At 52.6% G+C, this 55,376-nt stretch carries 63 protein-coding genes (2 of these 63 cut by a window edge); 27 read left to right on the forward strand and 36 right to left on the reverse strand.

Going from position 1 to position 55,376, the window contains the following annotated elements; all coding sequences use genetic code 11:
- Positions 1-577, reverse strand: partial view of a translesion DNA synthesis-associated protein ImuA gene (imuA, locus tag E6C74_RS01735; RefSeq protein ID WP_136482769.1) — the 5' portion only. Its footprint begins 98 nt before the window's first position; the window shows 577 of its 675 coding nt (coding positions 1-577); the start codon lies at positions 575-577; its stop codon lies off the left edge, out of view.
- A 127-nt stretch (positions 578-704) separates the two neighbouring features.
- A complete protein-coding gene (locus E6C74_RS01740; RefSeq protein WP_136482771.1) occupies positions 705-1,448 on the reverse strand; it encodes a YciK family oxidoreductase in 744 nt (247 codons plus the stop codon).
- A gap of 89 nt (positions 1,449-1,537) precedes the next feature.
- Between E6C74_RS01740 and sohB the strand changes: the two genes are divergently transcribed.
- Positions 1,538-2,599, forward strand: coding sequence for a protease SohB (sohB, locus tag E6C74_RS01745; RefSeq protein WP_136482773.1), 1,062 nt, complete (start codon positions 1,538-1,540; stop codon positions 2,597-2,599).
- A 188-nt stretch (positions 2,600-2,787) separates the two neighbouring features.
- Here the strand turns inward: sohB and E6C74_RS01750 are convergent, their stop codons facing one another.
- The 3 genes from E6C74_RS01750 to E6C74_RS01760 all read right to left on the reverse strand — a co-directional run bounded on the left by E6C74_RS01750 (position 2,788) and on the right by E6C74_RS01760 (position 4,969).
- Positions 2,788-3,675, reverse strand: coding sequence for a LysR family transcriptional regulator (locus E6C74_RS01750; RefSeq protein WP_136482775.1), 888 nt, complete (start codon positions 3,673-3,675; stop codon positions 2,788-2,790).
- A gap of 134 nt (positions 3,676-3,809) precedes the next feature.
- The gene (locus tag E6C74_RS01755; protein WP_136482777.1) at positions 3,810-4,703 is read right to left on the reverse strand and encodes a DMT family transporter; all 894 of its coding nucleotides are present in this window, start codon (positions 4,701-4,703) and stop codon (positions 3,810-3,812) included.
- Positions 4,700-4,969: a hypothetical protein gene (locus E6C74_RS01760; RefSeq protein WP_136482779.1), complete on the reverse strand. Its 270-nt coding sequence runs from the start codon at positions 4,967-4,969 to the stop codon at positions 4,700-4,702. Before E6C74_RS01760 ends, E6C74_RS01755 begins: the two co-directional genes overlap by 4 nt.
- A 97-nt stretch (positions 4,970-5,066) precedes the next feature.
- On the opposite strand from E6C74_RS01760, the gene soxR reads away from it, so the two are divergent.
- Entirely contained in the window at positions 5,067-5,519 is a 453-nt protein-coding gene (soxR, locus tag E6C74_RS01765) for a redox-sensitive transcriptional activator SoxR (protein WP_240798103.1), read from the forward strand.
- Between the two features lie 174 nt (positions 5,520-5,693).
- Here soxR and E6C74_RS01770 read toward each other — a convergent pair whose 3' ends face one another.
- Positions 5,694-6,890, reverse strand: coding sequence for an MFS transporter (locus E6C74_RS01770; protein WP_136482783.1), 1,197 nt, complete (start codon positions 6,888-6,890; stop codon positions 5,694-5,696).
- A gap of 192 nt (positions 6,891-7,082) precedes the next feature.
- Between E6C74_RS01770 and E6C74_RS01775 the strand changes: the two genes are divergently transcribed.
- The gene (locus E6C74_RS01775; protein WP_136482785.1) at positions 7,083-7,949 is read left to right on the forward strand and encodes a LysR substrate-binding domain-containing protein; all 867 of its coding nucleotides are present in this window, start codon (positions 7,083-7,085) and stop codon (positions 7,947-7,949) included.
- Between the two features lie 35 nt (positions 7,950-7,984).
- On the forward strand, positions 7,985-8,425 hold the full coding sequence (locus E6C74_RS01780) for a bifunctional diaminohydroxyphosphoribosylaminopyrimidine deaminase/5-amino-6-(5-phosphoribosylamino)uracil reductase RibD (RefSeq protein ID WP_136482787.1): 441 nt from the start codon (positions 7,985-7,987) through the stop codon (positions 8,423-8,425).
- Here the strand turns inward: E6C74_RS01780 and rrtA are convergent.
- Complete coding sequence (gene rrtA, locus E6C74_RS01785) at positions 8,422-8,958, reverse strand: rhombosortase (protein WP_136482789.1); 537 nt, start codon at positions 8,956-8,958, stop codon at positions 8,422-8,424. The two genes, E6C74_RS01780 and rrtA, sit on opposite strands and share 4 nt — an antisense overlap.
- Before the next feature lie 3 nt (positions 8,959-8,961).
- Between rrtA and E6C74_RS01790 the strand changes: the two genes are divergently transcribed.
- Entirely contained in the window at positions 8,962-9,573 is a 612-nt protein-coding gene (locus E6C74_RS01790) for a DTW domain-containing protein (RefSeq protein ID WP_136482791.1), read from the forward strand.
- Between the two features lie 39 nt (positions 9,574-9,612).
- On the opposite strand, the gene E6C74_RS01795 is transcribed toward E6C74_RS01790, so the two are convergent.
- The 3 genes from E6C74_RS01795 to E6C74_RS01805 all read right to left on the reverse strand — a co-directional run bounded on the left by E6C74_RS01795 (position 9,613) and on the right by E6C74_RS01805 (position 12,892).
- Positions 9,613-10,941, reverse strand: a complete 1,329-nt coding sequence (locus tag E6C74_RS01795) for an anti-phage deoxyguanosine triphosphatase (protein ID WP_136482793.1) — start codon at positions 10,939-10,941, stop codon at positions 9,613-9,615.
- 45 nt (positions 10,942-10,986) lie between these two features.
- On the reverse strand, positions 10,987-11,571 hold the full coding sequence (gene yfbR / locus E6C74_RS01800; protein WP_136482795.1) for a 5'-deoxynucleotidase: 585 nt from the start codon (positions 11,569-11,571) through the stop codon (positions 10,987-10,989).
- Between the two features lie 106 nt (positions 11,572-11,677).
- Positions 11,678-12,892 (reverse strand): pyridoxal phosphate-dependent aminotransferase, encoded by a 1,215-nt coding sequence (locus E6C74_RS01805; protein WP_136482797.1) that lies wholly within the window; start codon positions 12,890-12,892, stop codon positions 11,678-11,680.
- A gap of 314 nt (positions 12,893-13,206) precedes the next feature.
- Between E6C74_RS01805 and E6C74_RS01810 the strand changes: the two genes are divergently transcribed.
- From E6C74_RS01810 to E6C74_RS01840, 7 genes are all read left to right on the forward strand, one after another.
- Positions 13,207-14,514, forward strand: a complete 1,308-nt coding sequence (locus tag E6C74_RS01810; RefSeq protein ID WP_136482799.1) for an isochorismate synthase MenF — start codon at positions 13,207-13,209, stop codon at positions 14,512-14,514.
- On the forward strand, positions 14,511-16,259 hold the full coding sequence (gene menD / locus E6C74_RS01815; protein ID WP_136482801.1) for a 2-succinyl-5-enolpyruvyl-6-hydroxy-3-cyclohexene-1-carboxylic-acid synthase: 1,749 nt from the start codon (positions 14,511-14,513) through the stop codon (positions 16,257-16,259). The genes E6C74_RS01810 and menD overlap by 4 nt, the downstream gene beginning before the upstream one ends.
- Complete coding sequence (menH, locus tag E6C74_RS01820; protein WP_136482803.1) at positions 16,249-17,082, forward strand: 2-succinyl-6-hydroxy-2,4-cyclohexadiene-1-carboxylate synthase; 834 nt, start codon at positions 16,249-16,251, stop codon at positions 17,080-17,082. The genes menD and menH overlap by 11 nt, the downstream gene beginning before the upstream one ends.
- Entirely contained in the window at positions 17,075-17,941 is an 867-nt protein-coding gene (gene menB / locus E6C74_RS01825; protein ID WP_136482805.1) for a 1,4-dihydroxy-2-naphthoyl-CoA synthase, read from the forward strand. Before menH ends, menB begins: the two co-directional genes overlap by 8 nt.
- Before the next feature lie 131 nt (positions 17,942-18,072).
- Positions 18,073-19,068 (forward strand): o-succinylbenzoate synthase, encoded by a 996-nt coding sequence (gene menC / locus E6C74_RS01830; protein ID WP_136482807.1) that lies wholly within the window; start codon positions 18,073-18,075, stop codon positions 19,066-19,068.
- Positions 19,065-20,489 (forward strand): o-succinylbenzoate--CoA ligase, encoded by a 1,425-nt coding sequence (gene menE / locus E6C74_RS01835; RefSeq protein WP_136483181.1) that lies wholly within the window; start codon positions 19,065-19,067, stop codon positions 20,487-20,489. Before menC ends, menE begins: the two co-directional genes overlap by 4 nt.
- Before the next feature lie 56 nt (positions 20,490-20,545).
- Positions 20,546-20,758: a hypothetical protein gene (locus tag E6C74_RS01840; RefSeq protein WP_240798104.1), complete on the forward strand. Its 213-nt coding sequence runs from the start codon at positions 20,546-20,548 to the stop codon at positions 20,756-20,758.
- Here the strand turns inward: E6C74_RS01840 and E6C74_RS01845 are convergent.
- The 3 genes from E6C74_RS01845 to E6C74_RS01855 all read right to left on the reverse strand — a co-directional run bounded on the left by E6C74_RS01845 (position 20,709) and on the right by E6C74_RS01855 (position 24,277).
- Complete coding sequence (locus E6C74_RS01845; RefSeq protein ID WP_136482809.1) at positions 20,709-21,656, reverse strand: putative sulfate exporter family transporter; 948 nt, start codon at positions 21,654-21,656, stop codon at positions 20,709-20,711. The genes E6C74_RS01840 and E6C74_RS01845 overlap by 50 nt on opposite strands.
- 142 nt (positions 21,657-21,798) lie before the next feature.
- Entirely contained in the window at positions 21,799-23,670 is a 1,872-nt protein-coding gene (locus tag E6C74_RS01850; protein WP_136482811.1) for an MFS transporter, read from the reverse strand.
- Between the two features lie 16 nt (positions 23,671-23,686).
- Positions 23,687-24,277, reverse strand: a complete 591-nt coding sequence (locus E6C74_RS01855; protein ID WP_136482812.1) for a TetR-like C-terminal domain-containing protein — start codon at positions 24,275-24,277, stop codon at positions 23,687-23,689.
- A 406-nt stretch (positions 24,278-24,683) separates the two neighbouring features.
- Between E6C74_RS01855 and E6C74_RS01860 the strand changes: the two genes are divergently transcribed.
- Both E6C74_RS01860 and E6C74_RS01865 read left to right on the forward strand, forming a co-directional pair.
- On the forward strand, positions 24,684-25,559 hold the full coding sequence (locus E6C74_RS01860; RefSeq protein ID WP_136482814.1) for a Tim44 domain-containing protein: 876 nt from the start codon (positions 24,684-24,686) through the stop codon (positions 25,557-25,559).
- A gap of 204 nt (positions 25,560-25,763) precedes the next feature.
- Positions 25,764-26,081 carry a DUF1244 domain-containing protein gene (locus E6C74_RS01865; protein ID WP_168796926.1) on the forward strand — a complete coding sequence of 106 codons (318 nt, stop codon included), beginning with the start codon at positions 25,764-25,766 and terminating at the stop codon, positions 26,079-26,081.
- A gap of 68 nt (positions 26,082-26,149) precedes the next feature.
- Here E6C74_RS01865 and E6C74_RS01870 read toward each other — a convergent pair whose 3' ends face one another.
- From E6C74_RS01870 to flgA, 4 genes are all read right to left on the reverse strand, one after another.
- On the reverse strand, positions 26,150-26,806 hold the full coding sequence (locus E6C74_RS01870) for a lytic transglycosylase domain-containing protein (RefSeq protein WP_136483184.1): 657 nt from the start codon (positions 26,804-26,806) through the stop codon (positions 26,150-26,152).
- A gap of 71 nt (positions 26,807-26,877) precedes the next feature.
- Positions 26,878-27,321, reverse strand: a complete 444-nt coding sequence (flgN, locus tag E6C74_RS01875; RefSeq protein WP_136482816.1) for a flagellar export chaperone FlgN — start codon at positions 27,319-27,321, stop codon at positions 26,878-26,880.
- 23 nt (positions 27,322-27,344) lie between these two features.
- The gene (flgM, locus tag E6C74_RS01880; RefSeq protein ID WP_136482818.1) at positions 27,345-27,626 is read right to left on the reverse strand and encodes a flagellar biosynthesis anti-sigma factor FlgM; all 282 of its coding nucleotides are present in this window, start codon (positions 27,624-27,626) and stop codon (positions 27,345-27,347) included.
- 179 nt (positions 27,627-27,805) lie between these two features.
- Positions 27,806-28,495, reverse strand: coding sequence for a flagellar basal body P-ring formation chaperone FlgA (flgA, locus tag E6C74_RS01885; RefSeq protein ID WP_240798105.1), 690 nt, complete (start codon positions 28,493-28,495; stop codon positions 27,806-27,808).
- 216 nt (positions 28,496-28,711) lie between these two features.
- Between flgA and flgB the strand changes: the two genes are divergently transcribed.
- The 12 genes from flgB to E6C74_RS01945 are packed head-to-tail and all read left to right on the forward strand — an operon-like array spanning position 28,712 to position 38,746.
- Complete coding sequence (gene flgB, locus E6C74_RS01890) at positions 28,712-29,074, forward strand: flagellar basal body rod protein FlgB (protein WP_136482821.1); 363 nt, start codon at positions 28,712-28,714, stop codon at positions 29,072-29,074.
- Positions 29,075-29,076: 2 nt separating this feature from the next.
- Positions 29,077-29,508 (forward strand): flagellar basal body rod protein FlgC, encoded by a 432-nt coding sequence (gene flgC, locus E6C74_RS01895; protein WP_136482823.1) that lies wholly within the window; start codon positions 29,077-29,079, stop codon positions 29,506-29,508.
- Entirely contained in the window at positions 29,508-30,191 is a 684-nt protein-coding gene (gene flgD / locus E6C74_RS01900) for a flagellar hook assembly protein FlgD (protein ID WP_136482825.1), read from the forward strand. The genes flgC and flgD overlap by 1 nt, the downstream gene beginning before the upstream one ends.
- 27 nt (positions 30,192-30,218) lie before the next feature.
- Positions 30,219-31,463, forward strand: coding sequence for a flagellar hook protein FlgE (flgE, locus tag E6C74_RS01905; RefSeq protein ID WP_136482827.1), 1,245 nt, complete (start codon positions 30,219-30,221; stop codon positions 31,461-31,463).
- Positions 31,464-31,474: 11 nt separating this feature from the next.
- Positions 31,475-32,206, forward strand: a complete 732-nt coding sequence (gene flgF / locus E6C74_RS01910; RefSeq protein ID WP_136482829.1) for a flagellar basal-body rod protein FlgF — start codon at positions 31,475-31,477, stop codon at positions 32,204-32,206.
- Positions 32,207-32,231: 25 nt separating this feature from the next.
- Positions 32,232-33,017: a flagellar basal-body rod protein FlgG gene (gene flgG / locus E6C74_RS01915; RefSeq protein WP_136482832.1), complete on the forward strand. Its 786-nt coding sequence runs from the start codon at positions 32,232-32,234 to the stop codon at positions 33,015-33,017.
- 28 nt (positions 33,018-33,045) lie between these two features.
- Positions 33,046-33,717: a flagellar basal body L-ring protein FlgH gene (flgH, locus tag E6C74_RS01920; RefSeq protein WP_136482834.1), complete on the forward strand. Its 672-nt coding sequence runs from the start codon at positions 33,046-33,048 to the stop codon at positions 33,715-33,717.
- A complete protein-coding gene (locus E6C74_RS01925; protein ID WP_168796927.1) occupies positions 33,717-34,838 on the forward strand; it encodes a flagellar basal body P-ring protein FlgI in 1,122 nt (373 codons plus the stop codon). Before flgH ends, E6C74_RS01925 begins: the two co-directional genes overlap by 1 nt.
- Positions 34,838-35,425, forward strand: a complete 588-nt coding sequence (locus E6C74_RS01930) for a rod-binding protein (protein ID WP_136482838.1) — start codon at positions 34,838-34,840, stop codon at positions 35,423-35,425. The genes E6C74_RS01925 and E6C74_RS01930 overlap by 1 nt, the downstream gene beginning before the upstream one ends.
- Positions 35,412-36,785: a flagellar hook-associated protein FlgK gene (flgK, locus tag E6C74_RS01935; RefSeq protein WP_136482839.1), complete on the forward strand. Its 1,374-nt coding sequence runs from the start codon at positions 35,412-35,414 to the stop codon at positions 36,783-36,785. The genes E6C74_RS01930 and flgK overlap by 14 nt, the downstream gene beginning before the upstream one ends.
- Before the next feature lie 9 nt (positions 36,786-36,794).
- Positions 36,795-37,694, forward strand: a complete 900-nt coding sequence (gene flgL / locus E6C74_RS01940) for a flagellar hook-associated protein FlgL (protein WP_136482841.1) — start codon at positions 36,795-36,797, stop codon at positions 37,692-37,694.
- Positions 37,695-37,705: 11 nt separating this feature from the next.
- Positions 37,706-38,746, forward strand: coding sequence for a flagellin (locus E6C74_RS01945; RefSeq protein ID WP_136482843.1), 1,041 nt, complete (start codon positions 37,706-37,708; stop codon positions 38,744-38,746).
- A gap of 138 nt (positions 38,747-38,884) precedes the next feature.
- On the opposite strand, the gene E6C74_RS01950 is transcribed toward E6C74_RS01945, so the two are convergent.
- From E6C74_RS01950 to E6C74_RS02040, 19 genes are all read right to left on the reverse strand, one after another.
- Positions 38,885-39,397: a copper resistance protein NlpE gene (locus tag E6C74_RS01950; RefSeq protein ID WP_136482845.1), complete on the reverse strand. Its 513-nt coding sequence runs from the start codon at positions 39,395-39,397 to the stop codon at positions 38,885-38,887.
- A gap of 128 nt (positions 39,398-39,525) precedes the next feature.
- Positions 39,526-39,813 (reverse strand): hypothetical protein, encoded by a 288-nt coding sequence (locus E6C74_RS01955; protein WP_136482847.1) that lies wholly within the window; start codon positions 39,811-39,813, stop codon positions 39,526-39,528.
- A 77-nt stretch (positions 39,814-39,890) separates the two neighbouring features.
- The gene (locus tag E6C74_RS01960) at positions 39,891-40,889 is read right to left on the reverse strand and encodes a flagellar motor protein MotB (RefSeq protein ID WP_136482849.1); all 999 of its coding nucleotides are present in this window, start codon (positions 40,887-40,889) and stop codon (positions 39,891-39,893) included.
- Entirely contained in the window at positions 40,889-41,746 is an 858-nt protein-coding gene (gene motA / locus E6C74_RS01965; protein WP_136482851.1) for a flagellar motor stator protein MotA, read from the reverse strand. Before motA ends, E6C74_RS01960 begins: the two co-directional genes overlap by 1 nt.
- Positions 41,747-41,755: 9 nt before the next feature.
- Complete coding sequence (locus tag E6C74_RS01970; RefSeq protein ID WP_136482853.1) at positions 41,756-42,484, reverse strand: FliA/WhiG family RNA polymerase sigma factor; 729 nt, start codon at positions 42,482-42,484, stop codon at positions 41,756-41,758.
- 10 nt (positions 42,485-42,494) lie between these two features.
- Entirely contained in the window at positions 42,495-42,992 is a 498-nt protein-coding gene (locus E6C74_RS01975) for a flagellar basal body-associated FliL family protein (RefSeq protein ID WP_136482855.1), read from the reverse strand.
- Positions 42,993-43,013: 21 nt separating this feature from the next.
- Positions 43,014-44,153 carry a flagellar hook-length control protein FliK gene (locus tag E6C74_RS01980; protein ID WP_240798106.1) on the reverse strand — a complete coding sequence of 380 codons (1,140 nt, stop codon included), beginning with the start codon at positions 44,151-44,153 and terminating at the stop codon, positions 43,014-43,016.
- Between the two features lie 2 nt (positions 44,154-44,155).
- Entirely contained in the window at positions 44,156-44,470 is a 315-nt protein-coding gene (locus E6C74_RS01985; protein ID WP_136482857.1) for a LafD, read from the reverse strand.
- Complete coding sequence (gene fliS / locus E6C74_RS01990) at positions 44,454-44,840, reverse strand: flagellar export chaperone FliS (RefSeq protein ID WP_136482858.1); 387 nt, start codon at positions 44,838-44,840, stop codon at positions 44,454-44,456. The genes E6C74_RS01985 and fliS overlap by 17 nt, the downstream gene beginning before the upstream one ends.
- A 21-nt stretch (positions 44,841-44,861) precedes the next feature.
- Entirely contained in the window at positions 44,862-46,199 is a 1,338-nt protein-coding gene (fliD, locus tag E6C74_RS01995; RefSeq protein ID WP_136482860.1) for a flagellar filament capping protein FliD, read from the reverse strand.
- A 496-nt stretch (positions 46,200-46,695) separates the two neighbouring features.
- Positions 46,696-47,568 (reverse strand): lateral flagellin LafA, encoded by an 873-nt coding sequence (gene lafA, locus E6C74_RS02000; RefSeq protein WP_136482862.1) that lies wholly within the window; start codon positions 47,566-47,568, stop codon positions 46,696-46,698.
- 229 nt (positions 47,569-47,797) lie between these two features.
- Entirely contained in the window at positions 47,798-48,610 is an 813-nt protein-coding gene (locus E6C74_RS02005; protein WP_136482864.1) for an EAL domain-containing protein, read from the reverse strand.
- Positions 48,603-50,696, reverse strand: a complete 2,094-nt coding sequence (gene flhA, locus E6C74_RS02010) for a flagellar biosynthesis protein FlhA (protein WP_136482866.1) — start codon at positions 50,694-50,696, stop codon at positions 48,603-48,605. Before flhA ends, E6C74_RS02005 begins: the two co-directional genes overlap by 8 nt.
- A 27-nt stretch (positions 50,697-50,723) precedes the next feature.
- Positions 50,724-51,854, reverse strand: coding sequence for a flagellar biosynthesis protein FlhB (gene flhB / locus E6C74_RS02015; protein ID WP_136482868.1), 1,131 nt, complete (start codon positions 51,852-51,854; stop codon positions 50,724-50,726).
- On the reverse strand, positions 51,851-52,627 hold the full coding sequence (fliR, locus tag E6C74_RS02020) for a flagellar biosynthetic protein FliR (protein ID WP_136482870.1): 777 nt from the start codon (positions 52,625-52,627) through the stop codon (positions 51,851-51,853). Before fliR ends, flhB begins: the two co-directional genes overlap by 4 nt.
- On the reverse strand, positions 52,627-52,896 hold the full coding sequence (fliQ, locus tag E6C74_RS02025) for a flagellar biosynthesis protein FliQ (RefSeq protein WP_136482872.1): 270 nt from the start codon (positions 52,894-52,896) through the stop codon (positions 52,627-52,629). Before fliQ ends, fliR begins: the two co-directional genes overlap by 1 nt.
- A gap of 17 nt (positions 52,897-52,913) precedes the next feature.
- Positions 52,914-53,672: a flagellar type III secretion system pore protein FliP gene (gene fliP, locus E6C74_RS02030; RefSeq protein WP_136482874.1), complete on the reverse strand. Its 759-nt coding sequence runs from the start codon at positions 53,670-53,672 to the stop codon at positions 52,914-52,916.
- A gap of 30 nt (positions 53,673-53,702) precedes the next feature.
- On the reverse strand, positions 53,703-54,071 hold the full coding sequence (gene fliN / locus E6C74_RS02035; RefSeq protein ID WP_136482876.1) for a flagellar motor switch protein FliN: 369 nt from the start codon (positions 54,069-54,071) through the stop codon (positions 53,703-53,705).
- Positions 54,068-54,886 carry a FliM/FliN family flagellar motor C-terminal domain-containing protein gene (locus E6C74_RS02040; RefSeq protein ID WP_136482878.1) on the reverse strand — a complete coding sequence of 273 codons (819 nt, stop codon included), beginning with the start codon at positions 54,884-54,886 and terminating at the stop codon, positions 54,068-54,070. The genes fliN and E6C74_RS02040 overlap by 4 nt, the downstream gene beginning before the upstream one ends.
- 484 nt (positions 54,887-55,370) lie before the next feature.
- On the opposite strand from E6C74_RS02040, the gene E6C74_RS02045 reads away from it, so the two are divergent.
- A protein-coding gene (locus E6C74_RS02045; protein WP_240798107.1) for an OmpA family protein crosses the window boundary here: on the forward strand, positions 55,371-55,376 show its start. 993 nt of this gene lie beyond the right edge of the window; 6 of the gene's 999 nt are visible here — the first part of the coding sequence; the start codon lies at positions 55,371-55,373; its stop codon lies beyond the right edge, outside the window.

The following is a 55,376-nucleotide window of genomic DNA, read 5'->3' on the forward strand; positions in this document are numbered from 1 at the left end:
CGAGCGGCCAGCCGCCTCTGCGCTTCGGCACTCGTATTTCGAGTCCCTGCGGGTGGGCACTGAGGGATAGCGTCAAAGTAACCGGCAGTGAAAATAGGTTATCTTGTACCGAACGGAAGAGAAAATTCAGACAATTTCCTGTTTCGCAGGCAACCTGCAGGCGCCGGGCGTGATGCACTTCCAGTTTATCCTGCCACAGCAGAACCTGGCTGCAGGCGCCGCTTCTGGCACACTGTTCGGCTGACCATAATCCCTCTTTTTCTGATTTTGGCGTCACAATGAGTACGTTTTCGATGTTAATTCCGTCATTTCTCAGACTTTCAGCATCGACAATACCTGGCGGGTTGATCAGCACGGTCAGGCGCTCACCATGTTGCTTAAGGTAAGGATACACCAGGCGCAGTTCACCAATCCCGCTCTCGGAGTGGATATCGACAACACCATGCGCCGGGAAGCCGCCGCACAGCTTGTGGTCCAGCTCGTTGAAGCCGGTTGAATGAGTATCCGGTTCAGACTGGGTTTGCGAACCCTGCCAGAGCCAGTGTTTATTTTTGAGGTGTTCGATCAGTTCATACATAACAATTTACCTGTATATATGTACAGTATATTTTGTTGTGTTGAACATTCAAGGAAAATGTCGGCTCTGAAAAACACAAAGCCCTGCTCACAGAGCAAGGCTTTGAATTAATGAGATCTTTTGTGACTTATTTTTTCGGTTGCGCGTCAATACACTCGCCGTGTACGGCTTTGCCTTCCGGTGCCATCAGGTACAGATAGAGCGGCATAATATCGAGCGGTGTCTTCAACTGATTGGCATCTTCCGCTGGGAACGCTTTGGCACGCATACCGGTACGGGTGCCGCCCGGGTTGATGGCATTGACACGAATCCGGGTATCGCTCAGCTCATCGGCCAGTACCTGCATCATACCTTCAGTGGCAAATTTAGATATAGAATAGGTGCCCCAGTATGCACGGCCAACGTGGCCCACGGTTGAACTGGTGAATACCAGGCGGGCATCGTCTGATTTGTGCAGTAGTGGCAACAGCGCCTGGGTCATCAAAAACTGGGCTCTGACGTTGACCTGCATCACTTCATCAAAAGTCTCTTCACCAATTTGATCGAACGGGCTCAGCACCCCCAGCAGGCTGGCATTGTGCAGCACACCATCCAGACGACCAAACTGGCCTTCAATCGTATCGGCCATATCGAGATAATTCTGTTTGCTCGCGCCTTTCATATCGAGCGGAATGATGGCCGGTTGCGGGTAGCCTGCGGCTTCGATTTCATCGTAAGTCTGTTCCAGCTTTTTCACTGTGCGGCCGAGCAGGATCACGGTCGCGCCATGTGCGGCATAAGAGAGTGCCGCTTGTTTTCCGATGCCGTCACCTGCGCCGGTGACCAGAATGACTTTATCTTTGAGGGCATCTGCAGAAACTGAATAATCCACGTTACGTTTCCTTATTCTTATGATTTGCTTTAAGTCTTCGTGACAAGGTGGTTACAATACACCAATTCGCATTGAAGAGGATGAACACATTGGAATTTTTATTAGACTACGGCCTGTTTTTGGCCAAGATTGCGACTGTCGTCGTCGCTATCGTAGCAGTGTTAGTCATTGTTAAATCCAGCGGCGGAAGACAAAGCTCAGCCAAAGGTGAACTGGAAGTGACGAACCTGACCGAGCAACATAAACAAACCGTGGAGCAGCTGGAATCACATCTTCATGACGACGCCTTTCTGAAAGCCCGTCATAAAGCGGATAAGAAAAGCGAAAAGGAAAAAGCCAAAGCGCGGGGAAAAGAGATCAAAAAAGCAGCGAAAAGCGGCGAACTTGAGGCGAAACATGAGCCTCATCTGTTCGTGCTCGATTTCCATGGCAGTATTGATGCTAAAGAAGTCGCGGCGCTGCGGGAGGAAGTCACCGCAATTCTGGCGGTGGCGAAACCTGGCGATGAAGTGCTGCTGCGTTTAGAAACCGGTGGCGGTATGGTGCATGGTTACGGCCTGGCGTCATCTCAGCTGGATCGCCTTAAAGCAGCCGGCCTGCCGCTGACGATCTCGGTCGATAAAGTTGCTGCCAGCGGTGGTTACATGATGGCGTGTATTGCCGATAAAATCGTCTCTGCACCGTTTGCGATTGTCGGCTCCATCGGGGTCGTGGCTCAACTGCCAAACTTTAACAAATTGCTGAAAAAGCATGATATTGAGTTTGAACAGCTGACCGCCGGTGAGTACAAACGTACTCTGACCATGTTTGGTGAAAACACCGATAAAGCGCGTGACAAATTTAAGCAGGAGCTGGAAGAGACTCATGTACTGTTTAAAGATTTCATTCGCGAACATCGCCCGGCACTGGAACTGGATAAAGTCGCCACCGGTGAACACTGGTTTGGTACTCAGGCCAAAGAACTCGGTCTGGTCGATGAGATCACAACCTCAGACGATCTGATCGTTGAAGCGTGCAAAGACAAAACCGTACTGGCTATCCATTACGTGCAGAAGAAAAAGCTGACCGCTAAACTGGCTGGCGCAGCAGCTGAAACTGCGGACAGTGTGCTGCTGAAACTGGCAAGCCGTGGCCAGCGTCCTATCGTGTAATCAAAGTCTAATACTTATATGAAAGCGCTTCCTTGAGGCGCTTTTTTTATCGCCGCAGAACCAAAAGAAAATAAACGGGACACACACCGTTATTACAGCGTTACAAAGTTGATTGCAGGATGCCGGTTTAGCTGAGTATTACTTCTCATAACGGATGTGTGTCCCTTAAATGGATATCAGAGTTGCCTTTATCTGCTGGTATTAGTGAGTGTCGTGCCGTTCTGGCCTGATAGTCGGCAGAGTAATTGAATCAACCAACTGACTTTGGCCTCTTTTTCGCGCACTTTATGCCAATATAATTTTATCTGGAAGTCGGGGATAGTGATGGGCGGTGCACGGTAAATCAGACCGAGCGAATTACTCACAGTTTGAATATACACTTCCGGGATAGCGAGAAAATACGGGGTGTTTTTCAGCAAGTAAGGCGCACTGAGCACGCTGGGCAGTGTCATTACGACCTGGCGTTTTTTGTTTATTTTTGCCAGCGCGCTATCCACAATCCCTCGTGACTCATTCCAGGGAGTGACCAGAATGTGCGGATAGTCCAGAAAGTCTTCAATCCGCATAACTTTCTTTGTATCGGCCATTTCATGCTGGCTGTCCATCGCAATACAGTAACGACCTGTGGTCCAGACCGCGTTGCCGATGTGGGCTGATTGCTCGGCTTCGTGGTCAAATCCTAACGCCAGATCGACGTCACCGGATTCAAGTTTTTCTGCTGGTATCTGTTCATTACTTTGCACTATCCGAACACTGATATTCGGGTAGTGTCTGGCAAGATAAGCATTCAATTCAGGCAGTACACACCAGATACTGAAATCGTAGCCGGAGATAATGAATTGATGTTGCCCGTTGGCTGGTTCAAAGGGGACGGCATTATTCAGACCGGATTGCAGCAGGCTGACAGCCGGTAATACCGATTCTGCCAGCAACAGAGCGCGCTCTGTTGCCACCATCTTGCCGTTAATACGAATAAACAGCTCATCATCCAGTCGCTCACGCAGACGAGCCAGGCTATGGCTGCAGGCCGACTGGCTTAGATGAAGTTTTGTTTGACCGGCGAGGCTCTGCAGCAGTTTGCCGAGGCGTAATTAACGTTCAGATGTAACGTGTGGAACGGATAATATTTAAGGGGACACACCCCTTGTTGAGTGATATTTTGGTGTGTGTCCTGGATAGGAAACCAGAGTGTTTGCTCGTTGTCCTTTTGTTATGACTGCTTCGTGCGGCTTGGCATCTGATTAAGCAGCAAAGCCAGCAGTATCACAGCCAGTGCCAACCAGGTTGTGAGAGGCAGCATTTCATCACTGAAGATCAGGCCGAAAACAACACCAAATGACGGAACCAGATAATTTGTCATTGATGTGAACACCGCACCGGCATTTTTCACGCTGAGCATGTACAGATAATACACAACACCTGCGCACATGACTCCGAGGTAGATAACGGAAAAGACGTTAAAGACGGAGAGTTGATTGAAGTGCAAAGAAGCCAACTCAGTGGGGGCTTCAAGCAGGGTCAGAGCAGTAAGCTGCAGGCTGGCCATTATCAGAACATTCCTGGCGACCATCAGCGGGTGTTCATCGCGAACGCGGTTAAGCAGAAGCAGGGCGATGGCAAAGCAGGCAGCAGCGAGTAAAATGGCTCCCGCACTAGTAAGCGGAATGGTCTGGTCTTGTGAGGATAGCGCGGGATAAAACAACAATAATAAGCCGCCAAATCCCATGACCACACTGAGTAAACTGTACACACCTATTGTACTCCCCCTGATCAGCAGTGGCGCTAACAATAGGGTACAGAAGGGAACTGTACCCATTAATACGGCGGTCGTGGCGCTGCTCAGTTGGATCTGCCCCCAGGGAACAAGAATAAAAGGTATAACGGCTTCCAGCAGGCCAATAATGCAAAACAGCCCCCATTGTTTATTTTTGCTCTTCAGACCTGAGCACTTACACAGAATTATCAGTGTCAGCGCACCGAATAATGCTCGTAAAGTGGCTATCCACAGTGGAGAAAAGAGCGACAGTGCCTGTTGCTGAAAAATAAACTGTGAGCCCCAAATACCACCGATAATAAACAGGATTGAATAATTCCTTACCTTCATGATTTCTCCTCATCGACAGCAGGAGCACATTGGTCAGAGATCGATTTAAAGGCTGTGGCATCGACTTCAACTTTCATTCCGTCCAAAGCAAGGCGAGGTACCGGAATCACCGTACTGGCCGACAACTGATTTTGCGGCCAATATCGCTGTCCGGAAATAAAAATTAATCTGCCATTACCGGGAGCCGATATGGAGTGGCAAAAGCCGAAAGGTATCGGGTCAAACAGATTATCGGGATTAAGCCCAAAGGGCAGATTAGATTTCATAGGGTAACCTTTTATGATGATTAAAAATAAGATTGGCCAAGTATAAAAGTTCAAGTTAACTTGAGGTCAATAAAGGATGTTGAATTGGCGTTGGCTTGTGACAAAAAAGGTAAATACAAACTATCTGACTATCGGTCAGCTCGCTGAGCGCAGCGGGGTTGCGACCTCGGCACTGCGTTTTTATGAAGCTAAAGGTCTGATTGTTTCGATTCGGACGGAGGGGAATCAGCGCCGCTATTTGTTATCGATGCTGCGCCGTATTGCTTTGATTCAGGTCGCGCAGGCAGTCGGCTTTACTCTGGAAGAGATCACGCAAGAACTGCGTGGATTGCCGCTACACAAAGCTGCAACGAAGCGGGATTGGGAGCGGGTAGCTAAAAAATGGCAAGCGGACTTAGACCGTAAAATGGCTCAAATACAATCTTTAAGAGCGAATCTGACCGGCTGCATCGGTTGCGGGTGCCTGAGTATGAAAAAATGTCATCTGTTGAATCCGGAAGATAAACTCAGCCAGCAAGGAAAGGGTGCCCAACGAATCGGAATGGAGTAACGAGAACAGGTGAATTTTTAGCTCACTCGGGCTAAATCGACAGGACGCCCGCGAGTGTCCTGTCGCATCATATTGCTGTTGCCAAGAGACGGTTTAGTTTGCTGCCTGTAACTCGGATGAGTTTTGATAAGGCGGGTAGTCAACATCGCCCTTTGTATCATCGGCGGTGAGCGGTTAAATCGCTCTGGCAATCGGGCGTTTGACCTGGCGCTCGGTAGCATAGATATAAGTGGCCAGCGCAAACAACGTTATGCTCAGGGCAGCGATCAGCCAGAAGACATCCAGCAGACTGCCGGTGTTTTCATTGACGATGCCGGCCAGCAGATTACCCAGCGCGCCACCCATGCCGAACGTGACCATACCGATGCCGTTGATCTGCATGGTTGACTTGGAGCTGTAGCGGCGGCTTATCCAGCCGGAAACGACGCCCCAGACCGGGAAATACATCAGGCCGTAGCCAAAGCCTGCCACCATAACGAATTTGGCGGGGTTGTAGGTGAAGGCGATAAGTCCCAGGGCAAAAGCGCCGAAAATCAGTAATAGCGCGAGGCTGTGACCACGTTTATCAGCCAGTTTACCGATAAAGAAGCCTGCCACCATGCCAGTAAATCCGATCACACTCCAAGTATAGCCTCCCAATGCCGAAGGTAGATTAAGCTGGGCCAGGAACGTATTCAGCCAAGTTGAAAAGGTCATGGTTGAGCAACCGACCAAAAACAGCATCAGACAGGAGAGGAAAGCAGTGCGTTCACGCAGTACGATGGAAAACAGCTCGCGGGTGCTGAGTGCTTTGGTCACTTTGATATTGTCCAGGTGCGGTTGACTGCGGAGATGTTTGAGCAGGTACATGGTGGCTATCAGCGTTACCAGCCCCATCACAGAGGCGACAATCCAGCCACTGCGCCAGCCCAGAACCGGTACAACCAGTAAAATGATGAGGCCGTTCAGGCTGCAGCCCCAAGCTGTGCCGCTGGCGGACACGGAAAGGTTGGTTGCGGTGCGTTTTTCTTCACCATAGCTGGTGGTCAGCTCAACAATGCCTCCCCAGCTCATAGCGGCGCTGGCGGCTAACACGGTCAGTACGCCAATCATAACCAGCGGATCGTTGAGCCAGGCCATAGTAAACAGCAAGACAGTGGTCAGTGAACCGGTAGCTAACAGTAAACGGCCGGAATCGATGCGATGCCCGATCACACCGAGAGCCATGGCGCCGGACAAATAAGAGATTTGGGTCAGAGCCCCTGCCGCGGCAAGGTACCAGCTGCTGATCTCAATTGAGGATTGCATCATCGGCATCATGGCCGCAAACAGAAACAATCCAAAGCCGTGACTGATAACCTGGTTAAAACCAAATGTCATTGCCATGCGCATCGTAATCCTCCTTGTCCAAGGTACTTTGGCCTCAACTGATTACCATCTAACCAGGAAAAGTCACTGAACCTAAAATGTTAAAAATTAACAATCCAGCTACAAAATAGCGATGGCGCTATACTATGGGCTTGCGTTTATTCGGTAAATCGATAAATATTCAATTCTACGTTCGGATTTATTGAAAACTCAGCCATGCATGACTTACCTATTAATCTGCTGCGTACTTTTATGATGGTGGCAGACACTCTGAATCTTACCGAGGCGGCCAGGTTATTACACAAGGCTCCGTCTACGGTGAGTATGCAACTCAACCGCCTGGAAGACCTGGTGGCGAATCCGCTGATGGAGCGCGGCCAGCACGGCGTGCGCCTGACGGCGGCAGGAATGCAGCTCAAAACCCATGCCCAGCAATTGCTTAACCTGCACGATCAAATTGTCGGCTCTTTCCTTAACATGGATATTGACGGGGTAGTGCGACTGGGAACGCATGATCAGTATGCCAGCCAGACACTGGCCCCGATTCTGCAGGATTTTATCCTCAGTTATCCGGAAGCGGAGCTGGAAGCGTTTTGCGACTATCGTCCCGATCATCTGGTTGACTTACTGGATAAAGGCAAGCTCGATATCGCGTTAGTCGAAATGCTGGCCGGAACCCAAGGCGGAACCCGGCTGCGGCGCGATGAATTAGTCTGGATTGGTTCGAAAGATCACTTCGTCCATACCCATGCAGTGCTGCCGCTGGTGGTGTTTTATGAGGGGTGTCAGCATCGTCAATATGCCTGCTCTGCGCTGGAAAAAGCCAGGATGCCTTATCGCATAGCGTTTACCAGTCAAAGCCGATCCGGAGTTCTGGCGGCGGTACGTGCCGGAGTCGGGATTGCCGTGATGCCTTATCATACTCTGGAGGACGATCTGGTTATTTTAAGCGACCTGCCGGAGCTGCCGGATATGGAAGTAACCCTGTTCACATCTCCCAAAGTCAATGAAGCCACCCGGCGCCTGGAACAGATCATTATTAACAGCCCGGTGTTTAACCCGGCGGTGGTGGAAGTTGGTTAGTCGCTGGCTGAGCAGTCAAAGAGGAAGAAAAAACCATGCGCACTTCAGATAGACATCGGATTTTTATGCAAAGAGCGTTAGACATCTCACAACTGGCATTACCTCAATGCAGGCCCAATCCTCCGGTAGGCTGTGTTCTAGTCAGGAATGGCGAAATTGTTGCTGAAGGGTTTACTCAGGTTGTTGGTGACAATCACGCAGAAGTTGAGGCTCTCAATCAACTGAGGGGCAGTCGTGAAGGCGTAACGGCTTATGTCACCCTGGAGCCATGTTCGTTTGTTGGCAGAACACCGGCTTGTGCGATGACTCTGGTGAATAGTGGAATTCGGCACATTGTGGTTGCGATGTTAGATCCGGACCCGCGAAATAATGGCGCGGGTATTAAGGTGCTGAAAAATGCTGGGCTTAATGTAGAGGTTGGCATGTGCGGTGAAGAGGTCAGTGCTTTCTTGTTGCCTTATTTAGGACATTCTTAACGGTCTTTTTTTGTACTCATTGCCAGCAGCAAACCACCCAGTACACCAGCCAGGTGCGCCTCGGTTGCCACCCGGGCCTGGATCAGCGCTTCAGTGCCGAGTGAGCTGCCGTAGCACTGCTCCCAGATCACTTTGGCTAGCACGCCGGCAACCAGCAGCCAACTGCTGCGCCGCCCCTGCCTGGCTTCTTGCAGGGCAAAACAGGCAAACAATCCGTGCAGGGTGCCGGACAGACCGACGTATGAACTCATGTCGGTCATTAATAGCGCAATACCGACCCAGAGACTGATAAGCACAAGAGCGGACAGCAACAGCCGAACGGTGGGCTTGAAGATATAGCTGATGAGCCATAACCCGGCCAGATTCATCGCCAGATGAGCAAAGTTGGTATGGGTGAAGTTTCCTGTTAGGATGCGCCACCATTGGCCGTGTTGAATGGCACTTAACTGCCAGGCTGCGGCAGAAGAAAGCGGTTCGAACTGCAGTCCGGCACAGACCATACTGATTATTACTAGCCACAGGTATAAATTCACACTATGTCCCGTTATTGTTCCCGGTGCGGTAAAGCACATAAAGCCTGTATCTGCGCTGCGATAGTGCCGATCGATTCACAGGTGGAGCTTATCATTCTTCAGCACCCGACAGAAGAACATCGCGCTATGGGGACTGCACGTATCCTCAGTCTGTCGCTGGCGAACTGCCGCTTGTTGGTCGGCGAAGATTTCCGTCAACATGAGGAACTGAATCGCCTGCTGGCAGAGAGCAGCGTGCAGCATTTTGTGTTGTATCCGAGCGAGCAGTCACAATCGAGTGCGCAGCTTAAGTTACAAGCTGAGCGGCCGATCCGGGTGATTGTATTGGATGGTACCTGGAAAAAAGCCTTTAAGATGTGGCAGGTGAATACCCAGCTTCATCACTTACCCGCCTTGCATCTGCCCAAAGATCTCAAGGGCAACTACCGGATTCGCAAAGCGCCGAGTGAGAATGCACTATCAACGGTGGAAGCTGGCTATCACTTACTGCAGACTCTTCAGCCTGAACAGGATTTTTCGCCGCTGATGGCTGCATTTGACACCATGATCAATTATCAGATTCAGCAAATGCCACCCGGTGTGTTTGAGCGTAATTACCTCAATAAGGAAGAATAAGGGGCATAGATGCCCCTTGTCTTCGTTAAGTAGTCAGATTCAGTAATTAACGTGGGCCGAAAACAGCTGCTGATGCAGCCGCTGGGCATAACCATCGGTCATAGCGGCAATATAATCGCAGATGACCCGCATTCCATCTTCCGAGGCATGCTCCGCGGTGCGCCATTTCTCCTGGGTTGCATCCGGCAACAAGCGTTCCGGATCGGCGGCCAGTGCTTCAAACAAGTCCATTATGATCTGTTGGCCTTTATATTCAAAACGCTGCACTTGCGGCACTTGGATCACGTACTGACTGACAAAGCTTTTCAGTACTTCCAGCGCGTTATGCATGTTCGGCTCCAGATAGGCGTTAAAGGCCAGCAGATCGCTGTTGAACGCCGTATCAACCGGCTGGACGCTGACACTGGTTAGCAGGGCATTAACGATGCCGCCAATGGCATCTTTACGCACATGATGCTGGCCGGAAAACAGCATGCGGCTCAATGCTTCAATATGCTCAGCAAACCACTCATCACCGCACACGGCTAACTGGCTGGCCGCGGCCTGTTGCCACTGGGTCTGCGTGACCATACCGAGCACAATCGCATCTTCCAGATCGTGCACCCCGTAAGCGATGTCATCGGCCAGCTCCATAATTGAGCAATCGAGGGATTTAAAACGTGTCTTCTGGTGCTGATAAGGCGAGCGGGTTTCTGCCCGCATCTCGCTCAGCAGCTGACGATCATGGGTGCTAAGCGGCGCCAGTACCCAATCCAGTACTGCACTGTCACAGTTGTAGACACCTTTGGCCGGTGCCCAGTCTTTGGCTTTCAGCTGACGCTGGTGCGGGACTGATTCGGGCAGTTTTTCCGCCCGGGTGCGGCTGAGCAGCGCCGGGTATTTAAGCAGGCCGAGCAGGGTACGGCGTGACAGGTTCATGCCGTGATGCTCGGTATAGGGTTCGAGACAGGTGACGATACGAAACGTCTGCGCATTGCCCTCAAAACCGCCGTGCTCACGCATCATGTAGTTGAGTGCGATTTCACCGCCATGGCCGTAGGGCGGATGGCCGATATCATGCGCCAGGCACAGCGAGTCAATCAGGCTGTCTGACGGTAGCAAATGACGGAACTGGGGCTGCTTGAGTTTTATCTGCGCGACAATACCGGTTCCGATTTGCGCGGCCTCTAACGAATGGGTCAGCCGGGTGCGGTGGAAGTCGTTCAAACTGGTGCCGTGCACCTGGGTTTTGGCCTGTAAGCGGCGAAACGCGGCCGAGTGAAGAATTCGGGCCCGGTCACGCTGATATGGACTCCGGTGATCATTGCGACGAATCTTATGCTCGTCGTTGTTACGTTCTTGCCAGTCTGAACTGATGGTTACCTGCATGGATGGCTCCCGATATGACACGGTTTTTATAAAACCTACAGCGAGTTAGCTGATCTCGTCCAGTGTTAATTCAAAGCTGGGCGCAAAGGTTTGCAGAAAATAATCCATTTCTTCGGTGTAGCGCTCACGCAGCGTCACATCGAGGCGCTTTTTCGCCAGAGCAAATTCATGGTTACCGGCGCTGAGTTCTTCCAGACATTTCAGATAAGCACACAGGCAGTCGGCTTGTTTGACGATCGCGGAATCCTCGGCATGTGCTGCATCGGAGACCAGAAACGGCGCAAAATCGTCGTGGAATTCTTCCGGTAGCATCGACAGCAGGCGGCGTTCTGCGGCTGCTTCGATTTTTTTGTACTCTTTGGCGATGTCCGGGTTGAAGTATTTGATGGGCGTTGGCAGATCGCCGGTCAGCACTTCACTCGAGTCATGATACATGGCCAGAATCGCAATCCGCTCGGGATTGAGCTGTCCGCCGAACTTTTTGTTCTTAATCACGGCCAGTGCATGGGCAACAAACGCTACCTGCAGGCTGTGCTCGGAGATGTTCTCTTTGGAGACGGAACGCATCAGCGGCCAGCGCTGAATGAGTTTCATACGGGCGAGGTGGGCAAAAAAATGGCTTTCTTTCATAACGCTCGACATCCTGGTTGATCGCTGAATAAAACAAAAGGCGCTCTTTTAGTTTAGAAAAGAGCGCCTTTTTAGCCTAACTGATCAGGAAAGGGAGAGGAAAGCGTTATTGGCTGTAAGTGCTCAGGAAACGCTCAAAACGGCCGATCGCCACTTCCAGATCTTCAACATGGGGCAGGGTCACGATGCGTACGTGGTCCGGTTTCGGCCAGTTGAAGCCGGAGCCCTGTACCAGCAGGACTTTTTCCTGTTTCAGGAAGTCGAGTACCATTCGCTGATCGTCTTTAATACTGTACTTCTTGGTATCAATTTTCGGGAACAGATACATCGCGCCTTTCGGCTTCACACACGATACCCCGGGGATCTGGTTAATCAGTTCCCAGGCACGGTCACGCTGCTCTAGCAGGCGCCCGCCTGGCAGGATCAGTTCATTGATACTCTGATAGCCGCCCAGTGCAGTCTGGATCGCGTGCTGCATCGGTACGTTGGCACACAAACGCATTGAAGCCAGCATATCCAAGCCGGAGATATAGCCGCTGGCCTGATGTTTTGGCCCGGTCAGGAACATCCAGCCGCCACGGAAACCACACACACGATACGCTTTAGACAGGCCATTAAACGTCACGACCAGCACATCTTCAGTCAGCGTCGCTACAGAAGTGTGAGTCGCGCCGTCGTACAGAACTTTGTCATAGATCTCGTCTGCAAAGATAATCAGTTTATGTTTGCGGGCAATTTCAATTACTTCCAGCAGGAAGTCACGGCTGTAGACCGCGCCGGTCGGGTTGTTCGGGTTGATCAGGACGATGCCGCGCGTGTTCGGCGTGATCTTTTTCTTGATGTCGTCCAGTGAAGGATACCAGTCGGCCTGCTCATCACACAGATAGTGCACCGCTTTACCGCCGGACAGGGCAACGGCTGCCGTCCACAGCGGGTAATCCGGGGCCGGAACCAGCATTTCATCACCGTTATTCAGCAGCGCCTGCATCGCCATTACGATCAGTTCGGAGGCGCCATTACCAATGTAGACATCTTCGACATCCAGAGAACGGATGCCTTTTTTCTGATAGTGCTGTACGACAGCTTTGCGTGCCGAGTAGATACCTTTGGAATCACAGTAACCTTGTGAGGTTGGCAGGTTACGAATCACGTCGACCAGGATTTCATCCGGGGCGTCGAAACCAAACGGGGCCGGGTTGCCGATATTAAGCTTTAGTATTTTATGCCCTTCTTCTTCCATGCGTTTAGCATGTTTGAGCACTGGACCTCGAATGTCATAGCAGACATTATCGAGTTTTGACGACATCCCGATATTTTGCATTGTCTTGTTCCTGAAAATGATGAAATTTGTTTATTAAACCTCTACAGATTGCCTTTTTTTAGGATATAAATCTAGGCCATATTGTCCTTTCGAGGTTAAATTTTGTCAGTACCCCAAGTGGCTCAATTCAGGGGGTAGATAAGCTGTCCGAAAGTTTTTATGACCTTATATTCGTTAAGGTAATGAATTTATATACAGAATGTGGCTGTGGCACGCAGAATTGGTGGGAAAAGATACGATATACCCTTGATTTTAGTGGGTTCTCTCAATAGAGTAACCGGGTTAGATCGAGTCTCAGCTAAGTCGAGGTCGTTTTGTTGAACTTTTATCAAGCCATTGCTCGCTTAACAGAGCAAATTCACGACGCGCAGGAAAACGACGTCCGTTTCATCCAGGAGTTGGCAGGCAAGCCGCCATTCGCGCTGATCGATTGGCTTGAAGCCCAACCGGTTTACCCTAAGTTTTACTGGCAGTCACGGGACAGTCGCGAAGAAGTGATTGCGCTCGGGCAGTTATATACTTTCACTGATCCAGCCCCGGCGTATGCCATGGTCGGTGAGAATCAGCGTGTCTGGGGGGGACGCTCGTTTGACGGTCATACCGATAAAAACCAGCGCTGCATGTCGTCTTTCTTCTTTTTGCCCCAGGTCGAGCTGATACGGTTAGATAACACCTGGCACCTGGCGGCCAACGTTAATCAGGAATCGGCCCGGACACTCGCCACGCTCAACAAGCTGGTGGCGGACGTTAAACCGTTGCCTGCGATCCACCGTGAAGTCAGACAAGTCAGGCATGCTCCGAGTGAGTCCGGCTGGGCGCAGCTGGTACAGGACGTGTTGGACGGTATTGAAAAGCAGGATTTTAAAAAAGTCGTCCTCGCCCGTCAGACCCGTTTGACTCTCGATGGCCCGCTCAGTGCTGCTCAGCTGCTGAAAGCCAGTGCGCGGCAAAACCATCACAGTTTTCACTTTATGCTGGCGCTGGACAGTAAACACTGTTTTATGGGCTCGACGCCCGAGCGGCTCTATTTACGCCAGAGTCAGGAGCTGTATACCGAAGCGCTGGCCGGCACTATCGGGCGCGGCGCCAATGCGGCGCAGGATCTGCAACTGGCGAACTGGCTGACCCAAGACCGTAAGAATCTGCATGAGAATCAGGTGGTAGTGGATGACATTATCGAACGTCTTACGCCTTATGCTGAGTCAATCAATGTCGATCCTGAGCCGCACCTGGTGCGGCTGAGCAAAGTGCAGCACTTGAAGCGGGCGATTCACGCCAATCTGCAACCCGGGGTTAATGGCGTACAGCTGCTGAGAGCTTTACAGCCGACCGCTGCTGTAGCAGGGCTGCCGCGTAAACCGGCTCTGGATTTTATTACCCGACATGAACCTTTTGCCCGCGGCTGGTATGCCGGTTCGATGGGCTATTTTAGCCATCAGCAGGCAGAGTTTTGTGTTGCAATCCGCAGTGCTCTGGTACTGGAAAATGAAATCCAGCTTTATGCCGGGGCCGGGATTGTACCGGGCTCAGAAGCGCAGTATGAGTGGCAGGAGTTGGACAAGAAGATGTCCACTCTGCTCAGTTTGATCAGTGACGATCTGCCGCTGGGAGTTGCCTCATGAGCCACGACCAGGCACAGCTCAACCGTATCTGGAGCCGAACTTTGCTTGAAGAGCTGACCCGCTTTGGGGTCAGTGAGGTGTGTATCGCGCCCGGCTCTCGTTCGACACCGCTGACACTGGAAGCCGCCGCGCATCCCAATCTGACTCTGCATACCCACTTTGATGAGCGCGGGTTAGGCTTTTTAGCCCTGGGACTGGCCAAAGCCAGTACCCGGCCGGTGGCGGTGATCGTCACGTCCGGTACCGCGGTCGCCAATTTGCTGCCGGCGATTGCCGAATCCGGTCTGACCGGAGAAAAGCTGGTGGTGTTAACCGCCGACCGGCCAGTTGAGTTAGTCGGTTGTGGGGCTAACCAGGCGATCGATCAGGTCGGTATTTACTCTTCCCATGTCACTGCGGCGATGAATTTACCCAGTCCGGGAGTGCATTTATCTTTAAGCTGGCTGCTCAGTGCCCTTGATGATGCGCTGTTCAAACAGGCGCAGCAGGGCGGCGCAGTACATATTAACTGCCCGTTTCCCGAGCCGCTTTATTCGACCTCATGTACGGATTTATACCGCGATTATCGCGCGCGGGTAGACGACTGGCACAATGCAGATGTGCCTTATACTCGGCGTCTGATGCCACAGACTAGCGTCATGCCACTCGAGGCGGCATCTTTTCATCGCAAAGGTCTGGTCATTATCGGTTCTCTGCCGTTGTGTCAGGCTCAGGCGGCGCGTGATTTTGCCCGTCAGCTCGGCTGGCCGGTGCTGGGTGATATCCAGTCCGGTGTCAGCAGTGAGTGGGCACATTATGATTTGTGGCTGCAAAATGCCACAGCCAGTGCCCGCTTGAATGAGTGCGAATTGGTGCTTCAGTTTGGTGCCAGAGTGGTATCAAAACGGCTTAATCAGTGGCTGCAACGCCAGATCAGCGCCGCCGACTGTGACTATTGGTATGTGTCGCCGGATGCCAGTCGTAACAACCAGTCTCATCTGCCGCAACAGCACTGGGTGGCCGATATCCGTGACTGGGTTGCGATTCAGTCCGCCGTCGTGCACTCCTCCGTTAAGCCGCCACTCAACAGCGCCGGCCGTGGCTGGGCAGATGAACTGCGTCATATTGCCGGTGCAACCGCGCAACTGGCAGTATCAACGTTGTCTGACGAGGGATTGAACGGCTCTGCCGGTGCACTGACCGAAGTCGCTGTTGCGCTCGATCTCAGTCAGCGCGTGCCGTGGGTGCCGCTGTTTATCGGTAACAGCCTGATAGTGCGTCTGACGGATATGCTGAGTGAACTGGATGATCGGGCAGTTTATTCCAATCGCGGAGCTTCCGGGATTGATGGCCTGGTGGCCAGTGCTTCCGGTGTGCAGCGCGCGCTTAACCAGCCGTTAATGATTCTGCTCGGTGACACCTCACTGCTGTACGATCTCAATTCACTTACTTTGCTGCGTCAAACTTCGCAGCCGGTTGTGATGGTGGTGACTAACAACGACGGCGGTGCCATCTTTGATCTTCTGCCCGTACCGGAGCAGGAGCGTCAGGCTTTATATCAGATGCCACACGGCATGCAGTTTGAATTCGCAGCCAGGCAGTTTGGTCTGGCTTATGCCCGCCCGCAAACCCTGGCCCAGTATCAAACCGTAATCGATGTCCATTTTGACTCGGGGCAGGGCACCTTGCTGGTGGAGGTTGTTACGCAGCCGCAGCAGGCCGCACGACACATCCAACAGCTTAGTGCGCAGATCCATGCTTTATAGTCGCTCGTCCGGTCATTTCGCCGTTAACACGCTATCGGTGGCAGAACGGCCGCTACTGGTGTTTCTGCATGGTTTGCTTGGTAGCACGGACGACTGGCAGCCGGTGTTGGATCGTTTACCGGATGCAGACTGGCTGGTTATCGATTTACCCGGACATGGTCATAGCCAAACGATTTGCTGCGATGATTTGCAGCAGTGCTGCGAGTGGGTTGCACAAACTATTGCCAGCCGGGCCGGAGCGAAACGCCCGGTATGGCTGGTCGGCTATTCACTTGGCGGACGCATTGCCATGACCGGGGTTGCGTGTGGCTGGTTCAGTGGCTTTAACCTCTCAGGTCTGCTGATTGAGGGGGGCCATTTTGGTTTGCCAACCAATCAAGAACGAGAGCAGCGCTGGATTCATGATAGTCGCTGGGCGATGCGCTTTGCGCACGAACCGATTGAACAGGTATTGAGCGATTGGTATCAACAAGCGGTATTTAGTTCACTAAACCATGCGCAAAGACAAACCTTAATCACTAAACGCAGTGCTAATCTTGGTCAGGCAGTGGCAAGTATGCTGTTATCAACCTCGCTGGCAACCCAGCCTTATTTGCTACCTGCACTGCAACAAGCCTGTTTAACCACGCATTATGTCTGTGGCGAACAGGATAAGAAATTTTCGCAGCTCGCGACACAAAGCGGGCTGAGCTTTAGTCAGGTCGGGCAGGCCGGGCACAATGTTCACCATGAGCAGCCTGATGCGTTCGCCCTGATCATTCAGCGTTTAATTGGCTCGTTGTCATCAACAACGAGTAACAACAATGGGAATCAGCATGGCTAAAACAGTAGGCATTTCAGAACAAGAACTTTATGCTCCGGTCGAATGGCATGATTGTGGCTCAGTTTATGAAGATATCGATTATCACAAGTCGCCGGATGGTATGGCCAAAATTACCATTGCCCGCCCGCAGGTGCGCAATGCGTTTCGTCCGCAGACTGTCAAAGAGATGATCAATGCACTGGCCGATGCACGCTACGATGAAAATGTTGGTGCCATCATTTTAACCGGTCTGGGTGAAGAGGCATTTTGCTCGGGCGGCGACCAGAAAATTCGTGGCGATTACGGCGGTTATAAAGATGAATCGGGTACCCACCATCTCAATGTGCTCGACTTTCAGCGCCAGATCCGGACCTGTCCGAAACCTGTGATCGCCTCTGTGGCCGGTTGGGCTGTTGGTGGTGGTCACGTACTGCATATGATGTGTGACCTGACCATTGCGGCAGAAAACGCCCAGTTTGGCCAAACCGGGCCAAAAGTCGGCTCTTTTGATGGTGGCTGGGGCGCATCTTACATGGCGCGGATTGTTGGTCAGAAGAAAGCGCGCGAGATCTGGTTCCTGTGTCGGTTCTATGACGCCAAAGAAGCGCTGGATATGGGGCTGGTGAATACCGTGGTACCACTGCAGGATTTGGAAAAAGAAACCGTACGCTGGTGCCGTGAAGTTCTGCAACACAGCCCGATGGCGCTGCGCTGTCTCAAAGCAGCACTGAACGCTGACTGTGATGGGCAGGCTGGCCTGCAGGAACTGGCTGGTAACGCCACTATGCTGTTTTATATGACAGATGAAGGCCAGGAAGGCCGTAATGCGTTTAACGAAAAACGTCGCCCGGATTTCAATAAATTCCAGCGTAATCCGTAAAATCGTTGCGGCCCGTGCAAAAGTGGGCCGCTTTTTGCTTACGACGTATAACCCTTTGTGATGTCATTGTCTTGGCGCATTCCGTGCCGACAGTGTGAACATCCAGGAATAACAACAGAGTTAGGTTGGATATGCGCAGCGCAAAACTGTATCGCTATCGTCTGCCGATGGATAGCGGTGTCATTCTTCGTGAAGAGAAGTTAACCGAACGTGAAGGATTCATTGTCGAACTTCAGGAAAATGGCCGAATAGGGCGTGGTGAAGTCGCGCCGTTAAAAGGATTTAGCGTCGAAACCATTGATGAGGCGGGAGCCCTGGCTAAAGAACAGCTGGAACTGTGGGTGAAGGGGCAACCTCTCGGACTGGACGAATTATTTCCTTCTGTCGCCTTTGGTGTGTCTATGGCGGAGCTGGAACTGGCCGGTGAGTTGCCCCAAGATGGGCAATATCAGGCTGCACCGCTGTGCACCGGTGATCCGGATGACCTGATCCCGCAACTCGAAGCCATGCCAGGTAACAAGGTCGCCAAAATTAAGGTGGGCCTGTACGAGCCGGTACGTGATGGCATGCTGGTTAACCTGTTTCTCGAATCCATGCCGGATCTGACGTTGCGTCTCGATGCCAATCGGGCCTGGAACAAAGAAAAGGCGGCTAAATTCGCTCAGTATGTCGCTCCGTCACGTCGTGGCCGGATTACTTATATCGAAGAGCCGTGCCATACACCGAGTGAGAGTCTGTCGTTTGCCATCGATACCGGGATCGCAATTGCCTGGGATGAGACGCTGCAGCAGGCGGTACGCATGGATGACTTTCGTCTCGAAGAGCTGACCGGCGCCAAAACCATCATTATCAAACCGACCGTGATAGGGTCCGTACCTTTCTGTATTCGTCTGGTTGAGAAAGCGAGAGCACTCAATCTTCAGGTGGTGATCAGTTCCAGTCTGGAATCGAGTCTGGGTCTGACCCAGTTAGCCCGCCTGTCAAAATGGTTATTACCGGATGAAATTCCGGGGCTTGATACCATAGGCCTTTATCAGGCGCAGCTTGAAACCGCCTGGCCGGGTTGTGAACTGCCAGTGCAGACACTGCAGGAGCAGGAGCTGGTGTGGCAGTCGCACCACGCATGACCCCCTGGCAACAATGGCAGCAGCGTACGCCGGATAAGGTGGCGCTGCGTCTTGAGCAAGAATCTCTGACCTGGCAGCAGCTGGCTGATCGTATCGAGCAGTATGCTCAGGCACTTCATCAGCAAGGTGTACAGGGCGGAGACGTACTGACACTGGTCGGTAAAAATCATCCGCATACGTTGCTGTGGTTACTGGCCGCGGCGTCGCGCGGTGTCATTTGTGCCCTGACGATGCCTCAGCCTGGCGAGGCTTTACACCTCAAACTGGACGCCCTTTATGGCGCGCATCAAACGCCCCATCTCTGGCTGGCTCCCGGGGCCGACGTTTCCCGGCACTCTATTTCCCGGCACTCTGATAGAGCCGTCAATGTCATTCAGATACCCAAGGCATTACACGTTACTGAACCGGTTGGGTGGCATGGCGATCTCTATCAGGCTGACAATCTGGCCACTTTGATTTTTACCTCTGGTTCAACCGGCGTTCCGAAAGCGGTGGCGCATACTCATGCCCAGCATTTGGCTTCTGCGCAGGGCTTATTGCAGGAGTTTGTGTTCAGCGCTGAAGATACCTGGCTGCTCAGCTTACCGCTCTATCATGTGTCCGGTCTGGCGATTGTGTACCGCTGGCTGCTGGCCGGCGGCTGCCTGAAAATTGGCCGTGGTGATCTGGCTTATGACATGGCTCAGGTCACACACGCGTCTTTGGTGCCGACCCAACTCAAACGGCTGCTGGAGGCCGGAATCGAGCTCAATCTGACCCATGTGTTACTTGGTGGCAGCCATATTCCGGTCCGGTTGGCGCAGCAGGCCGCGGCAATCGGCATTGAAACCTGGCTTGGCTACGGTATGACAGAAGCGGCCTCAACCGTGACGGCGAAACAGGTCGACGGGCACAGCGGAGCCGGGCATGTATTGGCCGGACGCCTGGTACAACTGCGCGGACAGCGGATTTATATTGGTGGCGAGACCCTGGCCAGCGGTTATTACCGCCGTGGGCTGCTGCATCCTATCCTGGAATCAGACGGCTGGTTTGACAGTCAAGATCTCGGCGAATGGCAGGATGAGCAACTGGTGATTATCGGACGCGCCGACAATCAGTTTATCTCTGGCGGAGAAAACATTCACTGTGAAGAAATTGAGTCCGTACTCAACCGTCATCCGGCGGTGCAACTGGCGATGGTGGTGGCGGTTGAAGATGACGAATTTGGCGCCAGGCCGGTTGCGATAGTGCATAGCGCAGAAGCGGTATTTTCATTGACGCAAGGTTCAGCCTGGTGCGAAGGGAAGCTTGAGAAATTCAAATGGCCGGTGGCTTATTTCACTATGCCCGAGCAACTGATGAACAGCGGCATTAAAGTATCGCGCCAGGCCCTGAAGCAATGGCTGGCGCATCATCAGACTCAATATCGGGTTATGAGTTAGACCAAAACAGAATTTTGCTTCTTATAACGATTGGGCATAATGAATCCGGATTAATAATGATTCGGGATTATCTGACCATGAAGAAAGGCTTACTTGTTGGCGTCATCGCCCTGCAACTGCTGATTGCACTGACCCAGGATGGCTGGCCGCGTTCGGTGGCTGAATTAAGTGCTTTCCTGTTGGTGCTGCTCGTCGCCTGGGAAGTGCAGCGCTCGCCTGTTATCCGTTCGTCTGGCTCAGCAGCCAAGCCAGAGACGAAGTCGATATAACTATCCAGAGTACAATACCGAACATCAGCGGCTTGGCACCGGCAGCGCGTAAACGGCGCACCGACAAGCTGCAGCCAATCAAAAACAGACACACCACCAGGGCTTGCTTGGCCAGGCCGAAAATCTGCTGATATACCACCTCAAACTGCGGCAACTGATCGCTAAATCCTATCGCCGCGCAGTAAAAGAGAATGAAATACGGGATTGTCACTTTTTTCGATTCACTGCGAAACATCCAGGCACTGAGCAGGGCAACGGGTACAATCCACAATGCGCGCGCCAGTTTGAGGGTGGTGGCTGTTTTTAGCGCCTCTTCACCGTATGCCGAAGCGGCGCCGACCACAGATGACGTATCATGAATGGCGATGGCGGCCCAGGTGCCAAAGGTATGCTGATCAAGATTGAGGGCATGGCCGATAAGCGGAAACAAAAACAGCGCCAGTGAATTGAGCAGAAATACCGTACCCAGGGCCACTGCGGTTTGATCGTCATCGGCATTGACTGCCGGAGCCACGGCCGCAATCGCACTGCCGCCGCAGATGGCTGTCCCCGACGCAATCAGGTGACCTGCAGTCGCATTAAGGCCGATAAACCGCGCCAGCACTGTGCCGAGAATCAGAGTGCCTGCAATACTGGCCACAATCAGGCCGATGCCGTCGCTGGTCACGCTGAGTGCTTGCTGTAGCGGAATACCAAAGCCGAGGCCGACAATCGAGTAAGCCAGCAATCTTTTGGTGATCTTCGCAAGTGGCAGTCCGCCGGGAACCCAGCCCAATGTTGCCAGCAAAAAGCCCAGCACCAGCGCAGTGGGCGAGGTGAGATAAGGGGTAAGACAGGCCAGCAGAATCAGCACAAAAGGCAGATATCTCAGCTTAACAGGCAGTGAGTTGCATGACATAGGATTGACCTTCAGCGAAGTGGAAACTGATTGTAACCCATTGCTAATGGTCAGAAAGTCTTAATGTTTTGAACAAGCGTTCAGTTAAACTGAACGCTTGTTCTTAGTGAACGCAAAGCAGCGAGCTGAAAGTCGTACAAAGCTACTTCCAGTCACCACGCAGCGCTGCGACTTCGGCGTGCATCAACTGGGTGTTAGCGTCGCAGGCGGCAACGGCGCGACCGGCTTCTATTTCAATCCGAGAGCGGAAACGACAGGGCAGGCTGCTGCAGGCACGACCTTTATATCGGCTGAAGAAACTGCCCCACAGCCCTTTAATCGCCATCGGAATCACAGGTACCGGGCTGCGCCTCAGTATCAGGTCGATACCGCGCATAAACGGGTTCATCTCGCCATCTTCGGTCAGGCGACCTTCCGGGAAGATACACACTAGATGGCCTTGTTCCAAAGCTTGTTCTACCTCGGTAAATGCGCGGCGGATAGAGGCGCGGTCATCGGAGTCTATCGGGATAACGCCGGCCCGCTTGAGGAAACGGCGCGCAATGCGGATATTGGCGTACTCTTCGTGCATCACAAAGCGAATCAGGCGCGGGCAAACCGCACTCAGCAGCAGGGCATCCATATAGCTGACATGGTTACATACGATCAGAGCGCCGCCTTGCTGCGGCAAATGATGCAGATTTTTATGCCGGACGCGGTAAATGGTATGAGTCAGCGCCCAGACCAGAAAACGTACCACAAAAATAGGCACTTGCAGGAACAGGTATACGGCCATCAGCACATTCATGACCGACAGCAGGATAAACAGCTGCACTATGCTCAGGTTGAGCAGTGACAAACAGACAATGCCGAGCAGCGCGCTGCCGACCATAAACAGGGAGTTGTAAATATTGAGTGCGGCGATGACCTGAGCCCGCTCGCTTGCTTTGGCGCGTTGCTGCATCATGGCATACAGCGGCACGATAAAGATCCCGCCGGACACGCCCAGTAACAGCAGATAAATATACAGTGGCCACAACGGGGTGTAGCTGACGAATTCGCTAAATTGCTGGAAGAGCGGTAAATCATCGGGAATGCTGCTGGCCATCAGGTAGCCGAAAATACTTATCCCCAGACTGCCGAGCGGCACGATACCCACATCAATCCGGTGGCCGGACATTTTGTCACAAGCCAGTGAACCGGCAGCAATACCGATAGAAAACAGCGCCAGTAAGAAAGAGACTGAGCTTTCGGTACCATTAAGAAACAGTTTGGTGAAGTTGGGGAACTGGGTTAGGTAGGCCGCGCCAAGGAACCAGAACCAACTGATGGCCATCATCGACTGAAAAATGGTGCGGTCGCTGCGTGCGATAGCCAGAGTCTGGCGGGTCAGTTGAATAGGCCGCCAACGAAATTTGAGATCCGGCGCGCTGGCTGGCGCTTCAGGGATGGCCCGGCTGGCGAGGTAACCGAACAGGGCAAACAGCAGCACGGCTCCGGCAGCGATGTAGCGCGCATGTTCTGCAGAAGCGATGATGCCAGCTCCCAGCGTACCGAGCAAAATCGCTAAAAAAGTGCCGGTTTCGACCAGGGCGTTGCCCGGAACCAATTCGCTCGATTTCAGTTGCTGGGGTAGCAGCGCATATTTGACCGGACCAAAAAATGCAGATTGGGTACCCATCAGAAACAGCATCAGCAGTAACAGGCCGTAGCTCTCAGTAATGAAGCCCAGAGCGCCGACACACATGATGGCTATTTCTGCCAATTTCACTTTACGGATAAAAGCAGACTTTTCATATTTGTCGGCCAGCACGCCGGCAGAGGCGGAAAACAGAAAAAAAGGCAGGATAAATAAGCCGGCAGCCAGGTTAATGAACAGGTCACTGGATACCGGCAGAGCGCTAGAGCCTGCAAAGGCAACCAGCAGCAACAATACGTTTTTAAAAATATTGTCGTTGAATGCGCCAAAGAATTGGGTAATAAAATAGGGCAGAAAACGCCGCTGGGTTAACAGTGACGTTTGAGAATGTGGCATTACGTTTCCTTGATGCTTACCAGTTGGCCAGATAGTTAGAGAGTAGATCTTCAATCAATGCCTTGCCATCGACAGGCTCAGCAGCAAAGAATTTGTCGTCTACACTCAGCAGGGTGATGCCATGCACTCCTGACCACAAAACTCGGCTGGTGCGCAGAATTTCACTGTCGGTACGCTGAGGGGCCATGACGTGCAGCAGGCCTTCCAGCATGCTGGTCATGTGTTCAATCCGCTGTGACTGCCACTCAGGCAACTGTTCGCCATTCATGTTATGGGCAAAGATTAACTGCCAGCGATAGGGGTTTTGCTTGGCAAAGTCGTGATAGCAGTAAGCGAGCTGATAAAGTGCCTGAGCCGGATCTTTACTCTGGCTAACCACGGCTTTGGCTTCGGTGGCCAGTTCGTCCAGCGTTTGTGCCACCACATGCAGCAGCAGCAGGTTGTAATTACCAAACACGTTCACTAATGTACTCGGTACATAGCCGATCATCGTCGCGATTTTACGCAGGCTCAGCTCGTGGTGAGAGTGAGTATGGAGAAATTCTTTTACCGTATTGAGCGTCAGCGCAATAAGCTCGTCTCGTGTATGGTCGTTTCGTCTTGCCATGTGGGATAATACTTAATGAACAATGTTCAATTATTCTAATAACCTCCCGATGGAGCGTCAACTAATCTCTCAATAAGCGTGTGCTTTTGAAAGCGTGCACAACGGACTTTGGCTGCGAAGTCGGCCTTTATTGCTGCCGTTTGTAACATCGCTTGTCGGTTGAGTTCCGTTCGGGATCCATGAAAATCTAAAGCAACGCTTTGAAAATCAAAGGCTGTTGATGGGGTTTAGACAACCTAACACCGCAAATGGTTCATTATGTCCGAACGAAGTTTGCAATATCCTGATACAAGTCAGCAAAAGCAAAATGTTTGATTGTGATATTGAAGCCGCTATGATGACCCGGTATCAAAATAGGTTTAGGGTCCTTTTGAGGGCCATTACCAGTAACGAGCTAAGGATAAGTATGAAACGTCTGTTTTCTCTGGTCGCATTAGTGATGGTTTCTGTTGCGTTTACTCCAGTGGCGGATGCTGCCAAAAAATTTGGTGGCGGTAAGTCATTTGGTAAAAGCTACAACACATCGCCTGCGCCGACGCAAAGTAGCCAACCGACCAATTCGCTAAAACAACAAAACGGCACACAAACAGCACAGAATTCCTCTAAAAAAGGATTAATGGGTGGTCTGCTGGGCGGCCTTCTGGCTGGTGGTTTGCTGGCTGCCTTCTTCGGTGGCGCTTTTGAAGGTATCCAGTTTATGGATATCCTGATCATGGGTCTGATTGCCTTCGTGATCTTTAAACTGATGCGCGGAGTGTTGGGGGCCAAGCAGGGCAGTATGAACCAGCAGCAACCGGCGTTTGGCGGAATGAACCGCAACCAGTTTGAACAGCCGAATGTGCACAACTTTGAGCAGCCGCAGGCACCGGCAGGTGGTTTTGGCAGCACGATGCAAAGCGATGTACCGCACAATTTACCGGCCGGTTTTGATCGCGTGGCGTTCATCAACGGTGCGCGTGAGCATTACCGTATTCTGCAAGGTGCCTGGAACCACAACCAGCTGCACACCATTGAGGAATATGTGTCACCAAGCCTGTTTGAAGATCTGAAACAAGAGCGTGCCAAGATTGACTCGGCTCCACAGACAGACGTGATGTATGTGGATGCAGAAATCGTACGTGCCGATTATGACGCGAGCAAAGCACAGCTGAGCCTGCAGTTCAGCGGCCGTTACCGTGATGCGGGTGAAGGTATCGAAGAGGATATCGAGGATATCTGGCACCTGGAACGTGACCTGACAACGCCGAATGCACCATGGCTGATTGTTGGTATTCAAGGGTAATTTCCCTCAGTCACCAGTGCGGAATCTCAGCGCCCGGGCTCGTCCCGGGCGTTTTTTTTTGCTTGTTTTATAATGACTTTATGAGTTTTAAAATAGCGGTGTGAGTTTTATAAATAACTGGCAGCGTGTTATAAATAACAGATACACCTCTGTGACTGGTCTGCTTTGGCCGGTGGCAGGCAGACAACAAGAAAGGAAAATCCCGTGGCCGAATTTAAACATAAAGATCTGACCCAAGAACAACAGGATAAAATGGATGCAGCGGTGTTCCGTCGCCTGCTGGCGCATCTGGATAATAATAAAGATGTGCAGAATATCGACCTCATGATTCTGGCAGGGTTCTGCCGTAACTGTTTCAGCAAATGGTACCTGGCCGAAGCGCAACAGCTGGGATTAGATCTGGATATTGATGATGCTCGTGAGCGTGTGTACGGCATGACCTACGATGAGTGGAAAGCCAATCATCAGCCAGCGGCAACGCCAGAGCAGATGGCCGCGTTTGAAGCGCGTCAGAAAAAATAATGGTCTAAAGCCGCCTCTCCTGGCGGCTTTTTTGTCGTCGTTGAACGACGATGAAGGGGCTTTGCTCGCTACAGTTTGACCAGAGGGGGCAGAGGCTGAAGGTCAATCAGAGGCTGGCGGGTGATCCTGGGTTGGCTGCTGAACAACATCAGTGGACTAAAGCTCCCGCTATCGAGCTTGTCCACATCAACCAGCCCATTGAGGGCATAAAAACGAGCCACGTACTGGCGGGTTTCAGCTGGCAGGATTAAGTGTTCAAACTCGCGGCTGTTGGCTCGCGCCATCGCGCGGGCAACACGGCCTTCTCCGGCATTGTAGGCAGCGATGGTCAGCGCCAGGTCGCCGCTAAATTTGTTATATAAAAATGTCAGGTACTGAAGCGCCGCATCGGTACTGTGAAATACATCCAGGCGTTGATCCTGCGGGGTAATCGTAAGACCAAAACGCTGCGCTGTGGCGGGCATCAGTTGCCACAGGCCTCGTGCACCAGCATGGGAAATAGCGTCAGGGTTCAAAGACGATTCGAGCATGGGCAGCAGAGCTAGTTGAGGTGGCAGGCTGCGCTTTTTAAGCTGGCTGAATATATGTCCGAGCAGAGGCTGATAAAGGTCAAAACGAGCGGAAATCTGCGTCTGATAAGGTGATAACACCTCGTGCTGGCGAACAATTTGCTGCTGAAAGGTTTGGGCGGCGCTCTGGGCGTTGGTCAGCGGAAGCACCAGCATGACAAAAAGGAGACTCCCGGCTAACCGACACAACTTGGAGTGGGAAAGGCGGTACAACAGGGAACCTTGATTCATAGTGTCGCGCTGCTGCACTCCTGATAGAACGGGGACGGATTGGTCATTTCTGCCAGTAATTCGTGCAGCATAGCTGAGCTGTGGCCGTTGCTCTGATTGAGGTGCTGGCACTGTTCGATCATTGTGTTCAGCGCACGCCATTGCTTGCGTACCCGTTCCTGCAGATGCTGAGGCAGTGCACCAAACAGAATTTTTACGCCAGCCTGGTCATTAGGTAAAACCAGTCGTTGCAGACACTGTGAGCGCTGGGTCGCGTTGCGGTTGAGCTGATTGAGCAGCGGAACCTGCTGACGAATATTGTTGCCAAGAGACTCGCCGTCAAACTGCAGATAGAGTGCTTTTTGCTGCTGCAGCAGTTGATGTAGCTGACGATACATTCTGACATCTTCATTGATGGTGTACAAAAAGCTCTGGATGAGTTGTCCGCGGTTTAAGGCCATGACTGCTTCCCTTTCTTGCCGCGTTATTCGTGGCCGGTATGAAATTGCATCAGCGCCTGACTTAATGCTTTGCTGTCCAGGTTTAACTCGCCTTTAGCCAGCATCGCTCGCACCTGCTCCACTTTAGCCATGTCCACATCCGGCAGCTGAGCCAGTTCGGTCTGAGCTTTATCCAGTGCAACGGTGTTGGCGTTCATCGCCGGTTCGCTGGTCGGAGTGGCACTTTGAGTTTGCAGCGGTTGTTTACTGCTCTGTTGCAGCGCCGTTTGCGGTACGTGTCCACCGGAGACTTTGTCAATTTTCATAGCTGGGGTCCTCAATCTTCGTCGTCAATACCGATAGGCGACCGGCCGCCGTGCTGAATTAAATCTGACGGCTATTTTGGTAAGAAAAATTTATCGCGCGGTTTTGTACCCGAAATCCGCGCTGCCATTCGAGTGCTGAGGGCTAAAAATGTTACCTTGAGTCAATAAAATCCGCTCAGTCAAAATTGAGTTCGAACCTGATTCAGGCCGCTGACCACGGCATGGATGACTTTCTGTGACGTGCTGTTTTGCACCTCAATCTGGTCTCCTTGGCTTCCATCTTCCAGTGCGACGCCTTGGGTACTGGCATTGATGCCGTTTTTAGCGGCGATGATGACAACCTGATTGCCCTTAAGAACCCAAGGCGGCTTGCTGACTAATGTCGGGCTGAGAATGTCGCCGCTGCGCACTCTTCTTGATACTTCCATTCCGATCGCGTCCCGGATATCTGTGAAAAATTCATCGGCCCGATCGAGCGTTCGTTTCTCGATCATCAGCATGGAGGCATCCAGCGACTGACCACGTGACAAGGCTGTTTGAGTGACGACAACCGGTAACGTCAGCGATGCTTTGATGGTGACATTGATATGCCAGGGGGATTGCCCTTGTTCGCAACTGACCTGACGTTTCAGACGTCCGACCGGCAGTAACTGGTTATCGCGTCCGGTGACGACAAGCTTGCCGGGACATTCCGGCAGGTGACTGGCCGCGCCCGGCACCCAGATCTCCCAGTCCGTTTGGTAAGCAGGCCATTGATGTAGCGCCGCGGTCTGCTCAGTTTCTTGCTGCAGTGCGGATCGCACAGTATGGCGTATTAACTGTTCCTGCTGGGGATTGGCACTTAAAGGCAGGCTGATGAGCAGCAGCATTCCACCCAAGACGAAGCCGGCACGGGGCTGCGTTATTGGTTTTGGTCTGATGTGTTCTCGCCCTGAGGCTGTTTCCCCTTGCCTCGCTCTTGCTTCCGATATGCGGAAGCCTATCTTCCTTGTTGTTTTGTAAGTCATTGATAATAAATGTTTTGTTTTGTGGCATGCATCTTGTTTCTTCTCAGGGCTACTTGAGCCAACTTGTAAGGAAGATGCATGGCTATTTCATTTGAAAGCGCGTTAGGAGTTCATCCCGAGGCTCTGAATTTTCGGGTTCAGCGTACCAAAGTCCTCGCGAGTAACCTAGCAAATGTTGATACCCCGGGGTACCTCGCCAGAGACCTGAGTTTCACCACCGCGATGCGCAGCGCGGGTCTGCACGGAGTGAACCCGGACGTACCGGAATTGCTGGTTAACACTAAATATGCAATTCCTTATCAGAACAGCAAAGACGGTAATACGGTTGAGCTGGGTGTCGAGCAGGGCAAATTCACGCAGAACAGTATGGATTTCCAAACCAGTCTGACATTTCTCAATATGAAATTCAGTGGTTTAGCCAAAGCAATTGAAGGACGTTAATCATGGCATTTACTGATATCTATTCCATTGCCGGCTCGGCAATGAATGCTCAGACCGTGCGTCTGAACACAGTGGCCAGTAACCTGGCGAACGCCGATGCCGTGTCGGCTAACCCGGATGATGCCTATCGGGCACTCAAGCCGGTGTTTGCGACGGTATACAACAAGAGCCAACTGACCGCAGGCGAAGATTATCCGAGTGCGGAAGTACGCATTGTCGATGTGGTGAAAGCGCAGGGCGAAGCGGAAAAACGTTTTGAACCGAGCAACCCGCTGGCAGACGGCGAAGGTTATGTCTATTACCCGGATGTCGATGTGGTGGCGGAAATGGCCGATATGATGTCGGCGACCCGCAGTTTCGAGACTAACGTTGAAGTGCTCTCCAACGTGAAGAGTATGCAGCAGGGGCTGCTGCGTCTGGGGCAGGGCAGCTAATGACTATTGCACAGTTTAATGCTTTATCGGCCGATACCAGTGGCGCTGCCACCACAACCGGCGGCGCTATCGCGGCTAATGGTGTCGATGCTAACTCGGCATCGTCGCTGCAAAATGAATTTATCAGCCTGATGGTGGCGCAGATCCAGAATCAGGATCCGCTCAACCCGCTTGATGGCACCGAATACGTTAGTCAGTTAGCGCAGTTTTCTCAGGTGCAGAGTACAGAGAACATGACCAGCCTGATGCAAAACAGCATGGTGCTGCTGGATAACATGCAGGTACTGAGTACCGCAGGTCTGGTCGGTCAGACCGTGCTGGTGTCCGCTAACCAGTTTGAGCTCGGTGCAGAAGCGCCACAAAGCGGCAAAGTCGAACTCGAATACGCGTCGAGTCAGGTCAATCTGCTTATCACTGATGAGTTTGGTCAAAGCACCAAGCTGCCGCTTGGCGCTCATCCGGCCGGCGATGTCGATTTCACTATTGATCCCCAGGAACTGGGCCTGAAACCGGGCAGTTATCAGGTCACGGTCGAGGTTCAGGATGGCCAGGCCAGTCCGAACGTGTTGCTGGCCGGCGCGGTCGAGCAGGTACGTATTCCGAGTAACGGCGGTTCGCCGCTGGTCAATATTGCCGGTCTTGGCAGTATTCCTTTTTATCAGATCACCCAATTTGGTGCTTAATCCCCTTAAGGATACAGAGGTTATTTTATGAGTTTAAACATTGCGCTGAGTGGCTTAGATGCATCCAACTCGGAACTGAACACCATCAGTCACAACATTGCCAACGCTTCCACTTATGGCTTTAAAGGCTCGCGCACCGAATTCTCTGCCGTTTATAACGGAATGCAGCCTGGGGGGGTGGAAGTGGCGTCCATTTCACAGAACTTTGATGAAAACGGTTCAATCAGCGGCACCGGTCGTGCAATGGATCTGGCTATTAACGGCAGTGGCTTTTTCGTCACTAAAGACAGTATGGGACAAACCCTGTACACCCGTGCCGGTGTGTTCGGTACCGACAGCAACAACTACGTTGTGGGCAACACCGGTGCCAAATTGCAGGGCTACAGCGTGGATGCCAACAACAACCTGATGACGGGTACTGTGGGTGATGTGCAAATCGCGACCTCATCTCTGGCGGCGCGTGCGACTGACTCATTGCAGTTTGTGGCTAACTTTGATGCCAGCGCGAGCGCGATCAATCTGGTTGCGGCGGGCGATCCGGCTCTGGACCCGGCGAATCCGGCTTATGACTCGACAGCGGTGGCTTTTGATCCCAATGATCCAACCTCGTTCAACTCGTCATATACCTCGCAAGTGTTTGACTCGCTCGGTAACAGCCACACCGTCACCCAGTATTTTACCAAAACCGACGCCAACAGCTGGGAAGTGAATGTCCAGGTGGACGGTGGAGCTGTGGTTGACACCGTTCCGGTCACTTTCAATACCGACGGTACGCTTAACTCTCCGGTCAGCGCGTTTAACGTCACTTTCCCGGCTGCCGGTGCCGAAGCCATGAGCATTGATGTGTCACTGACCGGCAGTACCCAGTTTGGCGCTGACTTTGGTGTCAGTACTAACAATCCAAACGGTTACACCTCGGGCGAGCTGGCCGGGGTACGGGTTGAAAATAACGGCATGGTTTACGCCACTTACACCAATGGTGAGTCACAGCTGCAAGGTCAGGTTGTATTGGCTAATTTCGCCAACCCGCAGGGCTTGACCAAGGTCAGCGGCACTTCCTGGACGCAAAGTTTTGGTTCGGGTAACCCGACTGTGGGTGTGCCGGGTACCGGAACTCTGGGCGATCTGACGCCGGGTGCGCTGGAAGGCTCAAACGTTGATCTGACTGGTGAGCTGGTTGGTCTGATGACTGCGCAGCGTAACTACCAGGCTAACGCCAAAACCATCTCAACTGAAGATGAACTGATGCAAGTTCTGTTCAATTCAATCTAACGGAGCGGAACATGGATAGTTTGCTGTTTACTGCAACGTCAGGCGCGAGCCGGGTTCTCAAAGCCCAGCATGTGCGCTCCAACAACTTGTCCAACGCCGATACAGCGGGGTTCCGCGCCGATATGGAGCGGGTACGTAGTGTGCCGTTGCAGGGGGCAGGGTTCGATGGTCGTACCATGGTGGTCACCAACTCGGCCGCGACCCGTTTTGACAGCGGTGATGTGGTCAAAACCGGTCGCGCACTGGATGTGGCGATCATGGGTGACGGCTACCTGACCGTACAGACCCCCGATGGCGGGGAAGCTTACACCCGCGCCGGTAATATCTCGGTTGATGTTAATGGCGCTCTGACCATTAACGGTTTTGCCGTTATCGGTGAAAACGGCCCGTTAGTACTGCCTGACTTTCAAAAGGTGGAAGTGAGTGAACGCGGTGTGATCTCCGTGATGCCGCCGGGCGGGGGGGCCGAGATTGAAGTGGGGACTTTAAAGCGGGTTAAGCCGGAGCCGGCTCAATTACAAAAAGAGAGTGATGCTCTGCTGCACAGTGTGAATGGCGTGCCGTTCGCGGCCGATGATACGGTGCAACTGGCACCGGAACATATTGAAGGCAGTAACGTTTCGGCGATTGATGAGCTGGTGAGCGTGATGTCTCTGACACGCAATTTCGAAATGCAAATCCGCATGATGAAAAGCGCCGAAACCCTGGCTCAGGCCGGAAACCGATTAATGAGCAACAGCTAAGCGCTCACACTAAGGAGAATTTCCCATGCATTCAGCATTATGGGTCAGCAAAACCGGTATGGCGGCTCAGGACACCAAGATGACCGCCATTTCCAACAATCTGGCCAACGTCAATACGGTTGGTTTCAAACGCGATCGGGTGGTGTTTGAGGATCTGTTTTACAGCATCCAGCGTCAGCCGGGCGCTCAGGTCGATCAGGTCAATGAACTGCCAACCGGGGTTCAACTGGGTAGCGGTGTACGCGTGGTCGGCACCCAAAAAGTCTTTACCCAGGGCAACACCCAAAACACCGGTCAGGATATGGACCTGGCGGTGATGGGGCAGGGCTTTTTTCAGATTGAAAACTCTGACGGCGAAATCATGTATAGCCGCAACGGCCAGTTTCACGTCAATTCTGAAGGACTGATGGTCAACAGCCAGGGCCTGCCGTTGCAACCACAGATTCAGATTCCTGATAACGCCACTTCTCTGTCGGTCGGTGTGGACGGTACGGTTAGTGTGACCAGTGCCGGCGATCCGGCGCCACAGCAAATCGGTCAGATCACGCTGGCGCGTTTCATTAACCCGGCCGGTCTGGAAGCGGTGGGCGGTAACCTGTTCCGTGAAACGGAAGCCAGTGGTGTTGCTGATGAGGTCGTGGCGGGTGAAGACGGCGTTGGCAGTATCAAACAAGGTGTGCTGGAAGGCTCAAACGTTGAAGTCGTGGAAGAAATGGTGGATATGATCACCACCCAGCGCGCCTACGAGATGAATGCCAAGGTGGTCTCGGCCGCCGATGACATGCTGCAGTTCGTTGCGCAGTCAATGTAAGGGGCAGTGAGCGATGAAGGAAAAGGTGATGACAACGCTGAGCAAAGTCGGATTACTGAGTGTATTGGTGCTGGCTGGTTGTGCCGGACGGGAGGAGTTTGGCCTGCCGTCACCGGACGAAGAAAAATATGGTCCGCCGGAGCTTGATTACTCTCTGCCTGAGGCTCAGTCCGGCAGCCTTTATCGCCATCACTATGCGATGACTCTGTTTCAGGACCGCCGGGCCTATCGGGTCGGCGATGTCCTGACCGTGCAGCTGTCTGAGTCGACCCAATCGAGTAAAAGTGCCGATACCCAGTATGGTAAATCCTCCAGTGTTGGCCTGGCGGCGCCGATTATTGGTGCCAAAACGTTTGACGATGTTTCTGCCTCGATAGATGGCAATCGCGCTTTTGACGGCAGTGCGTCCAGCTCGCAGGGCAACCGTCTGCAGGGGGCCATTACGGTCACTGTGAGTGAGGTTTTACCTAATGGCGTGATTCGTATTCGTGGTGAAAAGTGGATTCGCCTCAATCAGGGGGATGAGTTTATTCGCCTGACCGGCATTGTGCGTGTGGATGACATCAGCCGCAGCAACCAAATCTCTTCACAGCGTATCGGCGATGCGCGCATTACGTACTCCGGTCGCGGCGCGCTGGCAGACAGCAATGCCTCCGGTTGGCTGACGCAATTCTTTAACAGTCCATGGATGCCATTCTGATGATAAAACATAACGCATTTTTGACCACGCTGTTGCTGGTGCTGAGCTTGGGTCTGACGCCGGGAGTGAAAGCGGAAGCTGCTATCCCGCTGATGGATCTGGTGGATATTCAGGGCATTCGTCAAAACCAGTTGGTTGGTTATGGTCTGGTGGTGGGACTGGATGGTCAGGGTGACCGCAACCAGGTCGAATTTACCTCCCAGTCCATCACTAATATGCTGCGCCAGTTCGGGGTGCAGATTGATGAATCATCCGATCCTAAACTGCGCAACGTGGCTTCAGTGAGTGTCACCGCATCGGTTGATCCTATGGCCGGGCCGGGCCAGACGCTGGATATCGTCGTGTCGTCGATTGGTGATGCAAAAAGCCTGCGTGGCGGTACGCTGCTGATGACACCGCTGCGTGGTGTTGACGGCGAAGTGTACGCGGTGGCCCAGGGCAATGTCGTCGTTGGTGGCGTGTCGGCCCAGGGACGCAGTGGCAGCAGCATTGCCATCAATACCCCAACCACGGGGCGTGTGCCAAACGGCGCGACTCTGGAGCGTGAGATCCCGACCGACTTCAACCAGCGCGATACGGTGACGCTCAACTTGCGTGAAGCGAGCTTTACCACGGCGAAAAATATCGCCCGTGAAATCAACGATACGTTTGGTCCCAAAGTCGCGGTGGCGATCAACAAAGGTCGGGTTGAAATGCGCGCGCCGCAGGACACCCAGCAACGTGTCATCATGATGTCGATGCTGGAAGAGATGAGTGTGGTGCAAGGCCGTAAACCAGCCCGTATTGTGTTTAACTCCCGCACCGGCACTGTGGTGATTGGTAAGAACGTCAAGGTTGGCGAAGCCGCGGTAAGTCATGGCAACCTGACGGTCAGCATCAGCGAGTCACAGCAGGTCAGCCAGCCGAACGCGCTTTCTGGCGGCCAGACCCAAACCGTCGACCAGTCGAATGTGGATATTAATGAAGAGCAGGCGCAGATGATGATCTGGCCGGCAGGCACTGAGCTCAATACCATAGTCAATGCGGTTAACAGCCTGGGTGCAACGCCGACCGATCTGATGTCCATTTTACAGGCCCTGCATGAAGCCGGCGCCCTGAATGCCGAACTGGTGGTGATCTGATGAAAATTGACCATTCCAACCAATCCGTCGCCGGCGATGCCGTGCTTTATCATGACAACAGCGCGCTGGCCAATATCAAACATGCCGCGGATAAAGGTGAGGCGTTGCAAAAGGTGGCCGGCCAGTTTGAAGCCATGTTCCTGCAACTGGTGCTGCGTCAGATGCGCAGCAGCAGCGATGCGCTGGCTGACCAGGACAGCCCGTTTTCCTCCCAGCAGCAGGGGGTATTTCGCGATATGTACGATGGTCAGTTGGCGATTGAACTGGCCAAGAAGAACAACGCCGGCATAGCCGATATGCTGGTGCGCCAACTGGGGCCGGCGGCAGGACTCAGTGCGGCGCAAGCCAATTCAGTCAATGACAGTTCATTTGCCGCGATTGGTGCAGATATCGTACCGGTAGAGAGCGTGATGTTTTCTATCCCGGAAGCGGAGTCACAAAATGCAGCCGGATTACAGGCAGAACTTAACCCGGCTCCGCTTCATGCCGCCTTAGACCCAGAGCAAAACAGCAAAGTGATGGTCAATACGGCCTTCGCTCAGCCACTGATTCGACCATGGAGCGAGATCGGACATGAACTTGACTAACATAGCTTTAACCGGACTGAACGCGAACCGCGTTGCGCTCGATGTTACCGCGCAGAATGTGGCTAACGTCAATACGCCCGGCTACAGCCGCCAGCAAGCCCTGATGGCCTCAGTCGGTGGCGGCAAATATGACAGTTTAAGCGCGGGGATGGGGGTTCAGGTGACCAGCATCCGTCGCGTGACTGATCAGTTTCTGGTCAAACAGACCTGGTCGACCGGCAGTGAATCGGCCTATGCCTCGCGCTATACCACCAATATGAGTCAGATTGAAAATACGTTGGGTGCGGACGGTTTCAGCCTTTCCGCCGGGCTCGATAGCTTGTTTGCGGCGCTGCATGATGCCTCGACCAAACCTGAATCGACCCCGCTGCGTCAGCAGATTATCAATGAAGCGGAAGCGCTGTCGCGCCGCTTTAATACCCTGACTGAGTCGCTGTATAACCAGCATCAGGATATGAGCGAACAGCGCAGTGCGGCGGTCAGTCAGGCCAACAGCCTGCTGAGCAACATTGCCGAGATTAACCAGCAAATCGTTGAACTGCAGGGGACCGGCGGTAACCCGGCTCAGTTGATGGATACACGCGATGCGCTGGTCGGTGATTTGTCGCAGATGGTCGAGGTCAAAACCACCAATCAGGCCAACGGCAGTATGCAGATTTCGCTCAGCAACGGTCAGCCGTTAGTGATGGGTTCTGAATTCGGTACTTTACAGGCTGTTCCGGACAGCAGTGACGCTTATATGGCGAACATGCAGGTGGTCTTCGGTAATCAGAGTTTTGCCATTCCCGGTCAGATGGGCGGTGAAATCGGCGCGTTGAACGACTACCAGACCGAGGTGCTGAAACCCTACATGACTGCCGTGGATGACATGGCGCAGTCAATGGCGGATGCCTTTAATTCAGAGCTGGCCCAGGGGCTGGATTTGGATGGGATGCCTGGCAAAGCATTGTTCAGTTACGATCCCGATAACCCGGCAGCCAGCCTGACCATGACGGATATTACCGCCACTGAGCTGGCACTGTCCGGTGACGGAAACCCCGGCAACAGTGACAATCTTCAGGCCTTGATTGCGATAGGTAATCAACCCTTTTCCATTGCCGGTTTTGGCACTCAGTCACTCAATGATGCGTTTACCAGTATGGTAGGAGAAGTCGCCATTAAAGCGCGTCAGGCCGAGTCGGATTCTCAGGCGAAAACCACCATGAATGAACAGGCTATCGCCAAACGGGATAACGTCAGTGCCGTCAACAGCGATGAAGAAGCGGCCAATCTGATGACCTTTGCTAATGCGCACAATGCCAATATGAAGGTGATCAGTACCGCCAATCAGCTATTCGATACCGTATTACAGTTATTTTAAGGAGTCAGGATGAGAATCAGTGACACTCAATTCAGTCAGATGATGTTGCAGAGCCTGCAGACTAATAATGCCGGTCTGGGCACTGTCATGCAGCAGATGGCGACCGGTGACCGCCTGACTAAACTGTCGGATGATCCGATGGCCTCGATTAAGTTGCTCAACCTGGATCGTGAAGACAGCGCCATCAGCCAGTATCAGAGCAATATCGCCAATGTGAAAACTACCTTGTCGAGTCAGGAAGTGTATCTGGATGCGGCGAACAGCAGCCTGATGAACATTCGTGACCGCATTTTGTGGGGGGCGAATGATACCCTGACTGATGCGGACCGCACCGCGATTGTGACTGAACTGCATAGCCTGCGCGACTCGGTCGCCTCTTCTTTTAATGCTCAGGATGAAGAGGGCGCTTATCTGTTTTCCGGTACCGCCAGTAATACGGCTGCGCTGGACGACAGTACAGGGTCTTATGTGATTCAGGGTAATACGGATAAACGCGTGGTTACGGTGGCCAAAGGGGTGAGCATGGAGTCCAATATGACGGCTCGCGATCTGCTCGATTTAGGCGCTGGCAGTAATGTACTCAACTCGATCGATGATCTGATTGCCGAATTTGAGGCACCGACGGCCAATTTTCAGAACCAGGTCGCGACGACACTCAACGCTGTGGATGGCACGATGGATAATGTGCTGGCGGCCATCACCGAACTGGGTGGACGGCAAAATAACCTGGATCTGCTCGACAGTGCCCATGGTGAGAACAAGTTGTTCGTGGATAAGGTTACCAGCGATCTGTCGGCATTAGATTATGGTGAAGCGTCAGTGCGTCTGAGTAACTTCATGGCCGCACTGCAGGCGACTCAGGCCAGCTACGTCAAAATTGACGGTCTGTCGCTGTTTGACCGGATTTAGAGGTTAACACTATGGTGATGAGTACAGTGGAAGTGCGCGGTCAGGGAATACGTCTGACCGGGCAGGATCAGACGAGTATTACTCCTTCCCGCACGACACAAAGTCCGCGCTTTAATCCACCGCGTAACCGTACTTTCCAGGCTGACCCACCGTCAGCCTATTCCATTTCTGCATTACGGCTGACGGCCGGGCAGCAGCAAGCGACATCGGTGCAGATCGCCACAAAAACCCTGCAGGTTGCTGGTAAAGAACTCACCCATATTAAGCGCAGTCTCACTCAGGCAGTGACACAGGGCGTTGAGCGGGTCCCCAATCTGAAAGAGACGCTGACCCGTTCTAAAATGCAGCTCGACAGCACGCTAGAACACGCCCGCTTTGATGGTCAGCGCGTGGTGAGTAACGAGCTGAAACTGCAACTGAATCAGGGCGATCTGCGCCGCTTTTCCGTGCCGGGGCTCAATGTACAGCGTTTGCAGGATAAGGCTGAGCAGATTCGTCTGGATTTTCCGCAGGGTCAGTCGGTGCTGATGCAGTTTGATGGTCGTAGCGATGGCAGTAAAACGGTAAAAATGCTGGATCGCAGCCTGATCCCGCTCGGGATGCGAGCTTCTCTGGGCAGTGATGGCAATATCGTGTTTGAGGCCACAGATACGGCCTATAAGCAGATGAAGCAAAAGGTGATGGTCACCGGGCAGGGACACCGTTTCCCGGCCGGGCAGGCCAATACCCTGACGCTCAAATCTGAGCCGGATGGTATTGCTGAATTGCGCTTTGATCTGGGTTCACGTGACGGCATCAAAAAGACCATTGCTAAGGTCAATCAGCACTTACAGCAGGTGCAGGTCAGTCTGGATCAGGCACGCAGTTATCACAGCGAACTGAATAGTCAGATGCAGACGCTGCGTGAGCAGAACCAGGTGTTGGCGGTGGATGGCGTGGCAGATAAGCTGGAAAGCTTTTATGCCGCGGGTGATACGTTTACCTCTACTTATCAGGCGCTTAATGCGCAGGCTAATGTACGTCGTCACACGGTCGTGGCACTGCTGCGCTGAAGATTCGGCTCATTGCAGAATAATCCGTTTCATTACAGAATAAACAATAACGCCGGCCTCTGGGCCGGCGTTATTGTTACATCCGCATACAGCACGAATAGCTGTTTTTACCGATTGATTACTGTAGTTGTCCGATGATTACTGCTTTTGCAGATTGTACAGTGCCGCCATATCGCCGGTCACTTTCTCACCATTGATGTCCAGTTTCATCAGCATATCATCACCAACAAAGTACTGGTTTGGTGTCTCGGAACCATCTTCCAGAGTAATTACGCTGCCGGTGTCGTTCCAGTGGAACTTACCTTCAGAAGTGGTTGGCTCTGCACCTTCTTTACCCTGATAAGCCTGCACCAGGCTGTAGCTCTGATCTTCGTTCAGAGTCAGGGTGTAGTCGATACCTGCGCAGTCAGCACAAGGAAGAGTGCCTTGATAGGTGCCTTGCCAGTTGGCTGCGTCGCCATCTTCAATCGATTCAGTCACTGCATTAGCCGCTGAAGAAACACTGTCGGTTACGGTTGCAACTGAATCGCTGACTTTACTTGGCAGGGTATCGGCAACCGGTTCTGCTTGTTGCGTTGCCGCGTTTTCCGCAGTGTCACAGCCAGCCAAAATAAACGTCAGTGCACTCAGGGCGAACATCGCTTTTTTCATCTTTTATCCTTATCTATTTGTTGTGTGGACAGGGTTGAAAAGATTATTCACCAAACTCATGTCAGAACCGTCAGTGCGTGGTCATGCTTTCTACCGGCGCGGTCAGGAAGTTGTTAGATTTCTGTGAATTAGATAAGGAAGAAGAAATAAAGGAAACAAATGAACGCCAGCAGCGTCGCTGAGAGGGTCGGATAGATGATATAGGCGTCGCGCTGACTGGTGCGCTGAAAACAGAGGAAACTGAGCAGTATATTGTAGATCAGCAGCAGCAAGCTGATGCTGGTGCCGGCATGCAGGGTCAGGTTGGTCAGTTGGGTCAGAAACAGGGCCAGCAGACAGTAATCCAGCACAATCAGCCATAGAAAGGCTTTCTTTAAAGTGTCTTTGTGGTTGGTGTGTCGGGTTAGCTGCGGCATAACGTTCTCTGAATCATGCTGATGGAACCTGCCCCGGATCTACAGGGCAGGTTATGACGGTCCGTTAGCAGACCGTTTTAAGAGTCTGCTTGGTGATTGGCATTGATCTCAAGCCTGACCTCTTGCTGGCGGCTGATGGCAGGCTCGCGGCGAACCGGCTGATTAAAACTGGCCTCGCCTCGGGCCTTGTCCAGCTCGCCCGGTTGTTTATCACCGAAGAAAGTTTCCAGCACTTTGGCGGCTGGTGTGGTCAGGACAAACAGCTCAATCCGGCGGTTCTCACTGCCATCTGGCTCTTCCGGATTAAGCAGCGCCCGGTCCGACATCCCGGTCACCTGCAGTACACGCTGGTCCGGCATTCCGCCTGCGACCAGCGTCTGACGGGCAACATTGGCGCGGTTTGCCGACAGTTCCCAGTTCGTTTTACTGCCAAAGCGTTGTTTAAACGCGGTGGAGTCGGTATGACCACTGATGATCAACGGGTTTTCAACCCGTTTAAACACCGGTGCCAGAGCCAGCAGGAGATCTTCAAAAAACGGCGTGATTTCGCTGCCGCCGCGGCTGAACATATTCTGCTTAAAGTCATCTTGCAGAACGATGCGCAGGCCCTGCGGGGTCACCGAGACGTTGACATTACCCTGCGCATTGATTTGCCGCATCATTTCCTCAACCACTTTGGCCAGCGTCGCGAGCTGAGCCTGGGTATCAAAGGTGCCCGGCAGCAGAGCATCCGACTCCGGCCCTTCACCGTTACCATTATTAAATGAGGTTACGGTGTGATTGGAGTCATGCTTGCTGAGCACCGACGAATCGGCGGCCAGATCGATCGGTGAGATGCTTTGCGAAGTATCAAACGGGTTACCGTAGCTGCGGTCAAACACACTTGAGCTGTGCAGGTGGGCGACAATCGCTTTGCGCTCTTCTTTATCGACCACCTGCATGACCCACAGAACCAGAAACAGCGCCATCAGCGCTATCATGAAATCGGCAAACGCGACTTTCCATGCGCCGCCATGATGCTCTTCGTCATGACCACCTTTCGCGCGCTTGAAAACCACGTGCTCCTGTTTCTGCATTATGCCTCCTGTTCCGCCAGCCATTTCTCCATATCACTGAAGGTCGGTTTAATGTCTAGCTGGATGTGTTTACGGCCGGCGTCAATCGCCAGCAAGGTCGGTTTTTTCGCTACGTAAGCAACCAGGGTTGCACGTACGCACTCATAAGCGGTCATGTCACGTTTTACCCGCTGCGCCATTGCATTGCTGGCCGGATCAAAACAGCAGTAGCAGCCGAAGATGCCGACAAACGTACCGACCAGCGCCGCAGCGACATGGTAGCCAATCATGGCGATTGAGCCGTCGATAGCCTGCATGGTGATAATGATGCCGCCTACGGCCGCCAGAATGCCAAACCCGGGCAGAGCCTCTGCGGTGCGCTGCAAAGAGCGGGACGGAAGGAGTAAATCGGTCTGAATCGCTTCGATTTCCTGCTCAAGTAACCCCTCAAGTTCATGAGGCGACATCTGTCCCATTGCCATTAAACGTAAATTGTCGGCAATGAAGGAAACCAGACGATTGTCCGCCGCGATAAGAGGGTAGCGAGAAAAGATCGGGCTTTGGTCCGGGTTTTCAATATGGCGGTCGAGCGATTTAAAGCCACCGCTGCGCACGGTTTCCAGCAGTACCTGCAATACCGCCATCAACTCCATGTAGTAGTCTTGTTCATTTTTCGGCGGCGACAGCAACTGACGCAATTGGCGGCGCATCTCTTTAATCACGTGCGGCGGGTTACCGATGATGGTCGCACCGAGCGCCGCGCCGAATATAATCAGATATTCGGCAGGCTGCCAGATGGCGCCCAGATTACCACCGGCCCACATATAGCCGCCAAAAACACATATCAGGATGGTAATGGCGCCAAGAAACTTTTGCATAACTGACTCCTAAGAGGACATATAGAGATTAAGTTGTTTGAGCGCCTGTTTATGCAACTGACAGATGCGCGGAGGCGTCAGATCAAGCACGAGCGCAATTTCGTGTAAGTTCAATTCATGTTGGTAAAACAGCGTCAGCAGCAGTTGATCGCGCTTCGACAACTGACTGACCGCTTGTTCCAGGCTGCGGCGCAGGTTTTCCTGCCTCATGCCGTCATCACGGCCTTCGGCGACCTGTTCCATCCCGTTTTCCAGCAGTTGATCCAGGCTTTGCATTTCACCGGCCAGTGAGGCATTGAGACGGGCGTAGTAGTCTTTTTCGTCGCTACCCAAGGCCTGGATAATTTCCTGGTCATTGGGTTGACGACCCAGTTTGCGGGTCAGATCCCGGGTGACGTCGTTCAGCTCGTGCGCCTGCTGGCGGGTTTTACGCGAACGCCAGTCGAGTCGGCGCAGTTCGTCCAGAATGGCGCCGCGAATCCGACATACCGCAAAGGCAGGAAAATTAGGATCGTCGAGGTTGCCGTAGCGACGCCCGGCTTCAAGCAGGCCAATCAAACCGATTTGCTGCATGTCTTCAATGCTGCAATGGGTCGTGGCATGCACGCGTAGCTGGTTAGACACCCGTTTAACCAAGTGCTGAAACTGGCTCAGCAGACGGTTTTCATCAATCGGTAACGTGGGTGAAGCGATATCATCCGAGATGTCATAGCTGTCCTGATATTGCATATCCAACATATCAGCGCCCTTACTGTACGACGTATTTCGTCAGCAGGACGTCATCGATGTGGCGGATGAGCGGGGTCTTGTCAAACGCGGTCAATATGGTCTGTTTGACCTCGCGCTGCAGATGATCCACCGCACCGTCGGCTTGTAAATCTTCATAGGTTTTATCGCTGAACAGTTTGATCAGTGAATTTTCGACCACCGGCATGTAATCGTTAAGGTTGGCGATTTTCTCCGGATTGCGCGTTTCCACGGCCAGTTCCAGCATCAGGAAGTGATTCTGCTGTTTACCTTTGACGCTCAGTACCACTTTTTCCAGCGAATGATAACTGGGCGCTTGTTCAGTACTGTTTTCTTCAGTCAGGAAAGCAAGCGGAGTGCCGCTTAGCCAGTCTTCGGCGGACTGATTGGCAGACGATTGTTTCATATACCACAGGCCACCGAAAACGGTACCGGCTGAGACAAGAATACTGGCCACCAGCATGATGATAAAAATAAGAGTGAGTTGCTTTTTGGTCATGATTTTTTCCTGCTATGAGCCTCAGGCCTGAGTACTGAGCCAGTGCTCAGACATCGAAAGGTTGGGCGTCGATGAATCGCTGTTCCGGGCGGCGAAAACCGTCGTGGTATTGTCTTCCTGCGCATCGGATTGATGTTGCGGCTGACCGCCACGCTCCGAGCCGACATTGACGTCGACATGCACAAAGTTCTGGTTTTGTAATTCCGCTCGTAAACGGTCAGAAACCTGCATCAGCGCTTCGCGGGTGGCGGCACTATTGGCGTGGATTTGTACGCTGAGACGATCGCCTTCAACCCGTACCGTCAAATCCAGTTTGCCCAGATCCGGCGGGTCAAGTCTGATTTTGGCTTCCTGCAGATTTTGCTGCGCTTGCAGGGTTACCCTATCCTGCAGAACCTGCAGCATTTGCTCACCCCATTTACCCGCCTGAGTGTCAATGCGGACACTGGCCCATTCTGCGCCGCCGTTACTGCTGGCTGTCGAACCGGTCAGTACTGACGATAAGGCCGTCGTCGTTGCAGTTGTTACTCCTGTGGCAGATGGCACGGGCTGCACATTGTCCAAACTGAGCGATGCGGTTTTATGCAGAGGCATGTCCTGGTCGCCGGTTAACCCAGGCAGCAGCTGTGAACTGAGTGCAGATACCTGAGCGGCTGAGCCAGTCGTGTTCTGATTGAGTGAGGATGCGGAATTGCTGACTGACATTGCGCTCTCAACGCCCGTGTTGTTTGGTAGAGCGCCTGCTGACAGCGCCTGAGCGGTCATTACCGGTTTATCACTCGGTATGGCAACAGCAGCAAACAACTGCTGCATCAGATCAAACATTTCTTGTTCTGAGTCTGTGTTATCACCGTCATTGTTCGCGTCCGCCTGTCCGGTTTTGTCGGCGCTCAATGCAACGACTGGCGCCTCCGGCAGTGCAGAGCCCTTCTCAGCAATGGCCGCATACTGACTGGCTACTTTATCCTCGGGTGTCGATTGAGCAGAACCTGAGCGAGATGCCGTCGAATTTGACGCCAGACGAAAACCATCTGCCTGGCCGGATGACTGGCCGTCAAACTGACGTGCTTGTTTGATTTCGCTGCGGGTGGCGCTTTGCTTATGCTGCGCCGCCGATGTCTGGGCAGGCATCACACTTTGCATTGTTTGGCTACTTGGCATCGTTACATCTCCATCGTCATTGCCAGTTGGTAGGCGAGGGCACGCTCCTGCTGGGCGTTCATGGTTTCCATTTCTGACTCGAGTGCTTTGGTGGCTGCCTGTAGTGCGCGCAAGGCGATCTGATGCTCGCTTTTTACTTCATTGATGACGTCAGCCAACAAAGGTTCGCTCACAAACGGCTTGTGGCTGTGCAGTAACTCGCGCAACTCGCTGTCACAGCGTGCCAGTGCCCGCCAGTCCTCTAGTTTGGCGGCGATTTTGATTTTTTGGGCCAGGTGCCGGAAACGCTCCGGCGAGACCTTATGCCTGTTGACCAAAATTCATCCATCCCTGTTTGATGTTTTCCATCACGCTTTCAACGGCGCCGAGTCGTTCGACGTCGTTGTTCACGCTGGCCTGATATAGTTCGACCTGACAAAAGTCATACAATTGATGAAGGTTTTGCGCCAGCTCGCCGCCGTTGTCTAAATCAAGAGCGCTATCCAGACCAATCAGAATATTCATGCATTTATTAATGCCGGTGCCTTTCGCGGCCAGGCGGCCCATTTGGATGTGGCCACGCACGCGTTCCACTTCATCCAGCAGACCGTCGATCAGCATCACCACCAACTGATGTGGGGTGGCTGCTGCGGCTTGTGCGTCCAGATCGACCTGTTGGTAAGAGTCGTAGCCTGAATCCATTAACATAAAAAGTTCTCCCGACCCGTTTTAGCTGAACATCGACATGGTCTGGTTCATCTGGGTCATTAGTTGGTTCATTTGAGTAAACTGTCTGAGGTAGCGGTCGTACGCCATGTCATATTTGCGCTCCAGGCTGGCTTGTTTGTCATCGATGCGATCAATGCTTTGTTGCAGAGACTCTTTGCGCGATGCAAACAGGCTGCCGGAAAATTTCAGATAGGGATTGAGCAGTTCATCCATGCTGTCGAACAGATTGCCGTCACCATTGAAGAACGACTCCAGTGCTGCGCCGTTGGTGCTTTGTGCCTGTTCGAATTTATCGTTATCTATGCTCATCTTGCCGTCACGGCTGATTTCAAGCCCAAGGTCGCTAAGGCGCATGCCGTCAAACTGACCACGGACCATGCTCTGAATCTGGCTCTTGATAGAACGCACCGTCGGATCACTGGCTAGTGCGCCGCGGGCGGTATTTTCATCGCCGATACCAGTCAGTGAATCGATCTTGCTGATCAAGCTGTTGTAAGCATCGATAAAACCGTTCATCTGCTCTTTGGTCGCTTCATCGTCAGCGCCGACCGAGAGCGTCAAAGGCGCTTCGCCGCTGGTCTGTGCCTGACTCACCGTCAGGTCGACACCGTCGATAACGCCACTAAAGGTATTGCTGCTGTTGGTCAGCTGCAGGCCAGTACCTTGTGCGCCAAGCCAGATGGTTGCATCCTGGGCGGCACTGATTTCGGTAACATTGCTGAATGCGTCTTCAAACCAGGTCTGGCCGGTGCCACTGGCGGAGACATTGATGCGGTTGGCCACCCCGGTTTCCGTGCTGGAGAGCATGAAATAGGTTTGCCCGTTGGAACGTACCAGCGTCGCATTCACGCCCGGATTGGTACTGTCGTTGTTAATCGCTGAAACCAGGTCTGCGACGGTGGCGGTGCCGTCACCATCGGTGTCGACGGTGGACAGATCCAGGCTCATGGTTTCGCCGTTCACACTGAAATCGAGCGTGCCCGTGGTTGGCACCTGAGTGGTGGCGTCGAGGTCTGCGGGCATGCCTGCGGAAATCTGATGGGCAGTCGCCAGTTGCTCGACAAAAATCTGGTAGCTGCCGGACAGCGCGCCGGCATCAGCCGTGGCTGAGAAAAAGCCATCCTGAGAAACGGTCGCGCTGTTTTGCAAGATGCTGCTGGTCGAACTGTTCATTTCATTGATGGTGGTGCGGAACTCACGCAGTGCACTTTCAATATCGCCCAGTGCTTTGAGTTGTGACTGGTACTGATTGGCCTGGGTCTGATAGCGCTGCTGAAACGATTGCACATCAAATGTCGCCAATTGTGTTGCCATAGTAATTGGATCTAATGAACTCATTTGGAGTCTCCCTGTTGCTCGGTCTGCCGCCACGACTGGCCTGCCAGAATTCACACCCTGAATAGAATCTTGGTCTGATTACAAGATGCGTGCCATTGGTTTGTCTTTTTTAAAACAACAACTTACTTTGATCTGCTTTGCAAAGCGGAAGTGGATTTTCCTGAGCGGTAGTTCCGCTGATTCCTCAGTAACAAAGCGATTGTCCCGCTAGTAGTGCGACCAGAAATGACGGGGCATTAAACGTATGGGCATCAAACATGTGGGTATAGAGATGCGTGCGGTCGCTCAGCGTGAAGTGGCATTCAGCAGACCGGGGGAATGAGAAGGGAAATGTTCAACCACTGGCCGGAGGAGAAAAAAGCGCCGATGTGAGTCCCGATAGTAAAGGCTTGTTGCAAGGTGGAGGCGCGGCGCTGTTTCAAATCGGGCAACGAAAAAAAGCCCCCCGCGGTGCGGGAGGCAAACACAAACATACAGATTGTGTGGCTTAAAACGCTTAGCGCAGCAGTGACATTGCCATGCTTGGCATTTGGTTAGTCTGAGACAGTACAGTGGTACCTGCCTGCATCAGCATCTGGTTCTTAGTCATGTTTGATGATTCAACTGCGAAGTCAGCATCGGTGATACGGCCTTTCGCGGCAGAGGTGTTTTCTACCATGTTGCCCAGGTTAGCAATGGTGTGATCCAGACGGTTCATATTTGCACCGAATGCAGAACGTGCTTCACCGATTTGACCCAGTAGGCCAGCTTCACCGTCTGCGCCAGTCAGAGCTGTCAGAGCAGTTTGTGCCGTTGCTGCAGTAGTCAGATCACCCAGTGCCAGAGCACCAGAAGTACCGACAGCAGTATTGATCGCTTGAACTTCAGTGCTCACGTCTACCGCCAGTTGGTCACCCGCTTGAGTGCCGATTTGGAAGTTCACTGCGCCAGCTTCAAACGTACCGCCGCCAGTTTGCAGCAGTTTGTTACCACCAAAGCTGGTGGTGTCCATGATGTTCGCGAGTTCTTCGCCCAGTTGCTGGTATTCAGTATCCAGAGCAGTACGGTCAGTATCAGTCAGGGAACCGTTCGATGCCTGCGTTGCCAGGTCGTTCATACGGTATACGATGTTGGTCATCTCATCCATAGAACCTTCAGCAGTCTGCATCATAGACTGACCATCTTGCGCGTTACGCATCGCTACGTTCATACCACGAGTTTGCGCATCCAGACGGGTAGAGATTTGCAGGCCGGCTGCATCATCGGCTGCTGAGTTGATGCGGTAACCCGTGCTCAGACGCTCCATCGCTGTGTTCAGCAGGTTGCTTGTGCTGTTGATAGTGTTCTGAGTCACTAGTGAAGCGTAGTTAGTGTGCATTGATAGAGCCATCGTAGTCTCCTTGGTTGATAACGATAATCAGGCTTGGGAAGTTTCCCGGTTCAACCACTAGAGGCGGACGCTTTTCCCCGGCCATTAATTAAAAAAATAAAAATTTAGCGAAAAGCAGTGAAAAGGATGGTTTTAGGTGAGTTGTGTTCCAGAAATGGGGCGATTTTAGTCGCTGTTGATCTTTATGAGCGGTAAAAATCAACAGCGCGACCGACATCAGTGATTATGTTTACCAGCCATCGTTGTCGGCTTCATCAAACGTTTTAAAGCTCAGTGAAGTCGGAATATCGCTGAAATAACCAAAATAGTAACTGGCACCCAGCAGTTTATAATGGTTAAGCTCTTTTTGGCTGGCGACACGTCCCGCGACCCAGGGCAGGCGATAGCGGCGCAGAAAACGCATCAACGGCAGCAGGTCGCTGCGATCCTGTTTATCTTCCAGCGATACTGCCAGTTTGATCATGTCCGGTTTAAAACGAATGACTTGCTCAAAATGCTCGGCATGGGTGTAGAGTTCAAACCACAAGGCGTAGGTCTGGCTGCGCATCTTGCTGACCAGGTTGTCAATTTCAAGCGGTAAAGGTTGACTAAAATTGATCTGCAAAGAAGGGACAACATGGGAAAAAGCCAGTGCGTGATAGTGCAGAATGTGCTGTAAAAATTCAAAACCGGGTGGCCATAACAGCGCATCGGTCCGGATTGGCACCACAACATTACTGATTAAATCGGGATGGAAGGTTTCCATCTGAAAATGGGTCTGGCGCAGGGCAAGGTAGAGGCTGAACAGGTCAAGACAATAGGTCATATGCGGCGAAAGCTGGAACTGATATACGCTTTGCTCGCCGCGACTGCCAAAGCGCAGGGTCAGGTGCTGATATTCGACCTCGGCGCTACCGGCGTGGCGTATCGCCTGGCAGGCATGTCGGATATCGTTGCACTTAAAGGCCTCGAACACCAGCATGTCGTCCTCCGTGACGACATGCTGTTCAATAAGGTCGCGCAGATAATGGAACAGCGCATGATGTGAAGTGAGATTAGCCAAGGTTTCCTACCACGTTGATTTGTTTATTCTCAGGGATTTCATTGTACGACAACACCGCTAATCCTTGTGAGAAGGTTCGTGCATAGCGTGCGATAAGCGGACGCAGCTGCGGCATCACCAGCAAGATAGGCGTTATGCCCTGCTGCTTGAGCTGCTGACGGATCAGCGGCAGATTTTGCTGGAACTGACCCAGAATATTGGGCTCGATCGGAAAGCTGTCCAGCATGACGCTGCCACTGGCTTGCGCCTGGTGCAGTGACGTCATCAGCATTTTTTCCAGTTCATCCGACAAGGCATAAACCGGAATTTCGCTTTTTTGCCCGGCCAGCAGATTAATCAGGGTGCGGCGCAGCGCGCAGCGTACATCCGCAGCCAGCAGAATGGGATCTTTGGTGTTTTCCGCAGACTCCAGCATGGTATTGGCGATGGTTCGTACGTCTTTCAGTGGCACCTGATCGAGCAGTAACTGGCGGTACACTTTCAGTTGCTGGGCCGGACGCAGCGCAGCGCCCAGCGCTTCTGCCAGCTTGGGCGCCTGGGCGGTCAGACGCTGGTTCATCGCTTCCACGTCATCATGGTGGAACAGTTCCGCGAGGTGGGTTTTCATCACTTTGCTGATATGGGTTGCCACCACGGTCGCGTCATCCACCACCTGATAACCCATGTTTAGTGCGCGGGCCTTTTGGCTATGTTCAATCCATACTGCCGGTAACTGATAGGCCGGATCACTGCCAAGAATACCGTCGATTTCGCCGTACGTTTCGCCAACCGCGATTGCCATCAGGCGATCCGGCTCGATAAAGCCTTGTTCAATCTGTTCGCCATTGAGGGAAATGGTGTATTGATTCGGTTTCAGACTCAGATTATCGCGAATGCGCACCTCAGGCAGCAGAAAACCGACCTGCTCGGAGAGATTGCGTCGTACACCGCGAATGCGCTGGGTCAGTGGTGCACCCTGCTCTTTATTGACCAGGTGCACCAGGCGGTAGCCGAGGGCGAGCGATAAAGTATGCACGTGAGGAATATCTTCCCAGCCAAGCGGGCTTTCTGCCTCTTGTTGCATCGCCTGCGACATTGCCGCCACTTCATCGAGCTGATGATCGTCGGCCGGACGCTTACTCTGGCGCCAGCCGGCAAACGCGAGGGCGGCGGCAAAAGCAAAAAACGCCAGATGCGGCATCCCAGGTACAATACCAATCACCACCATAATAGCGGCCACGGTATACAGTGTGGCCGGGCTAGCCAGTAACTGCTTGTGCATGGTTTGCGACATGTCGTTGTCGCTGTCATTAATGCGGGTCACTATGATGGCGGCCGCGGTCGCGAGCAGCAGTGACGGGATCTGGGCTACCAGACCATCACCGATTGTCAGCAGGGCGTAGGTTTTGAACGCTTCGGATGCTGGCAGGCCATACTCGAATACACCAATGCTGATACCGCCGATGATGTTGATAAACAGGATCATCAGACCGGCAACGGCGTCACCGCGCACAAATTTAGACGCACCGTCCATCGAACCGTGGAAGTCGGCTTCGTTGGCAACTTCGCGGCGGCGCAGGCGGGCAGCTTCCTGATCAATCAGACCGGCATTGAGATCGGCATCGATCGCCATCTGTTTACCCGGCAGGGCATCCAGGGTGAAACGCGCCGATACTTCAGAAATCCGTTCACCACCTTTGGTGATCACCACGAAGTTAATGATCATCAGGATGATAAACACCACCATACCGACCACATAGTTGCCGCCGATCACCACTTCACCAAACGCCTGGATCACTTTACCGGCCGCGTCACCCCCATTATGGCCTTCGAGCAGCACAATCCGGGTCGACGCCACGTTCAGAGTCAGGCGCAGCAGGGTAGCGACCAGCAAAATGGTCGGGAAAATGGAAAAATCGAGCGGCCGTTTGGCGGTGGTACTGACCAGCAGCACCAGGATGGCCAGCACAATGTTAAAGGTAAACAGAGCGTCCAGCAGCAGTGGTGGCAGCGGCAGGATCACCATTGCCAGTACCATCAGCAGGACGACCGGAATGCCGATATAGCCCTTGCCGGAGTGTTGCCAGTGTTTTAACCAGTTACGCATGGTTATCAGTCCTTTCTGTAATGCGAATCAGTGCTGCAGATGTTTTGGAATCGTAAAATGCGGCAGTGGGAGCGGCTCTTGGCCTTTACCGCGCCGAAACGATTTCAATTGCAGGACGTAGGTCAGGATGTGAGCCACCGCGATGTAAAGCTGGCTGGGAATCGCCTGTTCAATCGCAGTGGTGTAATAAATGGATCGGGTCAGCGGCGGAGAATTAATAATTTCCACCTGGTTTTCACGGGCGATGCGCTGGATATGCATGGCGGTTTCGTCCACCCCTTTGGCGACCACAAACGGCGCTTCAGACATTGAAGTATCGTATTTGATCGCGACCGCATAGTGGGTCGGGTTCACGATCACCACATCAGCCTGCGGCACCATTTTGTCAATTTTACGCCGCGCAAACTGTTGCTGAATCTGACGAATACGCTGTTTGACCTCCGGGCGGCCTTCATTGCTTTTGTACTCTTCTTTCAGTTCCTGCTTGCTCATCTTCAGTTGTTTGAGGTGCTCCCAGCGCTGGTAGGGCACATCGACAAAACCAAACAGCAGCAAAGCGAATCCCATCAGCAGCAGGCCATCAAACAAGATCTGCATGATGAGCACAAAACCTTCGTTTAGCGGTAGACGCTGGATACCAATAAGCGGCTGCAAATGGTTATCCATATAGCCATACAGCAGCGCGAAGATGACGCTGACTTTGAGGCTGGATTTAATCAACTCAACCACAGATCGGCTGGAGAAAATTCTTCCGATGCCGGTTATCGGGTTCAGTTTGCTTAGTTTGGGCTGAACATTGGCCGGGCGGAACATCCAGCCGCCAAGAAGCATACTGCCGGCCAGCGTGACCGCAATGATGACGATAAACAGCGGCAGCAAGAGTTCAATCAGGATACCCAGGGTATGGCCGAGCTGTTCCATCATCTGCATCGGATTGGCCAGGTCTTGTTTGGTCAGCGACATGTTGTAGCGGAAGACACCGGAAACCGCCTGCCAGATAGCTGGCATCTGCGCGGAAAAGTAGACCACCACAGCCAGAAAAATCATCGCTGTGGTCAGTTCTTTCGCTCTGGGGACCTGGCCCTGCTCGCGCGCTTTTTTGATTTTCTGCGGCGAGGCCTTCTCGGTCTTGTCCTGAGAAGAAGCTGAATCGCTCATGCGCCCCCCGCCATAAACTGGTTAAGAAAGCGCAGCGTGTCATGTACCAGCGACGTATAACGGCCGGGTACCCCGGAGACAGAAATCAGCACACTGAACAAACCCAGCAGCATGGTCATCGGAAAGCCGAGCGCATAGACGTTGAGGCTGGGCGCAGCACGGTTCATGACCCCGAAGCTGATGTTGGCCAGCAGCATGGAGACGATCGCCGGCAGCGCCAGTGCCAGCGCGGCGGAAAACATCCAGCTGAAATGATGGATCACTCCCTGCAGAGAAAGCGTGGTAATGCCTGATCCAACCGGCCAGACGGTAAAACTCTGAATAAGCACATCAATCACCAGCAGGTGACCTTCCAGCGCCAGAAACAGCAAAGTTGAGAAAATCAGAAACAGGCGACCCAGTACCGCCACGGACAAACCATTGACCGGATCGTTCATCATCGCCATACCAAGGCCCATTTGCAGTGAGACGACCTGACCGAGCATGGTAAAGACAGTGAACAGCATATGCAGAATGAGGCCGAACATCAGCCCCCAGATCACTTGTTCAAACGCCAGAAACAGCGAGGTCATCGAAAACAGATCAACGGCTGGCATGGCCGGCATCAGCGGCGCGGTGATCACGGTGATCGACAAGGCCAGCAGGCTGCGCACCCAGACCGGGATCAGATTGTCGCCAAAAAAAGGCATCGCGATAAACGCGGCGCCGATGCGAAAAAACGGCCACCAGAGTTGCCCCATCCAGGCGGACAGTTCGGCAAAGGTCAGCGTCATCAGCCAATCATCCCCGGTATGTTGTGGAACAGATAATCAAACAGCTCCATGATTTTGCGCAGCATCCAGTGTCCGGCAAAGATCACCATCAGCAGGGTGACCATCAGGCGCGGCAGAAAACTCAGGGTCTGTTCGTTGATCTGGGTTGCGGCCTGAAATACGGCGACGCACAGGCCGACAATCAACCCGGGTACAACCAATACCGCAACGAGAAGGATCACCATCCAAACCGCATCGGAGATCAGGGTTACCACCAGTTCAGGTGTCATACAGCGTGTTCCTTACATCACTGGGCAAAACTGGCGGACAGTGTGCCGACCGTCATTGCCCAGCCATCCACCAAGACAAACACCACCAGTTTGAAAGGCAGCGACACAATCAGCGGCGACAGCATCATCATACCCATCGCCATCAGTACGCTGGCGACCACCAGGTCAATGATTAGAAACGGAATAAACAGCATAAAACCAATTTGGAACGCAGTTTTCAATTCGCTGATCACAAAGGCCGGCAGCACGACGGCAAATGAAATGTCGTCCAGGTTTTGATCGAGTGGTTCGTTGGCAATGCGCAGCATCTGTTCGAGTGAACTTTGCTGTGTCTGTGCCAGCATGAAATCACGTACCGGTTTTTCTGCGGTCGAAAAGGCTTGCATCAGGGTGATGTCACCCTGGTCATAAGGCTTAAAAGCGTGTTCGTAAACGTCGCTCCACACCGGGCGCATAATCAGTACAGTCAGCGCCAGCGCGATCCCGACCAGAACCCGGTTGGGTGGGCTCTGCTGCAGGCCAAGCGCCTGCCGCAATATCGCCAGTACCACAATGATGCGGGTGAAGCTGGTGGCCATCAGGATAAAGGCAGGCAGAAAACTGAGCGCAGTCATCAGCAACAGAATTTGCAGTTTAACGCTGTACTCTTGCTCGGTATTGCCGTCTGAGACCGTAAACAGAGTCAGGCCGTTATCGGCAGCCAGAGTCGGCACTGAAAACAATATCAGTGCCAACGCCAGAAGGCCGAGACAGCGGAAGGAGCGCGGTTGAGTCATGTTAGAAACCTGTATTACTGACCGACAGAATTACTGACCGACAGAGCTTAGCGCGCTGTCGAGCACGTCAATCAGGCGCAGGCCATACTTATCGTTGACGACGACGACTTCAGCGTGACCGAGCAGAGAGCCGTTGACTTTCACATCCAATGGCTCACCGTTGAGCTTATCCAGCTCAATCACACTGCCTTCACCGGCTTGCATCAGATCACCCAGTGCGATTTCCTTGCTGGCGACTTCCAGAGTGACGGTGACCGGGATGTTTTTAAAAAAACTCAGATCACGTTCCACTTTCGCCGGGGCTTCAACCACGCTGTCTGCATCTAAATCTTCCAGGTGAAAATCATCGAAATTGAGATCGTCGCTGTCAAAGTTCACGTTGTCCAAAGCGTCACTCATCTTAGGGATTCCTTATCTTGGTTTAAAATCAGCACCAGTTGCTCATCCTGCTCGGCAATACGTCCGCTGAACAGGCGTTCACCGCCAATGCTGACCGGCACAGTAGTCAGTAGGTCAATCGGTAAAATATCGTTGGGGGCCAGGCTCAGTACATCACTGAGCGGCATAGTCTTCTTACTCAACAGGGCCGTCAGGCGCACCGGAGTCTGCTGCAGAGAGCGGTTAAATTGTTGCGCTAATTGTTGGTTGGGCTGGATATCCAACTGATTAATCAGGGTCTGCACCAGCTGGCTTTCAAAAATCAGCGTGAGCAGGCCGCTGTGGTCACGATAGCGCAGGGTAATCTCTGCTTTCAGGCCGACGCCACTGCTCATTTCACCGTCACCGCTGCGCCACATGTCACCGGGGGCTATCCAGCGAGTCGCGATTTTGCCCATGCGTTCTTGCAGGCGTAAATCACTGCTGGTGATAACACTTTGTGAGCGTTCTATATTGGCACCGTAAAAACGATCCGCCAGCTTGATCAGCAAATCACTGTTGAGGCTGACGAACAGACAGCCGCTGTTCTGATGGCGAAATTGGGTCACCGCCGATTTATCAATATCGGAGGGTTTAAGGGTATGCAGTTCCACAGCGCTGAGTTCGGCATCGATGTGATGGGTATTGAGCCAGGTTTGCAGCTCACCACTTAATCCGTGACACGATTCTGTGATAATGGTTTCCAGTTTTTCCCGAATGATATGTATGGGTTTTCCCAGTAATTCCACATTGAGGGCTCTCACTTCGGGAATAGTGTTCTGGATATGTGTTTCCATTTATATTTTACCGTGCGTTGACATTGCGGAGATGTTTACTCGATGGCGCACAGTCTATACAGAAAATTTTAATTATTTTTAGTATCTAATTATAACTTTGTGAGGTTGGTTCACATGTTGATTTGAAGTGGCTGTTTTATTCTTCAATAAATAAAAGAAAACGGGTAGTTTGTGAGGGTTATAATATACAGATAATTATTCAAAAAATGCCCAACAACGGGACTTTGTTAAAAGTTTATTAAGATTTACCTATGCTGCTACATTCATGTGGTAGCATTTTGTTTATCCACAACGCTATGTATTGTTCAATAACCAATAATTGTTCAATAAGCAATATATGACGAATAAACTTTATATGCTTAATAAAACGTCTATAGCCAGTCAGCATAGCTATTAAGCTGTTTTTTAAACAGGTGCACAACTTGCATGTCTATCTTGTACAGAGTACCCAAGCTGTGGCATAAGGCCAGATTGGAGTTTCACTATGAAA

This window comes from Vibrio sp. H11, from assembly GCF_004804295.1.
Classification (GTDB): Bacteria; Pseudomonadota; Gammaproteobacteria; order Enterobacterales; family Vibrionaceae; genus Vibrio; species Vibrio ostreae.

Bases quoted from the DNA above. Each gene is read 5' to 3' on its own strand.
- flgH (WP_136482834.1), top strand. From the start codon at position 33,046: ATGACAACGCTGAGCAAAGTCGGATTACTGAGTGTATTGGTGCTGGCT.
- E6C74_RS01805 (WP_136482797.1), bottom strand. From the start codon at position 12,892: ATGCAAAATATCGGGATGTCGTCAAAACTCGATAATGTCTGCTATGAC.
- E6C74_RS01770 (WP_136482783.1), bottom strand. From the start codon at position 6,890: ATGCGCATGGCAATGACATTTGGTTTTAACCAGGTTATCAGTCACGGC.
- E6C74_RS01960 (WP_136482849.1), bottom strand. From the start codon at position 40,889: ATGCAGAAACAGGAGCACGTGGTTTTCAAGCGCGCGAAAGGTGGTCAT.
- flgD (WP_136482825.1), top strand. From the start codon at position 29,508: ATGACTATTGCACAGTTTAATGCTTTATCGGCCGATACCAGTGGCGCT.
- menH (WP_136482803.1), top strand. From the start codon at position 16,249: ATGCTTTATAGTCGCTCGTCCGGTCATTTCGCCGTTAACACGCTATCG.
- E6C74_RS01980 (WP_240798106.1), bottom strand. From the start codon at position 44,153: ATGCCAAGTAGCCAAACAATGCAAAGTGTGATGCCTGCCCAGACATCG.
- E6C74_RS01755 (WP_136482777.1), bottom strand. From the start codon at position 4,703: ATGAAGGTAAGGAATTATTCAATCCTGTTTATTATCGGTGGTATTTGG.
- menB (WP_136482805.1), top strand. From the start codon at position 17,075: ATGGCTAAAACAGTAGGCATTTCAGAACAAGAACTTTATGCTCCGGTC.
- flhA (WP_136482866.1), bottom strand. From the start codon at position 50,696: ATGCGTAACTGGTTAAAACACTGGCAACACTCCGGCAAGGGCTATATC.
- E6C74_RS01945 (WP_136482843.1), top strand. From the start codon at position 37,706: ATGGTGATGAGTACAGTGGAAGTGCGCGGTCAGGGAATACGTCTGACC.
- E6C74_RS01925 (WP_168796927.1), top strand. From the start codon at position 33,717: ATGATAAAACATAACGCATTTTTGACCACGCTGTTGCTGGTGCTGAGC.
- menD (WP_136482801.1), top strand. From the start codon at position 14,511: ATGAGCCACGACCAGGCACAGCTCAACCGTATCTGGAGCCGAACTTTG.
- flgB (WP_136482821.1), top strand. From the start codon at position 28,712: ATGGCTATTTCATTTGAAAGCGCGTTAGGAGTTCATCCCGAGGCTCTG.
- flgA (WP_240798105.1), bottom strand. From the start codon at position 28,495: ATGCTGCTGCTCATCAGCCTGCCTTTAAGTGCCAATCCCCAGCAGGAA.
- E6C74_RS01955 (WP_136482847.1), bottom strand. From the start codon at position 39,813: ATGCCGCAGCTAACCCGACACACCAACCACAAAGACACTTTAAAGAAA.
- fliP (WP_136482874.1), bottom strand. From the start codon at position 53,672: ATGACTCAACCGCGCTCCTTCCGCTGTCTCGGCCTTCTGGCGTTGGCA.
- menE (WP_136483181.1), top strand. From the start codon at position 19,065: ATGACCCCCTGGCAACAATGGCAGCAGCGTACGCCGGATAAGGTGGCG.
- E6C74_RS01790 (WP_136482791.1), top strand. From the start codon at position 8,962: ATGTCCCGTTATTGTTCCCGGTGCGGTAAAGCACATAAAGCCTGTATC.
- E6C74_RS01860 (WP_136482814.1), top strand. From the start codon at position 24,684: ATGAAACGTCTGTTTTCTCTGGTCGCATTAGTGATGGTTTCTGTTGCG.
- E6C74_RS01950 (WP_136482845.1), bottom strand. From the start codon at position 39,397: ATGAAAAAAGCGATGTTCGCCCTGAGTGCACTGACGTTTATTTTGGCT.
- E6C74_RS01855 (WP_136482812.1), bottom strand. From the start codon at position 24,277: ATGGCAAGACGAAACGACCATACACGAGACGAGCTTATTGCGCTGACG.
- flgL (WP_136482841.1), top strand. From the start codon at position 36,795: ATGAGAATCAGTGACACTCAATTCAGTCAGATGATGTTGCAGAGCCTG.
- E6C74_RS01795 (WP_136482793.1), bottom strand. From the start codon at position 10,941: ATGCAGGTAACCATCAGTTCAGACTGGCAAGAACGTAACAACGACGAG.
- E6C74_RS01850 (WP_136482811.1), bottom strand. From the start codon at position 23,670: ATGCCACATTCTCAAACGTCACTGTTAACCCAGCGGCGTTTTCTGCCC.
- E6C74_RS01975 (WP_136482855.1), bottom strand. From the start codon at position 42,992: ATGACCAAAAAGCAACTCACTCTTATTTTTATCATCATGCTGGTGGCC.
- flgN (WP_136482816.1), bottom strand. From the start codon at position 27,321: ATGGCCTTAAACCGCGGACAACTCATCCAGAGCTTTTTGTACACCATC.
- flgG (WP_136482832.1), top strand. From the start codon at position 32,232: ATGCATTCAGCATTATGGGTCAGCAAAACCGGTATGGCGGCTCAGGAC.
- flgC (WP_136482823.1), top strand. From the start codon at position 29,077: ATGGCATTTACTGATATCTATTCCATTGCCGGCTCGGCAATGAATGCT.
- E6C74_RS01970 (WP_136482853.1), bottom strand. From the start codon at position 42,484: ATGTTGGATATGCAATATCAGGACAGCTATGACATCTCGGATGATATC.
- yfbR (WP_136482795.1), bottom strand. From the start codon at position 11,571: ATGAAAGAAAGCCATTTTTTTGCCCACCTCGCCCGTATGAAACTCATT.
- flgF (WP_136482829.1), top strand. From the start codon at position 31,475: ATGGATAGTTTGCTGTTTACTGCAACGTCAGGCGCGAGCCGGGTTCTC.
- E6C74_RS02040 (WP_136482878.1), bottom strand. From the start codon at position 54,886: ATGGAAACACATATCCAGAACACTATTCCCGAAGTGAGAGCCCTCAAT.
- fliQ (WP_136482872.1), bottom strand. From the start codon at position 52,896: ATGACACCTGAACTGGTGGTAACCCTGATCTCCGATGCGGTTTGGATG.
- flgE (WP_136482827.1), top strand. From the start codon at position 30,219: ATGAGTTTAAACATTGCGCTGAGTGGCTTAGATGCATCCAACTCGGAA.
- E6C74_RS01870 (WP_136483184.1), bottom strand. From the start codon at position 26,806: ATGCTGGTGCTTCCGCTGACCAACGCCCAGAGCGCCGCCCAAACCTTT.
- flhB (WP_136482868.1), bottom strand. From the start codon at position 51,854: ATGAGCGATTCAGCTTCTTCTCAGGACAAGACCGAGAAGGCCTCGCCG.
- E6C74_RS01760 (WP_136482779.1), bottom strand. From the start codon at position 4,969: ATGAAATCTAATCTGCCCTTTGGGCTTAATCCCGATAATCTGTTTGAC.
- menC (WP_136482807.1), top strand. From the start codon at position 18,073: ATGCGCAGCGCAAAACTGTATCGCTATCGTCTGCCGATGGATAGCGGT.
- motA (WP_136482851.1), bottom strand. From the start codon at position 41,746: ATGCAAAAGTTTCTTGGCGCCATTACCATCCTGATATGTGTTTTTGGC.
- E6C74_RS01775 (WP_136482785.1), top strand. From the start codon at position 7,083: ATGCATGACTTACCTATTAATCTGCTGCGTACTTTTATGATGGTGGCA.
- fliD (WP_136482860.1), bottom strand. From the start codon at position 46,199: ATGAGTTCATTAGATCCAATTACTATGGCAACACAATTGGCGACATTT.
- E6C74_RS01780 (WP_136482787.1), top strand. From the start codon at position 7,985: ATGCGCACTTCAGATAGACATCGGATTTTTATGCAAAGAGCGTTAGAC.
- flgM (WP_136482818.1), bottom strand. From the start codon at position 27,626: ATGAAAATTGACAAAGTCTCCGGTGGACACGTACCGCAAACGGCGCTG.
- fliN (WP_136482876.1), bottom strand. From the start codon at position 54,071: ATGAGTGACGCTTTGGACAACGTGAACTTTGACAGCGACGATCTCAAT.
- lafA (WP_136482862.1), bottom strand. From the start codon at position 47,568: ATGGCTCTATCAATGCACACTAACTACGCTTCACTAGTGACTCAGAAC.
- E6C74_RS01845 (WP_136482809.1), bottom strand. From the start codon at position 21,656: ATGTCATGCAACTCACTGCCTGTTAAGCTGAGATATCTGCCTTTTGTG.
- fliS (WP_136482858.1), bottom strand. From the start codon at position 44,840: ATGTTAATGGATTCAGGCTACGACTCTTACCAACAGGTCGATCTGGAC.
- flgK (WP_136482839.1), top strand. From the start codon at position 35,412: ATGAACTTGACTAACATAGCTTTAACCGGACTGAACGCGAACCGCGTT.
- fliR (WP_136482870.1), bottom strand. From the start codon at position 52,627: ATGACGCTGACCTTTGCCGAACTGTCCGCCTGGATGGGGCAACTCTGG.
- E6C74_RS01930 (WP_136482838.1), top strand. From the start codon at position 34,838: ATGAAAATTGACCATTCCAACCAATCCGTCGCCGGCGATGCCGTGCTT.
- E6C74_RS01840 (WP_240798104.1), top strand. From the start codon at position 20,546: ATGATTCGGGATTATCTGACCATGAAGAAAGGCTTACTTGTTGGCGTC.